Genomic DNA, 44379 nt, shown 5'->3' on the forward strand with positions numbered 1-44379 from the left:
CGACGCGGGCCCGCAAAAATTAGGGTTGACATACTTTTGCGGGCCCGCGCCAGAACGGATCTCGGTCACTCGGTCACCCCCGGAATCTCGAACAACGACAACTGATCCCGGCACTCCCCACGCCGCAGGTCTTTCGCCTTCGCGTGGGAGGCCCGCAACTTGGCCCGCTTCACCTGATCAGCCGCCGCCTTCACCAACGGATTCGGTTGTGCCGCAACCTGCTTCGGTGGTTCCGGCTTCTTCCTGCCGCCCATGACGCCCGCCCTCACCGTGTCAATCGTTGCGATGGAGGTGGCCGAGGTCGGTAGCCGCGTGAGCGAGCGCGACATAGGCTGCGGACAGCCCTTGCGTCGCCGAACGCAACCGATCCACCGCGGCGGCCACCTGGTCCCGGCGCAGGTTCGGGACTTCGAACTCGTCCACGCCGAGCCGATCAGCGAAACCGAGCCGATCTTCGGTGTCCTCGCTCACCTCCCGCACCCACATCGTCAACCAGGACGACACCGTGGTGAGATGCTCGACCGTGTTACGGGCGTAGGCCACCAGCAGGTACCCGACCGCGGGATCATCCACGATCTCGGGCAGCTCGTTCTCCAGGGCGCCCGCCAGGTCCTTGCTCACCTGCGCCATGCCTGCGCCCGATTCCACCAGCGCCTCATTGAAATACTGGTGGCCGGGCACCTCCGGAGCGAGGAACCGCCGCGCCGACTCGGCACCGACGAAATCAGCAGACTCAAACGACATGAAAACCACGTCCTTCCAACAAGATTCGGTCACGCGGCCCAATCGCCGCCGTCATCGCCCAGATGGGCATCCCAGCCCGGCACATGCCCCGTCTCGGCCCACAGGTGCACCGCCGACATGATCGCGTCCAGGCCCGCACGGTCGTAGTGGCAGCGACGACGCGCCCGGACATCGGTCACGGCGTCGATCGCCTCATCCTCAATCCGCCGTGCGACATCCGAACCCGTGCGACGGAAACGATTGGCGCTCATCACGATTCCCCCATCTCGAACTCGGTCTCGTACATCCCGCACCGGTCACAGACCCGGCACTCCGGAGCCCGAGACCACAACCGGCGCCGCGGCAGCTCGAACTCGTGACCCCGCACCGCGCACGCCTGCGAGGCGATGCATCCGTCGCACAGCACGCGGTCGCCGTCGTACACCCAGCCCACCCCGGCACCACGGGCAGTGATGTAGGCAAGAGCCTGGTTCACGCTGGCGAAGCACAACCGGCCCGCATCGGTCTCGGTGTACGGGTCGCCGCACCCGTCGCAGTACACGACCACATGCGCCTCAGTGATGAATCCCGTCCTCATGCCGCCACCGCCTCACCGTCGTCCGGGTGTTCGTCGCCGAGGTCGTCCGGATCGAAACCGCTGTAATCGGTTGCGGGACCGGTGATCTCGGGCGCCGGAGAGTAGGTGTCCACGATGGCGTCCGCCTGGTCGTCATCGATCCAGAACGCGCGCACCCGGACGAACTCGGTGGTGCCGTCCTCCCCGACGTAGCCGACACCCGGGGTGTCGGAGGAGATCTCGTCGCAGCGGGCGCCCCGCAGCCGCGAACCCTGCCCGTGCACCATGGTCGTCTGCGTCGGCTCATCCAGCCGCAACCCGACCCGCACCGGGAACAACTGCCGGTTCGGCATCGTCTCCTTCGACGGGTCCTGCAACGCCGCCACCACCGACACCGCAGCCGCGCGGCCCTTCGACAACAACTGCCCCGTGAGCTGCCGGAACCTCTCCTGGTCGGCGCGATCGGCGTAGGACGACAACGACGCCGCCTCATCGATGATGATCAGGATCAACGGCTCATCCGAGGTCGGAACATGCTTGCGCACACCCGCCGCCCGCATCGACGCCAACCGCTCATCCATCGCACGGACGGCCTCCTCCAAGGTCGCCAAGATCGTGGCCGCATCGGTGGCAAACCGCACGAACAACCTGTTTTCACCACGCCCGAACTCGGCGCCGCCTTTCGGGTCCGCCAACCACACATCCACCACGCCCGCCTTGATCGCCGGACCCAGCCCGAGCAGGATCGACCACAGCACCGAGCCCTTCCCCGAACCCGTGGCGCCCGCCAGAAGGATGTGGGCGTAGAGGATGCGCAGCAACCACAGGTCGCCGTCCTCGCGGATTCCGACCGGGACCGCCTGCAAGTCCACACCTTCGGGGGCGGCAGTCGACCTCGTTGTCGACTCCGCGAGAGTGTCCACCACCCTCACTTGCAGACGGACCCAGCCCGGCGCCGGGGATGTCGCCGAGATCGACGGCACCCCCACGTAATCGGCCATCGCCTTCAGCGTCTTGTCGTCGGCCCAGTCGGCCAGGGACTGCCCGCCCACCATCAGCAGCTCGACAGCCAGGCCGTGACGGTCGTAGTCCCACCACGCCACCGTGGGGAACCCCTTCTCCCGCGACGCCAACCCGAGATCGGCGAACATCTTGCGGGCGTTCACGGTGACCGCGAAGCACATCACCGCACCCCGCAACACCGCCGGAGCCTCAGCCACCACGGTCTGCACCGGATTCGACCGCATCGAGGCCGGGCGGCGGCGCCACACACACATCCGCGCCGACAACCCCAACGCACCCGCCGCAGCCACCGCCACCGGCACCATATCCACCGCGATCATGACCGCTCACCCCCCTCCACAGCCGGGGCCATCCCCAGCTCACAGAACAGTCGGCAGCCGCGGGTGTCCCGCTCGGGCGGCAACGGCGGCTCATCGCACAACATCACGCAGCCGGGACGCGTTGCTGCGGTGGGTGTTTCGGCGGGAGTGACCGCCGACACCGGGTGCACGACCGCGGGCCGTTCGTGGTGGCCGAACGCCAGCAGCGCGCCGACCCCGACCACCGACGCACACAACACACCCGCCAAGGTCGGTGCGACGTGGTTCATCTCGCGGACCACGATCGTGGCCTCGTATTCCTTATCCATTTCGGATCAACCCCCAACGGGAATGGAGAGCGGCAAGACCGGCTGCACCGGCCGAGGACGAACAACAGGAGGAGCGACCGGCGCAGGGCGAGCAGCCGCAATCGGAGTCACCCGCACCGGATCGGGCTCAGAGTCCGGCTCGGGCACCGGAGCCGGATCAGCCGCCGGAACGGGAGTGCCCGACAAGGCGTAGTTGCGGGCCGTCGATGGTGAGACCTTCAGCGCCGCAGCAATTTCTGGGAACGACTTCCCCTGACCGCGCAGCTCCACAGCCTTCGCCACCGTCGCCGGATCACGCCGCTTCCGCACCGCAGGAGCTGGAGGAGGAGTAGCAGGAGCCGGGGCCGGATCGGGAGCCGAGACCGGTTCGGGCACAGCCGGATTCACCGACTCCCCCACCGGCACCGACACCGCGACAGGTTCCCGCCTGGACTGAGCCGCACGGACCAGCACCGCGAGACCATGGGTATCGACCAGCAGCGAAATCGGGGCGATAGCCGCCACCACCGCACACACCCAGCCCGGGAGCGGGTGACCGTTGGCGACAGCGTGCAGGCTGTTGCCCGCCACCGACACCACCGCACCCGCGATCAACACCCGAACGAAAAATGTGCGATCCGACGACTTCGCCAACACCAACGCCCCCGCCGTGGCTTGCACGATCGTGCCGTCGATGATCAACGGCAACAGCCACGCATCCGAGGACGGGACATGCGCCAACACAGCCAGATCGCGCAGGGTGGCGAACGACAGGCGGAACGCGGCGGCGCCGACGCCCACGATCACCAGGACCGCGAACACCCGCGCCGCCACCATTCCCCGCTCAGGCGCGAACATCACGCCGCCTTCCCCGCCTCATCGACCGCAGCCGAATCGGTGTCCTCGGGATCCACGGCCATCTCCGCGGCCAGACGCTCCGCGGCGTCGTGCACCATCAGGATCTGCGGGAGCCGCTCCGCCAGGACGCGGGCATCCTCGATGGTCAACGCCAGATACGACGTTCGACCACGATCCTCGAGGTTCAGATAGACCACCGCGGGCAGGTTCTCCCCGAGGGGCTCCGAGAACCGAGAAGGCTTGTACTCCACCTCGATACCGTCGAACCTGGCGGTCAACACATTCAGATACGCCATGACGATCACGCAGCCTTCTCGCCGCGGGCGGTCGGCGCGCCCTTGGCTCCCGAGTTGTCACCCTTGATACCGGTCGCACGGATGTAGAAGCCGACCGACTTGAAATTGCCGTTACCGACCACGCGAGGCTTGAGCAGCAGCCCTTCCAGCTCGATCGGACGCAGGCCGTCCATAACCTCCGGCTCGGACGGAACCGGCACCTGATCAGCAACAAACGTGATGTCGAAACTGGCCTGGTTCGCCTTGCCTCCCGCCCGGTCCATGATCGTGGCCTTCCACAACCGCTTGCCCGAGCCGTTGCCCTCCCGGTCGAAATCGAGCGCCTGACGCTTCGGCGCGTTGCGGTCCTCGCTGAACTCGATCTGCGCCTCGATGTCGCCGAGCAGCAACACACCCTTCGGGAACACCGAGCGGAAATCGGTCGGAATCCACATGTCCTTCAAAGCCATCTCGTCATCTCCTCGAATTGGGGAAGTCAGATCTTGTCGGTTTACCCCCTCTAAACTCGATCGCCAGGCTCTTGCTGGTGCTGGTTTAGGGGGGATAAACCAACGATACGCCCCTCCGGGGGCAGCGGTCAAGAGGGTCTAAACTTCCCCTCGTGGCACTTGCTGACGACTTCGAACAGGTCCGGAACGACCCGGACCCGATCCGGCGCGGACGTCGCGCAACGGAGTTGATGACCCTCTATCAGCAGCGCCACACCGAGCTAGCGCGCCTTCGGAAGGCGGCCATCGAGGATGCTCATCGGCGAGGGCTCAGCTATTCCGACATCGGCGAGCAACTGGGACTCACGAAGGGCCGGATCAGCCAAATCCGTTCCTCCGCACCACCGCCGGAGCGTGCCTTCTTCGGAGTCGGGCCGGTCTCTGTTGGTATCCCGCAGCGGTTCAGCCTCGAGGAAGGCCGGGAGCGGTTCATCATCGACAAGAGCGACCAGGAGGCTCAGGATCTTGTTAAGGCAACCCTCGCTCGGCTCACCTTTGTCTCCCTGGGATTCACGATCGATGCCGATCGCATCGAGCCACCGGACGGCGATTGCGTGATCATCTGCGGTCCGAAATCAGCACCGATCGCCCGAAAGTTGCTGGAGCACGACCCAATCCTTGGCTTCGAGCGGGACGACGACGGCTGGGCAATCACCGATGTACGAACGGGTTTGCGGCACAGGTCTCCCTACCGCCAAGACACGTCGGCCCGAACAGACATCGGTTACTTCTCCCGGCGTCAGGACGACGGCCGCGTGATTGTGCACATCGCGGGTATCACCAGCGTCGGTTCTCTCGGAGTTGCGCGCTGGCTCGATCAGCACCTTGCGAATCTGTTCGAACCCGATGAGCCGTTCGTGAACGGCGTGATCGAGTGCGACTTCGACAGCACCTTCGCTGTCACCGATAGCCGCCTCATCGTCGGTCCATATCGAAAGTAGGGGAGTGGGTATGAAGGTCGCCGCCGCCCAACTGCAAGAGCAGTCCGGAGACGATCGGATGCTGTTCACCGACACGGCAGCTGTGGTTTTGGACGGAGCGACCTCCCACGATCCGGGAACCCCGCCCGCAGGCTCCTACGTTGACACGCTACTCGCTGAAATCGGCAGCCGGATCGACAGTTCAGACAACCTCAAAACTGTTCTCGCACAAGCGATTCGGTCTACCGCCTGCCGCTTGGGACTTCAGTCAGGGGTGGCCCCCTCCAGTACAGCCGCCATGGTCAGAGAAAATGGCGATGCTCTTGATGTCCTTGTCCTCGGGGACACCCCGGTGGCGATCGGGCGCGAGGGCTCAGATCTGGAAGTCATCAGCGACGATCGACTAGCCGACCTTCACCTCCCGGAGTCTCGGCAGTATCGCGCTCGGCTGAAGTCGGGCACCGGGTACGACGCAGCACACCGCGGGCTCCTCGAGACACTTCAGCAAGCCCAGCGCCAACGACGCAACCGGCCCGGTGGCTACTGGATCGCGGAAGCCGATCCAACGGCCGCAGCGCACGCCATAACGGCGAGCTATCCGCTCGATTCCGTTCGGTGGGTTGTCCTCGCAACAGACGGGGTGACCAAACCCGCTGTCCCTCTTGGCCTCTCGTGGCCCGACTTCGCCGAACTCGACTCGGACGGACTCGCTCGGCTACTCGATCGATGCCACCGCTGGGAGGCCAGTACCGATCCGGACGGCCTCCTTCAGCCACGCTCAAAGCGCCATGACGACAAGACCGTCGTCGTCGCTCACTGGTAGCCCAGTCGGGCACCACTGCCGAATTCAGCCATACAGGATCGAATTCAGCCATACAGGATCAAGGGGCGGCGCTGGCGCGCCGCCCAGCGGTGCCGCCACGCGGCACCGCGCAACGCGGCCGGCCTCCGCAAGCTCCGGCAGGCCGCGGCCCGTTGGGCGCGTCGGCACCGCCTTGCGACGTGGCAGCACACCGACTCTCCCTATCTGGCCGCTTCTCGCGATGACCGAGCAGTGCTGGGCACGCCGACAGCCGTACCCGACCGACCTCCCGCCGTCGACCACGCACCCACCGCTGCCAGCCCGGTCCACCGGCTGTGGTCACCAGACGCGTCGATGCCGTCGAGCAGGGTGAGGAATTCCGGGGCGCCGCAGTCGTAGCCGCCGGTCACCAGCAGAAGTGGCCGTGTCCGGTGTCGAGAACGGGTGAGCCCCAGCCAGAACTCACCGCGGTAGAAGCGGTTGCCGCCGTCGGGCCAGCTCACCAGGGTGTCCTTTCCGGGCAAGCGGATCGATCCGCCGGAGGCATACCGCACCAGCGGGGCGTTCCAAAGGGCGCTGCGCGTCACTCCGTGATGGGCTATCGCCCACCCTTTTCCACGCCCCGCCGCCGCGGTAAGGGACAAGCCCGGATCGACCCGCTTCCCCGGAAAGGACACCCCATCATGATCAGCATCGACGGCGGCAACCGCTTCTACCAGTGCGACTTCTGTCTCGCCGAGGCCACCGTTCTCGACACCGGACACGGCCACTTCTGCCAGCGCTGCGCCGACGGCCTGGACTTCAGCTCCCCGGAATTCCTCACCCTGCTCGACGGCATCGACGCGTCCTTCTGACCCCCGAGGGGGCCATCCCGGCCCCCTCACCAACCGGGCCACCGGCACCGACGCCGGACAGCGAACCGCCACCGACGCCGGTTCCAGGCCCGGACCACCCGCTACCCGGTGCGGCTCACCGTCCTTTCCAGCCGCACCGGGTAGCGAGGTACCTCACCGAAATCCCCCACCTTCCTCATGGCCCAATCGTCTCGCTCCAGCCGAACGAGTCAAGGACCACCTCCGGTGTCCGCTACGCGGTGCCTACGGCATCCTTGACACGCCCGACTTCCGCTGAGGGCGGCCAGTATGAGGAAGATGGAGGAGAAGCAGTCAGGGGCGGATAGACAACCTATCCAGTAAGTCTCCAAAAAGTCGCTACTCATCCTCAGTTGAACGAGGTAGCGCACAGTTGCGAAGAGTAGCAAACTGCCGAGTACTTACCTTGTGCCTCAACGACTTTCGATACTCCCTTGACTGCCCGAAGTTGTATGAGGTAGCAACCATTCAGCTAGTCGGCAGGTTTCTGGTTCGAGTCCAGATGGGGGAGCGTCACACGGCCCCCTACCAGTGCACATGGTAGCGGGCCGTTCGTATTTCCTTGGCGTTCCAGCTATTTCGAGTCGATTCGGCCCAGCGGGTCGTTCGTTTCCCTCAGGCTCTTTCGAAACTCCTGCCACGCAACCTCATTCACGCCCAGTGCGGTCAAAAGGTATGCCGCCGTGGCTCTTTGGACCAGTGCGACGCGTTCCGGGCTTTCGTCGGTGGTTCGGGTGTCATGAGCGCCCTGGATGCCGCCGAGGCCGTGTTCCGCGCCGAACAGGGTGAGCAGGTCGGTGGCGCCGGGGGCGAGGTGGTAGCCGTCGGTGAACCAGTCCGGGCCGCGCACGGTCAGTGGCGAGTGGTCGTGGTCGCCCGCGATGATCAGGCTGGGCGTCTTCAGGTCGGTGAAATCGGGGTTCATGAAGGGGAAGTGCTCAATGGCCATGGGGGAGAGGGCGGGGCCGCCGGAGCCGGGGAGGCTCAGCAGGACCGCGGCCGATACGCGGGAGTCGGTCATGCTCTCGCCCGGTGTGCCGTCGGTGACGACCCGGGCGCCCGCGACGGCGCTCGCGGTTTGCGCGCCCCACGAGTGTCCGGCGACCGCGATGCGTTCGTGGTCGACGCGTCCGCTCAGGCCGGGGACCGTGGTCTCGATGGTGTCGAGGTTATCGAGGGCGGTGGTCAGATCGTCGGTTCGGAGACGCCAGACGAGGGGAGCGCGGGGGTCGTCCGGGGCGAGACCGAGCGAGTCGAGGTGGGTGGGCTGGATGACGACGAATCCGTGCGCGGCCCAGAATCCGGCCAGTGGGGCGTAGTCGTTCATTGTCATGGTCATGCCGTGTGAGAAGACGATCAGCGGCAGTCGGTCGCCGGACAGCGGGGCGGTGACGCGGACCGGGATGGTCCGATCGGGGGTGGTCACCGTGATGGGCGCGACCGAGACGACGGGCGATGCGGGGGCGAGGGGATTCATGGGCGCGTGCCCTTCCTGGCGGGGTGCTGGTGAGACCGGGCGGCGGTCTGGAAGAATAGTTCCGGAGCGCCGCTCCGCTTCAAACATACGGAGCGTTGCTCCGCTTGGCAAGGTGGGAGGTTGCGTCATGTCATCGGTCGATGCGGCGCGGGACGGGGACGGTCGGCGCAAGCGTTCCGACGCGCGCCGGAACGCGCAGACCTTGCTCGACGCGGCCGCGACCGTCTTCGCGCGCAGCGGCGTCCACGCTCCGGTGCGGGATATCGCGGCCGAGGCGGGGGTCGGCATGGGGACGGTGTACCGGCATTTCCCCACCCGCCCCGATCTGGTGGTCGCCGTCTTCCGGCATCAGGTCGACGCGCTCGCCGAGCCTCCCGAAGCTGCCGCGAACCCCGACGAGGCCCTGCGGTCCTGGGTGGCCCGGTTCACCGACTTCCTCGTCACCAAGCACGGTCTGGCCGAGGCGTTGCACTCCGACCAGGCCGGATTCGAAAGCCTGCACGCCGAATTCGTGGAGCGCCTGGTGCCCGTCCTCGACCGGCTGCTGCGCGCGGGCGTCGACGCGGGCCGCATCCGCGCGGACGTCCGAGCCTTGGACCTGATGGTCGCGATCGGCAACCTGTGTATCGGTGCCGACACCTTCCCCGACTACCGCGCTCGGCACATGGTCGGCGTGCTTCTCGACGGCCTCAGCTCACCGTAGTCGCCAGTATTGGGCGCGGTCGGCGAGATTCCACCAGGAGACGAAGTCCGAATCCTCGGCCACCAGTTCCCAGCGCCGCGCGAGTCCGTCGAAGAAGGCGTCGTCGGCGGTCTTGCCGCCCTTGGGTTCTCCGATGTAGACGAGGGTATGGCCGCCGGTCGATTCGAACTCGGCGAGGGCGAGGGAGGCCATCGGATTGCCCCAGCCCGGGGGCCAGCACAGGAACAGGACGTCGTCCGGGCCGGTGCGGCCGAGTCGGTCGAGGCCGTCGACCGGGTACCAGACGTCCGGCTGGTCCGGGGTGGCTCGGAACGAGAGGTTCTCAACGCGGTCCGGAGGCTCGGCATCGAACGCCGCGACCGCCACCCCCGCCGCGGCCAACTGCGCGGCCCAATACCCTCGCCCGGCACCCAATTCGACGACCCGGCGCCCTCGACAGAGACCCGCGATCCAGCCGATGGTCTCCGGCGCAGGGATGGCATACGCGTACGCCCCTTGCAGAACGGTCTGCGCAAACCCAAGTCGCGCACTACCTTTCGCGCACCCCCCGTCGACAACCCGCCGCTCACCTCGGTCGGAAACCGAACCCTCCACAATCTCCCAGTACGGGTTCGCACTCACCCCCCGACCACCGGTCATATAGTGCACCAACCGAAGGTCGAACGCCCCGTCCGCCCGATCGTCCCCCGTCCCCGGGAGCACCGACGCCGTATCCAAATACTGTGCGACCGTAGGGAATTCACCCCGAAGCCGATCCTGGTCATCGAGCAGTACGGCCAGTTCCTCGCGCCGCTCCGCCGTCAGTATCAACTCAGCCATGCCCCGATTCTCGATGACGCGGGCGGTCTCGTCAGCCCGTTCCGCGCACCCGATCCAGTGCTTCCGCAATGGCTTGCCGCAAGGTGTCGTGCTCGGGGCCGAGGGTGTACCGCGGGTCGGTCCAGTCCGCGCGTGGACGAAGCCATACAGGCAGAGAGCGCAATTCCGTTGGCTCCCAATCGTATCTGGGCCAGATGTGCGCGTGGAGGAAGTGATCGGCATTACCCAGGATCTCGAGGTTCACCCGCCGGAAGGCAGGATCCAGTCCCGCGCAGGCGTTTTCCACGGCCGCGCCGAGGTCGTCCATATCGTTCAGGTAGGCGAGTCGCCTGGCCTTGGGGAGGTCGGAGAGGCGTTGAACGGCGGGGTCGTCGGCGAGCAGAACGCAGTAGCCGGGGAGGAATTGCACGTCTCCCATCACGGCGAAGCCCGCGGTCAGTCTGCGGAGGACGGTCGGGTTCTCGCCGCGCAGGGCGCTGCCGATTCGGTCGGCACGGAAGTCGCTGGGCATATCGGTCCGTTCAGGCGGTGAGACGAAATGCGCTGGGACTGTGGCCCTTCCAGCGTTTGAATGCCGCGCTGAAGCCGAAGGGGTCCGCGTAGCCTACCGCTCGTGCGATCTGGGCGATGGTCATGTCCGTGTCGAGGAGTAGTGCCGTCGCCTCCTCCATGCGGAGTTCGGTGAGGTAGGTCAGTGGGGGTTGGTTCATCAGGGCGGTGAAGCGTTTGGCGAACAGGGCGCGGGAGACTCCGGCGTGGGCGGCCAGGGAGGCGACTGTCCAGGGGGAGGAGGGGTGGGCGTGGATGGCCTTGAGGGCCGGGCCTACTACGGGATCGGTGAGGGTTCGGATCCAGTCGGGGGCTTCGGGGCCCGCGAACCAGGTGCGGAGGGTGCAGACCAGGGCCCAGTCGAGGAGGCGGTCCATGAGGGCTTGGGAGCCGGGGGTGCGGGTGGTGGCGTCGGTGGCGGTGGATTCGAGCCAGTCGCAGATCTCGGGGTCGTCGGTGACGGTCAGGATCGGGGGGAGGGCGCGCAGGAGGCGGTCGGGGCGGTGGCCGGAGGTGCGGTAGGCGGCGACGATCAGGGCCGTGGTGTCCTCGGGGGCGGCGCCCCAGTGGATGCCGTCGAGGTGGCGGGCCGTGCAGTCGGGATCGTCCACGAAGCAGGAGATCTCGTACGCCTCGTGCGGGCCGGTCAGGGAGGCGGGGCTGTCGGCGAGGTGGAAGGGGGAGGGGCCGCGGACCACGGCCGTATCGCCTTGGCGGACAACGTGTTCGGTGCCATCGGCGAGGATCAGGGTGCCGCCGCCGTGCAGGACCGTCACCATGGTGAGGGGTGCGCGGTCGGCGAAGCGGAGGGTCCAGGGGGCGCGCAGCACGGCGTGGCTGGCCACCGAACCCTCGGCGCGCAGGCCGTTCAACAGGGAGCTCAAGGGATCCACCACGTCCAGCGTAGACGAACTCCTATGCATCGGAGCTTTCCTCCCATGGATCGTCCACGCGCGGCTCGCTGTACTGGACGCATGGAGAACAACGGAACCGCGCTCGTCGTACTCGCCCATCACCGGTCGGACTCGCTGACCGCGCACATCGCCCGCCGCACGGTCGCCCGGCTGGAGGCCGAGGGCTATCGCGTCGACCTGCTCGATCTGCATCGGGAGGGCTTCGATCCGCGTATGACCATCGAGGACCAACCCGATTGGGGGAACCGGGAGAAGGTCTATTCCGCCGAGGCGCGGGAGCACATGGCCCGGCTGCTCGCCGCGGATCGGGTGGTCGCGGTGTTCCCGGTGTACTGGATGAGCGTGCCCGCGGTACTGAAAGGCTGGATCGACCGGGTGTGGAACTACGGGTTCGCCTACGGGCGCAGCAAGCCTCGGCTCGCCGGGAAGCGGATCCTCTGGCTGGGCCTGGCGGGAGCCACCGCCGCGGACGCCGTCGTCGAGCCCATGCGGCAGGTGCTGGAGAACCAGTTGAACGACGGCATCGCCTACTACTGCGGTTTCGAGCGGTCCACCGTGGGTCTGCTGCCCGACGCGGAGGAACGGACGCAGACCCTCGCCGCCGACGGCACCCTCGTGGTGGGCGACGCCGTGGCCGGGGCGGAGCGCGACGCGCACTACGCCGAATTCGACCGGCGCGCAGCGGAAATCGTCGACGAGTTCCTCGCCGCGCCGCTCCCCGCCCGAGCGTGATGGTCCCTCAGCCTCGCCGCGCCGCTCCCCGCCCGAGCGTGATCGCCCATCAGCCTCGCCGCGCCGCTCCCCGCCCGAGCGTGACCGGGCGTCAACCTCGCCGCGCCTCCCGATTGGCGTGCTTGCGGGCGGCGAAGTCGTACGCCTCGGCGACGAGCGCCAGGGCCGAATCCAGCGTCGCCGCACTGGGATTCACCACCGCCACCCAGTTCTGCCCGGCGTACACCGGGTGCGGCATCAGCACATCCCGGGCGGCGTAGTCGAAACCCGTGTCGTAGACGCCGTTTTCGTCCCGGTGACCGGGGGCGGGGCCGAACAACGCGACGTACCGGTCGCGGGGCAATCCCAGATTGAGCCGGTACGAGCCGTCGCCCAGCGCGGAGACGGCGTCGTAGTTGTCCCCGGTCACCAGGGTCGCGAACGGCATCTGCAAGTTCGGGGGCAGGTCGCCGTCCGGGTCGAAGATGAAGAAGGTGTCCCCGAGATGTTCGGCCACCCGGAGGCCCGCGTAGCTCGTGGTGATGTGTCGCTTCATCTCGTCGGCGTTCATACCGTCCCTTCCTTGTCGAAAACCTCCCTTCAATCGTCTCATTGAAGTGCACATTGGAACTTTCACAGCGGAAAGCGCGAATCATCGGGAGGAACCCTCAAATACCGGACGAAACCGTTTCAAGAGCAATCTGACGGAAATATTCGGCAACGAATCGGCAATGCCGCTGTGGTGGGATGGGCCATCCGACGACCTGGTGCTCCGGGAGGCGCTCGATGTTCGAATCCTGTTACACCCCTGCCGATGTCGCGTATCTGCTGCGGTGCCGCTACGGGTTGCCGATCGAATTCGTGGCCGCCCGCCCGGCGGTGATCTGCGGCCCCGGCATCGGGGCGGTGACCATGCCCACCGATCTCGGCGACCGCGTACTGGGCCTGCTCGACGGACGATCACCGGTGGTCGCCAACCCGCGCGAGACGGCGTGGACGTTCCTCGTCGCGCCGGGGCCGCCGGATCGGACGTCGCCGCGGACACCACGAAACCCGGCCGTGATCGTGCACGCCCCCGGTTACCGCGTGCTCATGCCGATGTCCGATCACGGCTTCGGGTGGCGCTGGGCGTGTGAGCCGATCGCCGGGCCGCCGCGGTTGCCGTCGTGTGGGCGGGTGCTCGACCTCGTGGCGGAGGCGACGGCGGGTGTGCTGGTGGGTGCGGGTCAGGCCGGGGTCAGGCCCGAGAAGTCCCGCAGCACAACGTGATTGCGGTCGTGGCAGCCGCCGAGCGCGTGATCGGGATGCAGGCCGAAGTACTGCCGCCGGGTGCGGGTGCTCCACCGGCGTGCGGCGTCGGTACGGGTCTTGTAGAAGTTCACCATGTAGCCGCCCTCGTACAGGCGCAGCAGCATGTAGCCGCCCGGGTACTCCTTGGCGGCGGCCACCTCGAGGAATTCCACCTCGATACCGTCGTCGGGCCGCCCCAGCCGATTGCGGTGGGTGTGCCCGCAGTGGTGCAGGAACACCCCGGGCGCGTCGCGGTAGGCGGCTTGCAGACGCATGGCCGTCACCCGGTCCAGCACGAAACCGGGACCGCCCGGATTGCTCACGGCCGCTGAGGAAGTCACCGGATGATGGCCGAACACCAGCGTCGGGCGATCCGGATCCCCGGCCAGCACCTCGCGCAGATGGTCCAGCTGCGGGGCGACGATCGTGCCGCCGGAACCGCGCAGGCGGGTGGTGTCCAGCCCGATCAGGCGCAGCCCGCCCATGGTGTGCTCGGTCAGGCGCTGGCGGCGGTGGAACACCGCGCCCCAGTGGTCGTCCGGTTGCGGCGCGTCGTGATTGCCGCGGCAGACGAAGTAGTCGCGACCGAGCGCGCCCCAACCGTCCAGGTGTCGCCGCACCGTCGCGCACTGGTCGACTGTGCCGGTGTCGGTGAGATCGCCCGCGACGATCAGGTTGTCCGCGCCGCGATCGGGCAGCCGCAGATCCGACAGCAGCGAGTCGAGCATGAGCTCGGGATGGTCGGCGCCGTCGTGCCGCAGACCCGTCGGCAGCCCGGCCATGAGCAGCCCGCTCGACCGCTCGCCGACATGCAGATCGTTGGCCAGGGCCAGGGTGCGCAGCAGCCGCCCCGGCGGCGGCGTGAGCGTGGTGAAAACGCCTGTGCTCTCCGGTGATCCGGCCCGCCGCGTCACCAGGGTCCGCGAGGACACCGCGCGCTGCCCGGCCGAATACGCCTCGAACCGATACGACCGCCCGGGTTCGAGCCCGTCGATCTCCGCGTAATGGAACGGCGTGGGCCGGGTGTCGTGGAAGCACTGTCGTGCCGGTCCGATGGCGTCCGCGGGCGCGATGCGGACCTCGGTGTCGGTGGGCACCGGCCGCAGCCGCCCCGCGCGGTCGCGCTCGCGGGTGGTCCAGGTCAGGATCACCGAGCGATCCGTCACCGTCACCACCTCGAGGTCCATGGCGATCATCGAATGATGCCGCGCCCCAACGGTTTCGACGCGATGTACCAGATGCGGCCGCAGTGGTCCAGCGCCCACGGCCACCGCCGCGGTCGCCGTCGCCACATTCGCCAGCCACACGGTTCGCAGCCGCGCGTTCAGCATGAAGACCTCCGCCCAGGTTCGTCCCCTCGACGGTAGGGCCGCGGATTGAACGCGGGATTCCCTGCGCGTGACGGCTCGGCCCCGCGCGCTGAATAGTGAGAAACCCGCAGGTGAGCGGCAGTTGTCGCGACCACGGGAATCGTCCTGGCCCGCTACGGGTTCGCACGGGCATGGTTCCTCTCGGCGTATCGCTGTGGCCCCGCGCGGGCGTGGAAAACGACGTGACCGATGTGATCGAGCAGGCGCGCGCGGCCCGCGCGGCCGGGCTGCGGTCGGTGTGGTTCGGTCAGCGTTTCGATCTCGACTCGCTCGTCCTGGCCGGAGTCGTCGGCGGGGCCGTCCCCGATATCGGCGTCGGGACGTCGATCGTGCCGATCAACCCGCGCCATCCGATCGTGGTCGCCAACCAGGCCCAGACGGTGCAGGCCGCCACCGGTGGCCGCTTCCGGCTCGGGCTCGGATTGGGCGCTCCCGCAACGGAATCGGCCGCCTTCGGCATCGACGAGGACAAGCCGGTGCTGCGGCTGCGGGAGTATCTGACCGTGCTGCGCGAGCTGATCGAGCACGGCGGCGCCGATTTCGCGGGCGAACGGCTGCGCGCCCACTCGCCGATGCCGACCACCGTGCACGGCGGCCAGGACATTCCCTTGCTGGTCGCGGCGATGGGACCGCGGGCGCTGCGCGTCACCGGCGAACTCGCCGACGGCGTGCTGCCGCTGCTGGCCGGACCGCGCACGCTGGGTTCGCACATCGTGCCCCACCTCGAGCGGGCTCGGCCCGCGCGCCCGCTCCAGATCGTCGCCGGTGTCGTGGCCGTGGTGACGGACCGGCCCGAGGAGGTCCGCGCGCACGCCACCGAGGTGATGGCCTTCTACGAGCGCGTGCCGTCCTACCGCGCCGTGCTCGACCGCGAGGGCGTCGAGCGTGCCGCCGACGTGGCGCTGATCGGTGACGAGGAGCATGTGGCGCGGGGCCTGCGCGCGTATGTGGACGCGGGCGCGACCGAATTGCTCGTGGCGCAAACGGATTTGGGCGGCCCGGCCGATCAGGCGCGCACCTGGCGGCTGCTCGGCGAACTGGCGGGGCGATCCTGGTCCGGGCAAACAGTGCATACCTCACGGAGTGAGGAATCCGACAATCCGCGATGAACTGGGCCGGACGCCGCCGCGCCCGCGCGCTGCCTTGACATCGCCGGTGAACCCGGAGAACCCTGGAGATAGTTAGGCTCGGTAATTTAATTGTCGCGGGTGGAAGTACTCGTGTTTCTCGGAGTCGGCCCTCGCGAGTCGGGACAACCGGGAGGTCGGGATGAACGAGGAATTGCTGGCCGCACTCGATCGGCGGGTCGCCGATCTGGTGGCTCGGGACGAGCAGGTCCGCGCGGCGCAACCCGTGGAGACCGTGGGTGAGGCGGTCCAAGCGCCGGACCTGAGCGTCGCGCGGGTCATCGACACGATCATGACGGCCTACGCGGACCGGCCCGCCCTGGGTGAGCGCGCGGTCGAGTTCGTGGCCGACGAGACGGGCCGTCGCCACGGGCGGCTGCTGCCACGCTTCGACACCCTCACCTATCGCGAGCTGTGGGATCGGGTCGGCGCGCTCGCGGCCGCGTGGCACCACGATGCCGAGAAGCCTACGCGGGCAGGCGATTTCGTCGCCATTCTCGGCTTCACGAGCGTCGGCTACACGATCGTCGATCTCGCCTGCACCTACCTCGGCGCGGTCGCGGTCCCGTTGCAGGCGGGGGCGTCGCTCGCGCAACTGGGCCCGATCGTGGCCGAGACGCGACCGCGGGTGCTCGCCGTGGACGTCGAACAACTCGATGTCGCCGTCGAATTGGCGTCGACGGTCCACACCGTGCTCGTCTTCGGCTACCACGACCAGGACGACGACCACCGCGCCGCGCTCGAAACCGCCCGTAATCGCCTCGCGGACAAGGATATTCGCGTGGAGACCCTGGACGCGGCCCTGCGCCGCGGGCGGGAGCTGCCGCGTGCCCCGCTGCGCGCCGAGCCGGACGGCGACGAGCTGGCCCTGCTCATCTACACCTCCGGCAGCACCGGAACCCCCAAGGGCGCAATGTATCCCGCGTCGATGCTCGCCCGCTTCTGGCGCGCCACCGACGGCCGTCGCGACCGGACCGGCTTCCGCCTCGACGGCCGTGTCCCGATGCCGACCATCGGCCTGATGTACATGCCGATGAGCCATGTCGCCGGGCGCATCGGTCTGGTCAACGCCCTGTCCCGGGGCGGGACGATGTATTTCGCGGCGCGCAGCGATATGTCGACGCTGTTCGACGACATCGCGCTGGTGCGACCCACCGTGCAGTTCTTCGTGCCGCGCGTATGCGACATGGTCTTCCAGCGCTTCCAGAGCGAGGTCGAGCAGCGGCTGGCCGCCGGAGGCGAGCGCGCGACGATCGAGGACGAGGTGAAAACCGAACTGCGCGAACACTTCCTGGGCGGTCGCCTGCTCGCGGCCCTGTCCGGCAGCGCGCCGCTGTCGAAGGAGATGCACGCGTTCATGGAATCGGTGCTGGGCCTGCACCTCGGCGACGGGTACGGCGCGACCGAGACCGGCGGCGGCATCGTGGTCGACACCGTCGTGCAACGTCCGCCGGTGCTGGACTACAAGCTCGTCGACGTCCCCGAACTGGGCTATTTCACCACCGACCAGCCGTATCCGCGGGGCGAGCTGCTGGTCCGCGCGGAGACGCTGATCCCTGGGTACTACCGGCGTCCGGAACTGAACGAGCAGATCTTCGACGCCGAGGGCTTCTACCGTACCGGCGACGTGATGGCGGAAATCGGCCCGGACCGACTGGTGTACGTGGACCGGCGCAACAACGTGCTCAAACTGTCCCAGGGCGAATTCGTGGCGGTGTCGAAGCTGGAGGCGCTGTTCACGGCGAGCCCGCTGATCCGGCAGATCTATGTCTACGGGTCGAGCGAGCGCGCGTATCTGCTCGCCGTGATCGTCCCGACCGCCGAGGCCGTCGCCGCGCATCCCGACGTGGACGGGTTGAAGGCCGTCATCGCGACATCCCTCCAGCAGGTCGCCAAGGACGCCGAGCTGAACTCCTACGAGATCCCGCGCGAATTCCTGCTCGAGACCGAACCGTTCAGCATGGCCAACGGGCTGCTGTCCGGAATCGGAAAGTTGTTGCGGCCCAAGCTGAAAGCGCGGTACGGCGACCGGCTCGAGCGGCTCTACGCCGAGCTGGCCGCAGAACAGGCGGACGAGCTGACCGCGTTGCGCCGGGAGGCTCGCGAGCTGCCGACGCCGGAGGTCGTGGCCCGCGCCGCCCGTGCCGTGCTGAGCCTGCCCGGGGGTGAGCTGCGGCCCGACGCGCGCTTCGCCGATCTGGGCGGGGACTCGCTGTCGGCGCTGAGCCTGTCCAACCTGCTCGGCGAGATCTTCGAGGTCGATGTGCCGGTCGGGGTCATCGTCAGCGCGGCCACCGATCTGCGGAAGTTGGCGGAACACATCGACGCCGAACGCGCGTCGGGCGGCTCGCGGCCGACCGTGGCGTCGGTCCACCCCGACCCCGCCCGGCCGCGCGCCGCCGATCTCACCCTGGACAAATTCCTCGACCCCGCCACCCTCGCCGCCGTGCCCACCCTGCCGCGCGCGCCCGAACAGCCGCGCACCGTGCTGCTCACCGGAGCCAACGGCTACCTGGGCCGGTTCCTGTGCCTGGAATGGCTTCAGCGCCTGCATGATTCGGGCGGCAGGCTGATCTGCGTCGTGCGCGGCGGCGACGCGGCGGCGGCCCGCGCGCGGCTCGACGACGCCTTCGACACCGGCGATCCGGAGCTGTCGCGGCGGTATCGCGAACTGGCGGAGGGCACCCTCGAGGTGCTGGCGGGAGATATCGGCGAGCCGAATCTCGGTGTGGGGGAGCGGGATTGGCGACGGCTCGCCGAGACCGTCGACTCGATCGTGCATCCGGCCGCGCTGGTCAATCACGTCCTGCCCTACGCCCAGCTGTTCGGGCCGAATGTGGTGGGCACCGCGGAGATCATCCGGCTCGCGCTGACCCACACCGTCAAACCCGTCACGTATCTGTCGACCGTCGGTGTGGCCGACCAGATTTCGCCCGACGCGTTCACCGAGGACGGTGACATCCGGGAGATCAGCGCGGTGCGCGCGGTCGGCGACGGATACGCCAACGGGTACGGCAACAGTAAGTGGGCCGGTGAGGTGTTGCTGCGGGAGGCGCACGAGCTGTGCGGGCTGCCGGTGGCGGTGTTCCGGTCGGACATGATCCTCGCGCACAGCCGGTACGCGGGTCAGCTCAATGTGCCCGACATGTTCACCCGGCTGCTGCTGAGCGTGCTCGCCACCGGCATCGCGCCGACGTCGTTCTATCGGCTCGACGCCGACGGGAACCGGCAACGGGCCCACTACGACGGTCTGCCCGCCGATTTCACCGCGGAATCGATCGCCACGCTCGGCGCGCGGGCCGATTCCGGCTACGAGACCTACGACGTGCTCAACCCGCACGATGACGGGCTCGGATTGGACGAATTCGTGGACTGGCTCATCGAGGCGGGCCATCCCATCGAACGCCTCGACGACTACGCCGACTGGCTGTCCCGCTTCGAGATCGCGCTGCGCGCCCTGCCCGAGCGGCAGCGACAGCATTCGGTGCTGCCGCTGCTGCACGCCTATCGGCGGCCCGCGCCGCCGATCCGGGGCGCGCTGCTCCCGGCGAAGAAGTTCCAGGCCGCCGTCCAGGCGGCCGAACTCGGCGCGGATCGCGACATCCCGCACCTCGACCGGGCGCTGATCGAGAAGTACGCGACCGATCTGAGGCTACGGAACCTCCTGTGACGCAGGCCGATCCGCGGGTCGCTCAGCGGCCCGCGGAAACCGTTGCGAGCGAAGCGGTCCGGTCGCGGTACTCCCGCCGCCAGCGGGCGAAGCCGAGCAGTACCAGAACGAAGAACAACCCGTACACCGCGCCCGACACGTACAGCCCGGACTTGAACGCGAGCGGTACCCCGGCCAGATCGACCAGCATCCAGATGATCCAGAAGTCGACCAGCGCCCGGCTCTGCGCGAAGGTGGCGACCGCGCTGCCGACGAAGATGTAGGCGTTCACCCACGGCGACCAGGCGATGTGCAGCCAGCTCAGGTGCACGAACAACTCGGCCACGCCGATCGTGCCCACGACGAGCACCGCGAGGAGGAACAGTCGTTCGCGGGCGGTGGCCGGGCGCACGAGTAGATCGTGCCGGTCGCGGGTGCCGCGCGACCAGGTGAACCAGCCGTAGCAGGCCAGGACGCAGAACAGCAGCTGTTTGAGCGCGTTGCCCGGAACGTGCGCGTCGATCGAGGCGGCCAGCAGCAACAGCGCGCCCGCCAACTGCACCGGCCACGTCCACAGGGTCTTGCGCATCGCCAGCCACACCACGGCCAGCGAGGCGATATTGCCCACCAGATCGGTCCACAGGATGTGCTCGCCCGCGACCGTGAACCCCGCATTCACCTCTCGGCCAACCCGTACCGCGGCGATTGTTATTCCCGGGGCGGCGGTTCGGGGCCAAGCGAATGTTTCGATCGCTATTCCCGGGGCGGCGTTCGGGGCCAAGCGAATGTTTCGATCGTTGTTCCAGGGGTGGCGTATCCCCCGGGGTGGCGTTCGGGCCCGGCGAATGTTTCGATCACCGCATGACCGACAGCACCGAGGAGAACCGAATCGCCAGCGCCGAGCGCGAGATCGCCGCGCCCGCCGCAACGATCTTCGAACTGATCGCCGACCCCGCCCAGCAGCCGCGCTGGGACGGCAACGACAATCTCGCCGAGGCCGCGGCCGGGCAACGGGTGCGGGCCGCGGGCGAGGTGTTCCGCACGACCCTGACCGTGGGCGCGGTACGGGAGAACCACGTCGAGGAGTTCACCGAGGGCCGCCTCATCGCCTGGCGTCCCGCCGAACCCGGCGCCACCCCGCCCGGTCACCTGTGGCGCTGGGAACTCGAACCGCTCGACGAGGGCCGCACTCTGGTCCGGCACACCTACGACTGGACGCGCCTGACCGACGAGAAGCGGCTCGTCCGCGCCCGCGCCACCACCCCGGAGAAGTTGCGGGCATCGCTGGACCGGTTGGCCGAGCTGGTCGAGGGCTAGCCGAAAACTGAACGGCCGCAGGCGCTTACGGGAGGGCCAGCGCCAGGAAGAAGTCGACGCGATCCTCGAGCCGGGACAGGTCGCGGCCGGTGAGTTCCTCGATGCGGGTGACCCGGTAGCGCAGAGTGTTGACGTGGACGTGCAGGAGTTCGGCGCTGCGCGTCCACGAGCCCGACGTCTCGAGGAAGGTGCGCAGGGTGTGCACGAGGTCGGCCCCGTTGTCCCGGTCGTAGGTGGTGAGGGGGTCGAGCAGGCGCAGGCGGAACATGCGGCGGACCTCGTCGGGGACGCTGGCGAGCAGCAGCATGTGGGTGGCGAGTTCGTCGTGGCCGACGACATCGGCGGTGCGGTCGCGGGCGGCGGCCATCCGGCGGGCGTAGCGGGCCTCCTCGATCGCGCCGCGCAGGCCCTCGCCGTCGACGACCCCGCTCACCCCGATCGAGAGCGGGTGGCCGCCGAGTCCGGGTTCGAGCGTGTCGAGCGCGGCGCGGACGCGGTCGAGCACCGATCGGTCCGTGGGCACCAGCGCGATCGCCTCGCCCTCGAGAACGCCCGCGGCCGGGCTTGTGCCCCAGAGTATTTCGCGGAGCAGGGCACGTAATTCCTTGGGGCGCAATATCGTATCGGCGGCGGCAGCTACCGCCACATAGCGTTCGGCCGTGCCGAGGCCGGTGAGTTCCAGCCGGGCGAGGATGTCCGCGGGCTTGGCGTCGGCGACGATGAGGCCGATCAGTTCCTCGGCCACCCGGCCCTGCGCGCTCTGCCGATCGTCCTGGCCGGCGCGTTCGAGCGAGACCACCGCGGCGAGTTCCCCGGCCAGCGCCCGGCGCTCCTCGGGCCAGTCGGCGCAGTCGCCCTCGAAGACCAGCAACCAGTCGGCCACCCGCGAGGTGCCGTGCTCGTCGACCGCGAACAGCGAGAAGCGCCGCTCCTCGACATCGAGCACGAGCGGCAGGCGGTCGGCCGCGAGGAAGGCTGCCACGACGTTCGCGGGCGGCCGCCGGTCCGGCCCGTCGACCACGCGGCCGGTGGTGGTGAGCACCCAACAGCGAAGTCCCAGATCGCTTTCCAGCAGTCGCAGGATCGAGCCGAGGCCGGTGCCCGCGACCAGTTGCCGATGCCGATCGAGGATCGCGCTCAGGTCGGCGGCGCGCCCGGTCGACAACAGGCGGGTTAGGCGTTCGGTGACCGTCGCGAAGGCCACCCGCTCGGGCACCCGGAACAGCGGGATCCGGTGTCGGCGGCAGGCGTCGATCACATCCTCGGGCGGCGCGCCGTACCGCGCGTCGCCGGTGGCCAGCCCCGCCACCCGCGCGCGAGCCAGCGCGGCCACGAAGACCTCGGTGTCGTGCGGGGTGTCGTGCCATTGCAGACCGGTGAGCACCAGTTCCCCGCCGGACAGGTAACGGCTCGGATCGGGCAGATCCTGGGTGACGACCCAGCGCACGAACCGATCCAGTTCCCCCTCGCCGGTGACCAGCTCCAGGCCGAGGTCGGGCATGGTGAGCAGGGCATGCAGACGCATGAAATCCGACGCTAACACGCTCGTCATCGCGTTTGGAGGTACCCACAATCGGCGCGGCGGGAACGGGCCTCCGGTTCGGAGTTCCGGTCGTGGCGGCGCGACCGGGCGGCGAGTGTACTCAGGGGGACACCGAGGGAGGCCCGATGGATTTTCTGCGACCCGCCGACTGGGCGGAGGCGCTCGCGGCCAAGGCCGCGCGGCCCCGGGCCATGCCCATCCAGGGCGGCACCGACGTCATGGTCGCGGTGAACTTCGGCGCCGCCCGTCCGGACGCGCTCCTGGATCTGAACGGGTACCGGGAACTGCGCCGGATCGAGCGGAGTGCGGGGCGGGTACGGATCGGCGCGGGCGTGCCGTACGCGACGATCGTGCGCGAGTCGACCCGGGCGACTCCGGCTTTGGCGCAGGCCGCCCGCACCGTCGGCTCGCCGCAGATCCGCAATCGGGGCACGGTCGGCGGCAATCTCGGGGCGGCCTCGCCCGCGGGGGACTGTCATCCGGCATTGCTGGCGGCGCGCGCGACCATCGAGGTGGAATCCGCCGCGCGGGGGCCGCGGGACATCGCCGTGGACGACTTCTATGTGGGGGTCAAGCGGAACGCGCTCGAGCCGGACGAACTGATTCGCGCGGTCCGGCTGGACGCGGCCGCGGGACCGCAGTACTTCGCCAAGGTCGGCACCCGCAATGCGATGGTGATCGCCGTGTGCTCGTTCGCGCTCGCCCTGTATCCCGAAACCCGCACGGCCGGAACGGGAATCGGGTCGGCGGGCCCGACACCGTTACGCGCGCACGCGGCCGAGCGCTACCTGGCCGAGGCACTGCCCTGGGACGCCCCCGCGCCGCTGCCCGACGCCACGCTCCGTGAATTCGGCGCCCTGGTCGCGGCGGCGGCCCGGCCGATCGATGACGTGCGGGGCAGCGCCGACTACCGGACCCACGCCCTAGCGGTGCTGGCGCGCCGCACGCTGGGCTGGGCCTGGAACGATATCGTGACGGCGAGGAGGGCGGCGTGATGCGGGTGCGTGTGGAGGTCAACGGCTCGACCGAGACCGTCGAGCGGGTCTGGGAGGGCGAGAGCCTGCTGTACCTCTTGCGGGAACGCCTGGGTCTGCCCGGCTCGAAGAACGCCTGCGAACAAGGCGAATGCGGTTCCTGCACAGTCTATCTGGACGGCACGCCGGTCTGCTCGTGCCTGGTGGCGGCGGGGCAGGCGCACGGGCGCGCGGTGTGGACGGTCGAGGGGCTGGCCGCCGGGGAACGCCTCGATCCGGTGCAGCGCGCGTTCGTGGAAGCCGGTGCGGTGCAATGCGGTTTCTGCACGCCCGGCCTGATCGTGCAGGCCCACGATCTCATCGACCGCGTTCCGGAGCCCTCCGACGCCGAGATCCGGGAGGCGCTGGCGGGAAACCTGTGCCGCTGTACGGGTTACGAGAAGATCCTCGACGCCGTGCGGCTGGCGGCACGGCGGAAGGGCGGTCGCTGAATGAGCGCGTTCGACACGATCCTCGAAAACGCCTACATCGCACCGGTTGTCGGCGAGGAGATCGCGAACGGTCACATCGTGATCGGGAACGGACGCATCACCGCGCTCGGTCCCGGCCCCGCGCCGGAAAGCGAAGGCGCGCAACGGATCGACGCCACCGGCTGCCTCGTCACCCCCGGCCTGGTGAACACCCACCATCACCTGTACCAGTGGGCCACCCAGGGCCTGTTTCAGGACGCGACCCTGTTCGAATGGCTGACCGGGCTCTATCGGCTCTGGGCGGGCATGGACGCCGAGGTGGTGCACGACGCGGCGGGCGCGGGGCTGGCGTGGCTGGCGCTCACCGGGTGCAGCACCGCCAGCGACCACCACTACATCTTCCCCACGGGTCGCGGCGACCTGTTCGACGCCGAGGTCCGCGCGGCCGCGGCGGTGGGGCTGCGATTCCATCCGTGCCGGGGATCGATGGACCGCGGGCAGTCCGAGGGCGGGCTGCCGCCGGACGAGGTGGTCGAGCGGACCGACGACATCCTCACCGCCACAGCCGAAGTCGTCGACCGCTATCACGATCTGTCGTTCGACTCCATGCTGCGGGTGGCGGTCGCCCCGTGCTCGCCGTTCTCGGTGAGCGAGACGCTGCTGCGCGAGTCCGCGGCCCTGGCCCGCGACAAGGGGGTGCGCCTGCACACCCATCTCGCCGAGACCCTCGACGAGGACCGGTACTGCCGTACCCACATGGGATGCACGCCGGTCGAATACATGGAGAAGCTCGGCTGGCTGGGCGCGGACGTGTGGTTCGCGCACGCGATCCACCTGCGCGACTGGGAAATTCGCCGTCTCGCCGACACGGGCACCGGCATCGCGCACTGCCCGAGCTCCAACGCGCGCCTCGGCGCGGGAATCGCCCGGGTGTCCGAGCTGCTGGCCGCGGGCGTGCCGGTCGGACTGGGCGTGGACGGGGCGGCGTCGAGCGAACTGACCTCGATGGCGGGGGAGATGCGGCAGGCGGTGCTGCTCCAGCGCGCGGTGCGCGGGCCGACGGCGCTCGGCGCGCGACAGGCGTTGCGACTGGGCACGCTGGACGGCGCGCGAAACCTGGGGCGCGACACCGAGATCGGCAGCATCGAGGTCGGCAAGCTCGCCGATCTGGCCGTCTGGCGGATCGACGGATTCCGGGCCGCCGTCGCGGACCCGGTGTGCGCCTTGGTGTTCGGGCCGACCCCGCCGCTGGCCCGGCTGTTGGTCGGCGGCCGGACCGTGGTGGCCGACGGCGAATTGCGCACGGCCGCACAGGACGAACTGGCCGCCGCGGGAGTGCGCGCCCGCGCCCGGCTGTTGCGGGAGGAGGGATCCCGATGAGCATCACCCGCCTGCTCGCGCCCGGCACCGGCGGTGTCGGGGAGAGCGCGTCGCGTCCCGACGGGGCCCCGAAGGTGAAGGGGGAGTTCGCCTACGCGTCGGATCTGCGGGTGGACGGGATGCTGTGGGGCGCGACCCTGCGCAGCCCGCACCCCCGCGCCCGCATCGCGCGGATCGATACCGCGCCCGCGCTCGCCGTGCCCGGCGTGCACGCGGTGCTCACCCACGAGGATGTGCCGGGCCGCAAGGTGTACGGCCTCGATCACACCGCGGATCAGCCGGTGCTCGCCATCGGCGAGGTCCGCCATCAGGGTGAGCCGGTGGCGCTGGTGGCCGCCGACCATCCCGAGATCGCGCGCCGCGCCCTGGCGGCCATCGCCGTCGACTGGGAGGTGCTCGAGCCGATCACCGATCCCGTTGCGGTGCTGGCGGATCCGGAGAATCTGCGGGTGCAGCCGCTCGGCGGCGTCGTGCGGCATCAGCCCGTGCGGGCCGGTGACCTCGCGGTGGGCCGGGCGCTCGCCGAGGTGGTCGTGGCCGGGGACTACGAGGTCGGCATGCAGGATCAGGCGTTCCTCGGGCCGGAAGCGGGACTGGTGGTGCCCGGCGAGGACGGCGGTCTCGACTGCTATGTCGCCACCCAGTGGCTGCACAACGATCTGGCCCAGATCGCGCCGTGCCTGAATCTGCCGCCGGAGCGGATCCGGCTGACCCTCGCCGGGGTCGGCGGCGCGTTCGGCGGGCGCGAGGACTTGTCGATGCAGATCCACGCGGGCATGCTGGCGCTGCGCACCGGGCGGCCGATCAAGATGGTGTACAACCGCGCGGAGTCGTTCTTCGGGCACGTGCACCGGCATCCGGCACGGCTGCGGTACGAGTTCGGCGCCACTCGCGCCGGTCGGCTCGTCTACGCGAAGGTGACGATCGTGCTCGACGGCGGCGCGTACACCTCCGCCACCCGCAATGTCACCGGCAACGCCGCCTCGCTGGCCCTGGGCCCCTACGACGTGCCGCATGTCGAGATCGACGCCTACGGCGTGTACACCAACAATCCGCCCTGCGGCGCGATGCGCGGTTTCGGTGCGGTGCAGGCGTGCTTCGCGTACGAGTCGATGATGGACGAGCTCGCCGCCGCGGTGGGCGTGGACCCGGTGGCGGTGCGGCAGCTCAACGCGGTGACGCGGGGGTCGCGCCTGGTGACCGGACAGGTCCTGCACGCGCCGACGCCCGTGCGCGACATGCTGGGGCGGCTTCGCGCGATGCCGCTCCCGGAAACGTTGGACCACAACGATATTCGCGATCTCCCGGGCGGGGTGTCGCAGGCCACGCACGGGGAGGGGGTGATGCGCGGTGTCGGATACGGGGTGGGCATCAAGAACATCTGCTTCTCCGAGGGTTTCGACGACTACTCGACCGCGCGGGTGCGACTGGAGATCGTCGGGGGCGAACCGGCCGCGCTGGTGCACACCGCGGCGGCGGAGGTCGGGCAGGGGCTGATCACGGTCGAGGCGCAGATCGCGCGGACCGAGCTGGGAATCGAGCGGGTGGCGATCCATCCGGCGGACACCGGGGTCGGGGACGCGGGATCGTCGTCGGCGTCGCGGCAGACGTACATGACCGGTGGGGCGGTGCGGGCGGCATGCGTGGCCGTGCGGGAGCGGGTGGTCGCGCTCGCGGCCGCCCAGGGCTATCACGGGGCAGCGAATATCGTTGGCGGCAAGGTGGTTTCGCGAACGGGCGCGGTGCTCGTCGCGCTGGCCGATGTGCTCGGCGGGGCGGCCGTCGAGGAGACCCGGGAGTTCCGGCACCGGCCGACCACGCCGCTGGATCCGGTGACCGGGCAGGGCGAGAGCCATGTTCAGCTCGCGGTGTGCGTGCACCGGGCGGTGGTCGACGTCGATACCGAACTCGGATTGGTGAAGGTCGTGGCGCTGGACGCGGTGCAGGACGTCGGCCGGATCATGAACCGGCCGGCGCTCGAGGGGCAGATCCACGGCGGCGCGGTGCAGGGTCTCGGACTGGCGGTGATGGAGGAGATCCAGGTGACCGGCGGCCGGGTGCGCAATCCATCGTTCACCGACTACCTCATCCCCACCGTTCTCGACACCCCCGCCCAGCGCCTCGAGATCCTCGAAAACCCCGATCCACGAGCGCCTTACGGGCTGCGCGGCGCGGGCGAACCGCCGACGCTCTCGGCCACCCCGGCCATCGTTGCCGCCATCCGCGCCGCGTGTCGCGCCGCCGGGGGCAGCGGCGAGCTCACCCGGGTGCCGGTGCGGCCGCAGGACATCATCGCCGCGGCGGGGTGCGGACATGCGTGAGCTGGCCGAGGAGTTGACGCGCTGGCAGCGGGCGGGCACACCGTACGCGGTGGCCAGCATTGTCGGCGTCACCGGTAGCGCGCCCCGGGCCGCGGGCACGGCGATGGCCGTGAGCGCGGACGGGACGGTCGTCGGCAGCATCTCCGGCGGGTGCGTGGAGGGCGCGGTGTACGAGCTGTGCCGGGCCGCGCTGCGCACCGGGCGGACGTGCCGGGAGACGTTCGGCTACAGCGATTCCGACGCGTTCGCGGTCGGATTGACCTGCGGCGGTGTCCTCGAGGTGCTCGTGCAGCCGGTCGGGCGCGAGCAGTGGCCCGGCATCGAGGCATTCCTCGGCGCCGACGGCCCGGTCGCGCTGGTGCGGGACACGGATACCGGTGCGGCGCTGGCGGTGGGGCCGGACTGGCGGATCGGGGCGGAGTTCGCCGACGATGTGGTGGGCGTCGCGCGGGAGATGCTCGCGGCCGGGGCCAGCGGGCTGCGGATGGATTGCGGCGCAACGTATTTCGTCGAGTGCCGGGTGCCGCCGCCGCGCATGATCGTCTTCGGGGGGATCGATTTCGCCGCCGCGATCGTGCGCATCGGCAGGTTCCTCGGCTACCACGTGACCGTGTGCGACGCCCGGCCGCTGTTCGCCACGGCCGCGCGCTTTCCCGACGCGGACGAGGTGGTCGTGGACTGGCCGCACCGGTATCTCGAACGGGCCGTGGTGGATTCGCGCACGGTGATCTGTGTGCTCACCCACGACGTCAAGTTCGACGTTCCGGTGCTGGAGGTCGCGTTGCGGCTGCCGGTGGCCTATGTCGGCGCGATGGGATCCCGGCGGACGCATGCCGATCGCCTGGCCCGGCTCCGGGCCGCCGGTGTCCCGGAAACCGCTCTGGCGCAATTGCGTTCGCCTATCGGCCTCGATCTCGGCGGCCACACCCCGGAGGAGACCGCCGTGGCGGTGGCCGCGGAGATCGTCGCGGTGCGCCGGGGCGGGAGCAGGCGGCCGCTGGCGGAGACCGAGGGGTCGATCCACCGCTTCGACATCGCGGCCGTCCCGCCGCCGATGGAATGCGTCGATACGCGGACCGATATCACCGCGACGACGCCGTGGCCGCCGCCGGGAGGTGGGGCAGCAGGGCGGTGACGTGGTCCAGCTGGGTGGCGTACAACGCCGGATCGATGGCGGCGATTCGCAGCAGGATGTGCCGGGCGCCCGCGTCGATGTAGCTACGCAGTTGTGCCGCAACGCTTTCCGGGGAACCGGTGATCAGGACCTGGATACGCTCGACGGTCTCCAGGGGAAGGGCGTAGTTGGTCTCGGCGTAGTCGCGCAGTCCGGCGCGGCCGCGTTCGGGATCGTCGTCGACGTAGACCGTGGCGAAAAGCGCTGGGGTCACGGAGTTTTCGTCGCGGCCCGCCGTCGCGGCGTGTTCCCGGATGGTGGCCAGGCCGTCCCGGAAGTCGTCGACCTCGGGCGGATACGGGAGCCACCCGTCGTAGAGCCGGCCGGTGCGCCGCAAGGCGGCCGGGGTGATGCCGCCCAACCAGATCGGCGGGCCGCCGACGCGATGCGGGCGCGGGGATTCGGGCAGCCAGTTGTAGCGGAGCACGGCGCCCTCGAACGGCTCCGAATTGCCCGACCACAGCCGCCGCCACAGCCGCACGGTGTCGTCGAGGTGGGAGAAGCGGGTCTTGAATCGCACCCCGGACAGTTCGAATTCCGGTTCGCTGATGCCCGGAAAGCCGCCGCCCACACCGAGAATCAGCCGCCCCTCCGACAGGGCGTCGAGCGAGGCGATGGTCAGCGCCGCCTGCACCGGATTGCGGTAGGCGGGAATCAGCACGGCCGTGCCGAGGGTGATCCGCTCGGTCGCCGCGGCCGCCGCCGCCAGCAGGGTCAGCGGCTCCACCCGCGAGCGCAGCAGCGAATCGCCGACCCATGCCGAGGCGAAGCCGCGCCGCTCCGCGTCCACCACGCGGTCGATCAGGCCGCGCGCCGAGGCGCCGGCCGTCAGCTGGGCCTGGCCGCTGGGAAGCAGTAATCCGTATCGAATCTCGTTCACGGCGTTCAGGATTCGCCGCCCGCGGGTCGGCGACAATTCCCCGCGAGGTATGAAACCGGGATCGGCGCTGGTCGAGGCCCGTACGGTAGCGGGCATGACCGCCTTGGAATACCAGCATCTGCTCGTCGCCCGGGACGGCGACACCGTGCGCATCACCATGAACCGGCCCGCCCGCCGCAACGCGCTGTCCGGGGACCATCTGACCGAACTGCTGGCCGCGTTCCGCGCGGCGGGCGAGAGCGACGCGACCGGCATCGTGCTCGCCGGGGCCGGGCCGGTGTTCTCGGCCGGGCACGACTTCGCCGACGTCGCCGCCCGCGACCCGGCCGGGGTACGGGCGCTGCTCACCTTGTGTACGGAGGTGATGCGGACCGTGCAGGACGTGCCGCAGGTGGTGATCGCGCGGGTGCACGGGCTGGCCACCGCCGCGGGCTGTCAGCTGGTGGCCTCCTGCGATCTGGCCGTGGCCGCCGAATCCGCGGGATTCGCGCTGCCCGGCGGCAAGGGCGGCTGGTTCTGCCACACCCCGGCCGTGCCGGTGGCCCGCGCGGTCGGGCGCAAACGTCTGATGGAACTGGCGCTCACCGGCGATCCGATCGACGCCCGCACGGCCGTGGAGTGGGGACTGATCAATCGCGCGGTGCCCGACACCGAATTGGACACGGCCGTGGCCGATCTGCTCGGCCGGGCCACACGCGGCAGCCGCGCGTCCAAGGCCCTGGGCAAACGCACCCTCTACGCCCAACTCGACCGCCCCGAGACCGACGCCTACGCCATCGCGGTGGCAGTCATGGCCGAGGCCGCCCAACTGCCGGGCGCGCGCGAGGGCATGGCGGCGTTCCTCGGGAAGCGGCAGCCGGTGTGGCCGGATTGATCGGCGCGACGGCAAGGGGGTCCGCGTCGCGGGTGTGGCCGGATTGGTCGGCGCGGCGGTAGAGGGCTCGGGTGGCCGGATTGATCAGCGTGAGGCCAGATAATCCGCGCCGCCGATGTAGACGGTCGCACCCGGGTCGGTTGTGGCGGTGGTGGCGTCGGCGACGGCTGTGGCGAACTCGGGGACGGTGGGGAGTGGGCCGTGGGCGGTTCGCGCTGCCACTGCCGCTGGGTCGCGGCGGCCGAGCAGGCGGACGATGATGGTGCCGTCGATCATGTCGCCCGAGACCACCGTGAAACCTATTGCGCGGCGGTCGAATTCGGGGATCATGGCGCGCAGTGCGTCCTCTCCGGCCCGCTTGCTTGAAGCGATGGGCTCGTAGTCCGCGGGGACGGGCTTGCGGCCGTGGAAGTGCGCCTGGTGACTGGTGACGAATACGATGCGGCCGCCCGCGGACAGCCGGGGGAGTGCCGCCCGGGTCAGCCGCACCTGCGCGTCGCGGTTGATGGCCATGGCGTACCCGGGGGGCGCGCCCTGTTCGAGGCCGCCGGAGGCGTTGAGCACCAGCGCGTCGAGGCGGCCGAAGCGGGCCACGGTCGACTCGATCAGCTCCGTCGCCGCGGCGGCGTCGGACAGATCCGCGCCCGCGATCGACGCGCTGCCACCCGCCGCGCCGATCTCGTTCACGAGATCCTCTGCGCGCCTGCGCTTCTCGCGATAGTTGACGACCACGTGATCGCCGCGAGCCGCCAGGATCCGGGCCGTCTGGGCGCCGATGCCCCGCGAGGCGCCGGTGATCAGGACGATGCGTCGCGAACTCATACCCACTCCCACTCGATCGCTTCTAATTCAGAACTAACTATGGTGGTTCGAAATGAGAAGTGCAAGGGAATCGGCAGCCGCCCGCGGTGCGGAACCGTCGCGATCGGCCCGGCACGCGGCCATGGACCTGCTGGGTCAGCGCTGGATGTTGCGCGTGATCTGGGAGCTCGAGCCCGGCCCGCTGGGCTTCCTGGAACTGCGCCGCCGGATGGGCAACTGCTCGTCGAGCATGCTCTCCGCGCGCCTGCACACCCTGCAAGCCGCGGGGCTGGCGGAGAAGTTGCCGAACAAGAACTATCGCCTGACCGCCACCGGGGCCGCGCTCGGCCGCGCGCTGAATCCCGTGTGGGAGTGGTCGGACCGCTGGCAGGGGTCCGATGAGGAACGTACCGACCGCTGAGTCCGGCGGTGTTACCCTGCCTGCACGATGCGAGGACGGATGGGTTCGATGTGCCGCCGCGCGCTGCCGATCGGGGGCGCGCTGCTGATCGCCGCCTGCGGCGCGAGCGGATCCGACACCCCCGCCCCCGTCGCGCAATCCCCCTCCCGGGACGTGGAAGTCATCGACTGTTCCTTCGGCAAACCGGCCGTCCGGCCCGCCGCGATGATCCTCGCCTGCGCCGATCTCGGCGCCCGCCTGGACCAACTCGCGTGGACGTCCTGGACCGCCGACCGGGCCGAGGGGGACGGCATCGAACGCGACAAGACGTGCGTCCCCGACTGCGCCACGGGCTCCAGCGTCACCAAACCCGTGCATGTCGTGCTGTCCGAGCCGATCGAGCCGGGGCACGTGTTCACCAAGGCCACGGTCGTGGACGCGGACGGGAAGGCCACCAGCTGGCCGTTGACGCGGCGCTGACACCGCGGTCTTAGCTGTAACTCCGAGTCGCATGCATTGGTAGACTATTGCTACGCTCGCGAAGCAATGGCTGCGATGTAGGTGTGAGCTGGACCAGGAGTACCGATGAAGTTACTTCCCATTCGGGCGCGGGCCCGGACCATCGACCCGGGGGAGGTGGCCCTGGCCGCGCGCAATGTGCACTTCGACTGGCGGGATACGCCGCTGCACTGGATGGCGGACGAGCCGATCGCCTCGCACGTGATCAACGCGCTGAATCTGCTGCTGCCCGAGGGTGAGCGGATGTTCTGCCAGACGTTCTCCGAGGCGCTGCCGCTGGTCAAGGACGAGAAGTTGCGCGAGCAGATGCTCGGGTTCATCGGGCAGGAGTCCATGCACGCCGAGACCCACAACGGGGTGCTCGACGAGGTGCTGTCCGCGCACGGCATCGATGTGGACGCCTACGTGCGGCAGATGGAGTACCTGTTCCGCACCACGCTCGGCGCGCGCGAAAACGCCGACGCGACAAAGCAATTCCAGAATCTGGTGGAGCGGCTCGGGTTCATCGCGACCCTCGAGCACTTCTTCGCGTTCCTCGGTGACTGGGTGCTCAACGCCGATCTGGAGCGGTTCGGGGCCGACCCGCGGGTGCTGGACCTGTTCCGGTGGCACGGCGCGGAGGAGGTCGAGCACCGGTTCGTGGCCTACGACGTCGCCGAGTACTTCGAGATCGGATACGTGCGGCGCTGCGCGCTGATGCTGATCGTGTTCCCGATCTTCCTGGCGCTGGTCGGCCGGGGAGCGAAATACCTGGTGCGACAGGATGATTCGCTGCCCGATCTGGGGTACCCGCGGTTGATCGCGCGGATTCTCGGGTCGATGTGGCGCGGTGCGTTGCCGGGGGGGCCGTCGCTGCTGTGGAGCGCGCTGTCGGTCTTCAAACCCGGGTACACGCCGGAGTCGGTCGGGTCGACCGCGCAGGCGGTGGCGTATCTGGCGAAGTCCCCGGCCGCGCGGGCGCTGGCGTCGTGACCGTCCGTCGCCCCGCCCCGGCCGGGCTGCCCGCCGATCTGTACGGAAAACGGCGGCGGGACAGGGCGATTCGCGTCTTCGACGCGGTCGCGCAGACCCGGTTCCGCTGGACCGAGCTGGTGAACCGGCGCGCCCCGGCGGGCCGCGTGGACGACCGCAGGCTGGCCCTGACCGTCGCCGAGCGGCGGGTGGAGGCGCACGACACCGACGTGATCAGCCTGTCGCTCGTCGCGCCGGACGGCCGGGAGCTGCCCGGGTGGCGGCCGGGGGCGCATCTGGATCTGGAGTTGCCCTCGGGGCGGTTGCGGCAGTACTCGCTGTGCGGCGATCCGGCCGATCGACGGAGTTATCGCATCGCGGTGCGGCGCATCCCCGACGGCGGCGGCGGATCGCTGGAGGTGCACGAGGCACTGCCGGTGGGCGCGCGGGTGACCGTGCGGGGGCCGCGCAACGCCTTCCCGTTCGTGCCGCCCGGCTACGGATCCGATACGGCCCGAGTGCGGTTCGTGGCCGGAGGGATCGGGATCACGCCTATCCTGCCGATGATGCGCATGGCCGACCGGCTCGGGGTGGACTGGTCGATGATCTACACCGGCCGCGGCCGCGACGCCATTCCCTTCCTCGACGAGGTGGAGCGGTTCGGGGATCGGGTCGTCGTCCGCACCGACGACGCGCACGGCCTGCCCACGGCGGCCGACCTGCTCGGCGACCTGAGGCCCGGGACCGCGCTCTACTGCTGCGGTCCGGTGCCGATGACCGCGGCCGTCGCGGCCGGGGTGCGCGACGTGCCCGAGGTGGAACTGCACTCCGAACGGTTCTCCGCGCCGCCGGTGCTCGACGGCAGGCCGTTCACCGTCGAGCTGGCGCGCACCGGCGAGATCGTGGAGGTGCCCGCCGACCGCTCGGCGCTCGACCGCATTCTGGCGGTGCGGCCCGACACCGCCTATTCATGTCGGCAGGGGTTCTGCCGCACCTGCCGCGTGCGGGTGCTGGCGGGCGAGGTCGAGCACCGCGACACCGTGCTGACCCCCGACGAACGCGCCGCGGGCGACATGCTCGTCTGCGTATCCCGCTGCGGCGGTGACCATTTGGTGCTGGACCTGTGAAGGAGAACGTTGTGACCGATCGGATCCTCGCGCCGGAGGCCGAGCGCGTCGTCCGCAGTGGCGACTTCGAGCTGGCCGTCTACGAATACGGCGATCCGAGCGCCGAGACCGTGCTGCTGGTGCACGGGTGGCCCGACGACCATCACCTGTGGGATCGCGTGATTCCCCTGCTGGCCGGGCGTTTTCACGTCGTCGCCTACGACACGCGCGGGCACGGGCGCTCCACGCGGACCGAGCGCACCGCGGACTATCGGCTCGGTGAGTTCGCCGCCGATCTGTTCGCGGTGGCCGATGCGGTGAGCCCGGACCGGCCGGTGCACGTGCTCGCGCACGACTGGGGTTCGGTGCAGTCGTGGGAGGCGGTGTGCGAGCCGCGCGCGGTCGAGCGGATCGCGTCGTTCACCTCGGTGTCGGGGCCCAATCTCGATCATCTCGGAAAGTGGTTGCGGGACAGGGTTTCCCGAGGCGCGGTGTGGGGGCCGTTCACGCAGCTGCTGTCGTCGGCGTACACATTCCTGTTCATGACGCCCGGCGTGCCGCGGGTGGTGCTGCGGCCGCTGTCGGCGGAGAAGGTGTGGCAGCGGTTCGTCGGGCTGATGAACGAGACCGCGCCCGGCAATGTCCGGCTGGGACCGACGTTCCGCGAGGACTTCTTCGACGGAATGCGCATCTACCGCGCGAATATCGTTCCGCGCCTGCTGAATCCGCGCGAGCGACGCACCGAGGTGCCGGTGCAGCTGATCATCGCGCGCCGCGACGTGGCCGTGCGACCGGCCGGGTACGCGGATTCGCAGCGGTGGGCGCCGCGGCTGTGGCGGCGCGAGATCGCGGGCGGGCACTGGCTGCCGTTCTCGCATCCGGAGCTGTTGGCCACGGCCACAACGGAATTCGCGCAGGCGGTGAGCGGCGGCGAGGCGCCGCGCGCGCTGCGGCGGGCCGAGGTGGGGCGCGAGCGCGGGCGGTTCGAGGACCAGCTGGCGGTCATCACCGGCGGCGGCAGCGGGATCGGCCGGGAGACCGCTCTGGCGTTCGCACGCCAGGGCGCGGAGATCGTGCTGTCGGACATCAACCTGGACGCGGCCAAGGAGACCGCCGAACTCGTCACCGCCGCCGGGGGAATCGCGCACGCCTACGCGGTCGACGTGTCCGACGAGGCGGCGATGGCCGAGCACGCGGCGGCGGTCATCGCCGCGCACGGGGTGCCGGACATCCTGGTCAACAATGCCGGGATCGGCCAGGCCGGGGACTTCTTCGACACCTCCGCCGCCGAGTTCGACCGGGTGCTGCGGGTCAATCTCGGCGGGGTGGTCAACGGCTGCCGCACCTTCGGGGCCGCCATGGCCGAGCGCGGGCTGGGCGGGCACATCGTGAATCTGTCCAGCATGGCCGCGTATACGCCGCAGCGCGGGTTCAGCGCCTATTCGACGAGCAAGTCGGCGGTGTTCATGTTCTCCGACTGCCTGCGAGCGGAGTTGGCGGGCAAGGGAATCGGCGTGAGCACGGTGTGCCCGGGGATCGTGGCGACGAATATCGTTGCCGCGACCCGTTTCTCGGGGCTGTCCGCCGACGAGGAGGCGCGCAAGCAGGCCGAGTACGACCGGTTGTACCGGCTGCGGAGTTACGGGCCGGAGAAGGTCGCGCGGCAGATCGTGCGGGCCGTCGAGCGCGGGCAGGCGGTGGTTCCGGTGACGCCGGAGGCGCACCTGCAATACCACTTCCACCGCTTCGCGCCCGGACTGCACCGATTCATCGCCGCGCGGGTGAAGCTGACCTAGAGCGCGGCCCCGGTCACGGTGTTGTCCTCGTCGTCCCCGTTGCGGGTCGCCAGCAGGCTGGTCACCGTCACCACGCCCAGCGTCACCACGATCACGCCGAGCGAGGCCAGCGTCGGGATCTCCGGCACCCCGGACCACACCTCGTGCGCCCAGTGCAGCACGAGCTTGAGGCCGATGAACGCCAGGATGACGGCCAGCCCGTAGGCCAGGTGGACCAGCCGCGAGAGCACCGCCTGGAGCACGAAATACAGCGCGCGCAGGCCGAGCAGCGCGAAGGCGTTCGTGGCGAAGACGAGGTACGGGTCACCCGTCACCCCGTACACGGCCGGTACCGAATCGACGGCGAAGACGAGGTCGGTCGCCATCACCGCGGTGACCACGAGGGCCAGCGGGGTGAGGGCTCGGCGGCCCGCCTCGCGCACCGTCATGCGCGTGCCACGGTAATCGTCGGTGACCGGCATCAGACGCCGCATGAACCGGACCGAGCGCATCGAGGAGATGTCGACCTGCTGTTCCTCGCCGCGGACGGCGTCCCGGAGCAGTTTGAGCGCGGTGACCAGCAGGATCAGCCCGAACAACAGGAACGCCCAGTCCAGCGAGGCGAGCGCGGCCGCGCCGAGCGCGATGAAGATGCCGCGCAACGCCAACGCGCCCACTATGCCGAACAGCAGCACCCGCTGGGCGAGGGCCGCGGGCACCGCGAAGGCCGACAGCAGCAGCATGAAGATGAACAGGTTGTCGACCGACAGCGATTTCTCCAGCAGATAGCCGGTGAAGAACTCGGTGGCGGGCGTGCCGCCGTAGGCCCACCACACGCCGAGCCCGAACAGGACCGGCAGCGCCAGATAGAAGACCGTCCACCCGACGGCCTCGCGCATCGAGACCTCGTGCGGTTTGTGGGTGACCACGAAATCCAGGGCCAGCAGCACCAGCACACCGGCGATGGTCGCCGCCCACAACCAGGGGGAGCCGATCGTGTGCAGCGTGGCCGCGGACAGGTGCGTGGTCATAGATCTCCTCGGGTACGACAAGTCGCCCGAGGTCTCCTTCGCCCGGATCGGGCGGTCACCCGGGGACTCCGATGGCGGAATCCGTACTGACCGGCATGACGCTTGGGAAGTACTCCCCTCGTGTCCGATAGTAGCGATGTTTTTGCTCGAAACCAACCCGGCGTACCGGCTTGACCTGAAGTTCGGTTCAGGTTGGAGGCTGGTCCTCGTAATCGTTCGAGGAAGGGATGTGGCCGAAAATGCGTGTGGTCGAGGCGAAGTCGTTCGGTGGGCCGGAGGTGCTCGTGGTGAGCGAGGCGCCGGATCCGGTGGCCGGGCCGGGTGAGGTCGTGGTGGGGGTCTCGGCGGCGGACGTGATGTTCCTGGATGTGCGGTTGCGCAGCGGGTGGGGGCTGGATTTCTTCCCGGTCGAGCCGCCGTACGTGCCGGGCGGCGCGGTGGCCGGGGTGGTGTCGGCGGTCGGCCCCGGGGTGGATCCGGGGTGGGTCGGCAAACGGGTGGCGACCCGGACGGCGGCCAGCGCGATCGGAGGTGGGGTGCCGACCGGGGGGTACGCGGAGCGGGCGTTGGCGTCGGCGGAGGCGCTCGACGAGCTGCCGGAGGGGTTGAGTGTCGTGCAGGGGGCGGCATTGGTGCACGACGGGCGCACGGCGACCGCGGTGGCGGCCAAGGCCGAGGTGCGGCCCGGGGAGCGGGTGCTGATCACGGCGGCCGGTGGGGGCTTGGGGGCGTTGCTGATTCAGTTGGTGAAGGCCGGCGGGGGGCGGGTGATCGCCGCGGCGCGGGGTGCGGCGAAGCTCGAGCTGGCTCGTCGGCTGGGGGCGGACGAGGTCGTCGATTACGGGTCGGACGGGTGGGCCGAGCGGGTCCGGGAGGTGGGGCTCGTGCTGGACGGGGCCGGTGGGGAGATCGGGCAAGCGGCGTTGGGGACGCTGGTGCGGGGTGGGCGGTTCATCGGGTACGGGAATGCCGCGGGAGGGTTCACCGATACGGAACAGGCTGCGGCGCAAGGGGTTACCGTCGTCTCGTTGATGGATCTCACGCAGGGGGTCGCCGATTGGCGGGCCTTCGGTCGCAAGGCGCTGGCCGAGGCGGCGGCGGGGCGATTGGAAGTCGTTGTGGGACAGACTTTTCCGCTGGAGGAGGCCGCCGCCGCCCACGCCGCCATCGAATCGCGGACCGCTGTCGGCCGGACGATCCTGACCGTCTGACTCAGCGGGGCGTCAGCACTACGACGGCGATGGGGCGCGTGGTCATCTTCTGATACTGGGTGTATCGGCCGTGATTCACCTTGTCCACCAACGCCCACCGCCGGGCGTAGTCGGGGTCGTCGGGATAGGTGGCCGCGGCGGTCACCGCGATCCGCTTCGGCCCGACATTGATCTCACACTCCGGCTTCGCCTTCACATTCGCCAGCCACCCCGGCGGCTTCGCCGCTCCTCCGTTGGACGCGGTGACGAGGTAACTCTCCCCGTCCTCGGCATAGGTCAGCGCACTGGTCCGCGGCTGCCCGCTCTTCCGCCCCACGGTGTGCAGCAACAGCGTCGGATTCCCGAACAGAACCCGGTGCCCCACCCACCCTTTCGACCGCTCGTACACCCACTGATGCACCTTCAGCACGTTCCCGAACAGACTCACCGGACGCTCCTCCCATCGCCCCCTCCGTAGCCTCACCCTATCGCCCCGACCCGCCGAGTAGGCGGCAGCCGGGTGGACCCGGTACCATCGCCCAAGCTCACAGGTCGCCTCGGGGGCGGTAGCTCAGTCGGTTAGAGCCGCGGACTCATAATCCGTTGGTCGTGGGTTCGAGCCCCACCCGCCCCACCGAAACAGCCTTCCGTGGTCGGCTGCTCGACGCCTGATTAAGGGGTCGGTCTCTACAATGTCGCGAGGCAGTGAATCAATTTCCCTGCGCAACAGCGTCCCTTCAATGTTCACTGAGCGGCAGCATTTTTCGGTGCTATCCCCACAACTCACCGCAAGGAAGCGGCGGCAAGTCAGGACGAACGTCATCGTCGATCGTGACCGCTAGGTCCAACTCTGTGAATGTGCTCGCTAGCTCGTCTGCTACGTTCTGTGCTTGCTCGGCACCCGCCTGGTAATCGAGCGTCAGGGCACCGCTTTCGATGTGAATGTGACGCGGCCTGGGGCGCATTCCGGTTGCCTCCCTTACAGTTCGGCCGTTTACCGACGGACCGATGGTGTCCAGGCTCGCGTAATCCCTGGTCAGGGGCTATTCCGCGTTGGCTCGCCGCGTTATGCGTCCGGCGTATAGGACAGACGTCACGAAGGGATTAGGCTCGGCGTGATTCACCCCGACGTTTAGCAAATTCCCAGTCATATCATCCATGATGAAAGGAAACGCGTCCGTATGAGCGTCACGACTGAATCCAGTCACGAAACCAAACCTCAGCGGCACAAGGTCACCGGCGATGTCCATCTGCTGCTGCGCCGCGGTAACGAAGTGCTGTTCGGCCAGCGTCAGAACACCGGATTTGAAGATGGAGCATGGCATTTGCCCTCGGGCCACCTCGAGGCCGGCGAATCCGTCATCGACGCTCTGATACGTGAAGCCGAGGAAGAGATCGGCGTGACGATCGCTCCGGCTGATGTGCAGTTCAGCCACATCATGCACAACTCATCCTCGGGCGGCCGGATGGCGTTCTTCTTCACCGTGCGCAGCTGGCAGGGTGAACCCACCAACCTGGAGCCGGACAAGTGCAGCGCGCTTGAGTGGTTCGCGGCAGATGCGTTGCCGGACCACATGATTGGCTACTGTCGCCAGGCCATGCAGCACATCGCCAAGAGCACGCCCTTCTCGATCTACGGCTGGTAGTCGTGATGGCGGCGCGTGCTCACGGCCCGATCGTCTGTGTCTCGTATCTTGCCCTGGCCGAACTTTGGAGCGTGCCGCTGTTTCCGGTTGCCAACCACGGTGCCGAGGTTCGGGCAACCGAGCAGTCCATCGCTGCCGATGGCCCGATGGCCGCGGCGGTGCTAGCGGCTTTGCATGCACCAACCACTCTCGTAGCCAACACAATTGGCGATGACCGGGAGGGTCGGACTGTCCGAACGTGGCTGCAGCACCGCAATGTCACCACGACCGCTATGTCCGCCACCTCCGTCACCACGCCGTGGATCGTGGTGATTGCTGACGGCCACCACACCCGGACGTGGTTCGCGCATCTGCCGGGTGTGGTGGAACAGCTCGCCGCTGTCGACCTGTCACCGATTGCCACTGCATCGTTCGTGTACGTCGATGCCTACCAGCTCATCGAGACGGCGGCTGTGCGCGTGATTGAAGCCACGCGTGCGGCGCAGGTGCCGGTGCTCGTCAACCTTGGCGGATCGCCGCTATCGGATGGGATTCGATCCGCGGCGGCCGGCTACGAGAAGCTCCTGATCCAGACCAACGTCGATGACAGTGCCCACGCGGAAGCGTTCACCGTCGCCCGATCACTACTGGCGGAAACGGCCGCGGCCTGGGTGGTGGTGACGGCTGGAGCCTTCGGTGCCGTAGCCGTCAGCGGCACGGAGGAGATCGCCGTACCCGCCTTTCCGGTGAATGTGCGGCATACCCATTGCGCTGGCGCCGCGTTCTCAGGTGGGCTGCTCTACGGTCTGCGCTCCGGCTGGTCGATGGAGCGCAGCATGCTGCTCGCCTCGGCGAGTGGGGCACTGCGGTGCGCACGGGACCACGGTGCCCCACTGCCGACCTTGGCGGAACTGACGCTTCTGACAACCACACTCGGTTGAACTACTTGCCGTAACGACGACGCAGCCGTTCGGGGTGGGCTTCATCGTATGTGTTGCCGACCGCGTCAACGAACAATGCAATGATGGGCATTGCTACCGCAATCACCAACGGCACCCAGGCCCAGACGAGGTACGCGTATAGCAATAGCGCGGGGACGGTGAGCCAATAGATCCAGCTCAGCGCACTGTAGCGATGAAAAAGAAACTTAATTTCGCTCGCTAAATAAGAGCCGAGCCAAATGAACCCGACTATCGCAGCGATACCGGTGATGATTACGAGGAGGATCAAGGCCCTGGATTCCACCATGGCAGTATGACATCATTGCTCTATTGTGAACGCTGTATAGTTTTGCTGGCGGCGAGATCTGATGTCCTCGTCAGAGCGGTGGGTGCCCGAATCCGGGAACCGGTCTACTATATAAGCCCCCACTCCTCGAACTGCCCACCAAGCCAATCGAAGCGCTCAGGTGACATTCGCTTCCGTTTGGCGTCTTCTTCGGATTCCTGCCTGGCCCCATACTGCCACCATGCTTCGTTCGTCTTGCGGTCCATCACCAGGAACCGATCCTTGACGGCCGGGCCACGTACCACCAGCGATACCGTGAGCGGTTCGGCCACGACAGCGTGAATCATGCTGTGGTGCAGGGCATACGACGTGCCAACTGGCTCCTCACGAGTCAGCAGTACCGGCAGCTTCTTCGGGTCGATCTGCTCGTCCACTTCGGCGTTGCCGAACAGGTAATGCCGATACTGACCCCGCAGGATGTGGCTAGCGTAGGACCAGCGGTGGTTGTGCGGCCGGTCGAAGTAGCCGGGCAGGAAGACGTGCAGCCGCACCCGGAACCCGGCGGGATCATCGTGCAGCACAAGTTTATCCAGGATGTCGTAGTGCTCGCACAGGCCGAATAATTGCGGCGAATCGACCAACTTGAGCAGCCGCGTGCGGACGATGCTTCGATCCGCGGCGAGCCGATCGAGCACGTCACCGCACACAGTTGCCACCTGGTCGATGTCGTTCCAGTCCAGGTCGTGAAGACTCTCGACCAGGGTTTCCATGGTGTCCATCAGGCAGGCTCGCTTCCGGGTTTGGCGCTGGATTTCCACAACCGGCAGACCGGCACGATGTCGTCGTAGGCCACGCACGAGGATTGGCCCATCACCACTTCCTCGGCCGGGCACCCGCCCTGACAGGCGCTGGCCTTGCAGCCGCCGCAGGAGCTTTCGGCCAGCGCGCTAGTGAAGAGGTCGAACTCATTGACCCCGTGATTCAGCTGCACCTGACCGTCGACCATCTGAGCGAAGTGCAGCTCGGTGTCGAACAGGTAGGAGCAGACGTAGCAGCGGCCATCCGGGAAGATCGAAATCCGGTCCAGCGTCCGGCCGATACACCCCTGGTAGCCCTCGGCGGCGTAGCGCTCCATCTGGTCACGCCGGGCATACGTTGGCTGGTACCACACCCGCGTGTTGTATTGCGGCGCAACAATATTGAGCTGATCACAGAAGGCCACCCATTCCGGTGGTGTCATCGCCAGCTCCGGGTTGCCGTGCCCGGTCCCGATGGTGGAGAAGACATGGAACTTCACCAGGCTGACGCCGAGCACATCCGCAATGTCGAGCAGCTGCAACACATCTCGCGCGTTGGCCTGGTTGACCGTGCAGATGATGCGGGTGTCGAAACCGCGCTCACAGAGTTCGCGCGTCGTCTCCATCGCCTGATCGAACGTGCCGCTCCCACGCACCGCATCGTGGGTGTCGCGGCTGCCACCGTCCAGGCTGACCTGCACGTAGGCGAAATCGTCCGGGGCGAGTTGCCGGAAGCGGCGCAGCGCCGGTTTCTGGGCGTTCGTCGTCGTGATGACATGCTCGTAGCCCAACTTCTTGCTGAGCCGGATGACCTCGCAGTAGTGCGGGTGCAGCGTCGGTTCTCCACCGAGGATGGTGAGCTTGCTGCCGCCGAGCTTGCGCCAGGTGGTGAGTGTGTCCACGATCTTCGGCAGCGGCATCTTCGAGGCCCGCTCCAACCGCTCACCCATGTAGCAGTGCTCGCAGCGCAACTGACAGGCTTCGGTGATGTAGAGGTAGACATTGCGGAACCGGCCGTACGCGACGCGGTCAATCCGGTCCGGTTCGGGAACATCGGCCCCACGGGGCATGCGGGCATGGCCGTAGCCGTCGTTGTTGGTTCGCAGGCCAGGGGTGGGCAGATCGACGGTCGTCATCGTGGTGCGCTCCGGGAGATAAGCAGCGGGGCAAGCAGATTCGCTGCCCCGTCGATGGTGTTGGTGGTTTCACACTGGGTGACAGTGACGTCGGCACGGGCGAAGGCATCGCGGATGCCGACTGCCGCCTGGTGGTAGCGCTGCATGCGCGCTTTGAACAGCCGCGGTGAATCGCCGCGTCTGGGATGAAGCAGACCTCCGCACCGGCCACACTGCCACGGGTCCGCATCGCTCGGGATCGCCGGCAAGCGGGGATCGTTGATCGGGTCACGCTCGCACTGGTGGCAGACCTTCCGGTTTCGGGCGCGCTGCCGGAGCGTTTTGACGTCAGTCACCACTTCGATGGCCTCGATGTGGCAGGGCGTCAGCGACCACAGGATCGCCAGCAGCTGATCAACCTGCGCAGCGGAACCGGGAAAATTGTCGAGCAGCACCGCTTGGACCTCGGGGTCCGCATTGACGGTCTCGAAATAGGAGCGGAGTGCTGCGGCGACGGTGTAATCGTCGATCCACCCCAACTGCTCCGGCGTCACCGCCGTTGCGGCCAGCACCTCCTGGGAGACATGCTCACGCAGCCGGAACACCCGGCGCCCAAGTGCCGATCCGAGCTGCATCGTCAGCGTCGTTTTGCCTGCTGCTGGCGGACCAAAGATGGGAACTACGAGGGACAACGCCACGGCCTACCCCTTTCCTCGGCAAGGTTTTCGTGCACCGCCCAAGGGTCGGGTTCTGGGGCGAAAAGGGCCACGACAAGGGGGTATTCGGGGTATGTATGAAACGTATAGCGTCGCCTGTCAAGCGCTGGTAGGGTCACCGGACCGAGGGCGCGGGGGCAAAAGTCCAGGTAAAGGTAGGAAAAACCGAGTAAAACCGGAAGCAGGGGCGATCATGAGTAGGGGACCGCAGCCGCAGCGCTACTGCGCGCGTTGTGGGACCAGGCTCAATAGCTTGAACACCCAAACCCTATGCGCCCCTTGTGAAGTTACCACCCGGGATGAACGTCATCAGCCACCCGCAGTGGGGGCTGCTGCACGTTTGGGTGACAGTGGTTAGGCAGCCTGTCGGGCTGCTGGGGACATGATGGTTTCGAATTCGATCGGAGTCAACCGGCCC

At 68.7% G+C, this 44379-nt stretch carries 50 protein-coding genes and 1 tRNA gene (1 of these 51 cut by a window edge); 24 read left to right on the forward strand and 27 right to left on the reverse strand.

Going from position 1 to position 44379, the window contains the following annotated elements; genetic code table 11:
• The 10 genes in view from ACFYTQ_RS31630 to ACFYTQ_RS31675 are tightly spaced (at most 35 nt apart) and all read right to left on the reverse strand, a layout consistent with a single transcriptional unit that may run on beyond the window.
• A protein-coding gene (locus ACFYTQ_RS31630; RefSeq protein WP_387368920.1) for a replication initiator crosses the window boundary here: on the reverse strand, positions 1-69 show its 5' end (the start). Its footprint begins 1689 nt before the window's first position; the window shows 69 of its 1758 coding nt (coding positions 1-69); its start codon is at positions 67-69; its stop codon lies beyond the left edge, outside the window.
• On the reverse strand, positions 66-254 hold the full coding sequence (locus tag ACFYTQ_RS31635; protein ID WP_387368922.1) for a hypothetical protein: 189 nt from the start codon (positions 252-254) through the stop codon (positions 66-68). The genes ACFYTQ_RS31630 and ACFYTQ_RS31635 overlap by 4 nt, the downstream gene beginning before the upstream one ends.
• Positions 255-273: 19 nt before the next feature.
• A complete protein-coding gene (locus ACFYTQ_RS31640) occupies positions 274-753 on the reverse strand; it encodes a hypothetical protein (RefSeq protein WP_387368924.1) in 480 nt (159 codons plus the stop codon).
• Positions 754-773: 20 nt separating this feature from the next.
• Positions 774-995 (reverse strand): hypothetical protein, encoded by a 222-nt coding sequence (locus ACFYTQ_RS31645; protein WP_387368926.1) that lies wholly within the window; start codon positions 993-995, stop codon positions 774-776.
• Positions 995-1321, reverse strand: coding sequence for a hypothetical protein (locus tag ACFYTQ_RS31650; RefSeq protein ID WP_387368928.1), 327 nt, complete (start codon positions 1319-1321; stop codon positions 995-997). The genes ACFYTQ_RS31645 and ACFYTQ_RS31650 overlap by 1 nt, the downstream gene beginning before the upstream one ends.
• Positions 1318-2643 carry an FtsK/SpoIIIE domain-containing protein gene (locus ACFYTQ_RS31655; protein WP_387368930.1) on the reverse strand — a complete coding sequence of 442 codons (1326 nt, stop codon included), beginning with the start codon at positions 2641-2643 and terminating at the stop codon, positions 1318-1320. The genes ACFYTQ_RS31650 and ACFYTQ_RS31655 overlap by 4 nt, the downstream gene beginning before the upstream one ends.
• Entirely contained in the window at positions 2640-2951 is a 312-nt protein-coding gene (locus ACFYTQ_RS31660; protein ID WP_387368932.1) for a hypothetical protein, read from the reverse strand. Before ACFYTQ_RS31660 ends, ACFYTQ_RS31655 begins: the two co-directional genes overlap by 4 nt.
• A gap of 6 nt (positions 2952-2957) precedes the next feature.
• Positions 2958-3752, reverse strand: a complete 795-nt coding sequence (locus ACFYTQ_RS31665) for a DUF2637 domain-containing protein (RefSeq protein WP_387368934.1) — start codon at positions 3750-3752, stop codon at positions 2958-2960.
• Positions 3753-3787: 35 nt separating this feature from the next.
• A complete protein-coding gene (locus ACFYTQ_RS31670; RefSeq protein WP_387369028.1) occupies positions 3788-4084 on the reverse strand; it encodes a hypothetical protein in 297 nt (98 codons plus the stop codon).
• 5 nt (positions 4085-4089) lie between these two features.
• Positions 4090-4533: a hypothetical protein gene (locus ACFYTQ_RS31675; protein WP_387368936.1), complete on the reverse strand. Its 444-nt coding sequence runs from the start codon at positions 4531-4533 to the stop codon at positions 4090-4092.
• Between the two features lie 152 nt (positions 4534-4685).
• On the opposite strand from ACFYTQ_RS31675, the gene ACFYTQ_RS31680 reads away from it, so the two are divergent.
• Positions 4686-5513 (forward strand): sigma-70 family RNA polymerase sigma factor, encoded by an 828-nt coding sequence (locus ACFYTQ_RS31680; protein ID WP_387368938.1) that lies wholly within the window; start codon positions 4686-4688, stop codon positions 5511-5513.
• Positions 5514-5523: 10 nt separating this feature from the next.
• A complete protein-coding gene (locus ACFYTQ_RS31685) occupies positions 5524-6315 on the forward strand; it encodes a PP2C family serine/threonine-protein phosphatase (protein WP_387368940.1) in 792 nt (263 codons plus the stop codon).
• Between the two features lie 200 nt (positions 6316-6515).
• Here ACFYTQ_RS31685 and ACFYTQ_RS31690 read toward each other — a convergent pair whose 3' ends face one another.
• Positions 6516-6881 carry a hypothetical protein gene (locus ACFYTQ_RS31690; RefSeq protein WP_387368942.1) on the reverse strand — a complete coding sequence of 122 codons (366 nt, stop codon included), beginning with the start codon at positions 6879-6881 and terminating at the stop codon, positions 6516-6518.
• Between the two features lie 96 nt (positions 6882-6977).
• Here ACFYTQ_RS31690 and ACFYTQ_RS31695 point away from each other — a divergent pair, with 96 nt between their 5' ends.
• The gene (locus ACFYTQ_RS31695) at positions 6978-7148 is read left to right on the forward strand and encodes a hypothetical protein (RefSeq protein ID WP_387368944.1); all 171 of its coding nucleotides are present in this window, start codon (positions 6978-6980) and stop codon (positions 7146-7148) included.
• Positions 7149-7740: 592 nt separating this feature from the next.
• Here the strand turns inward: ACFYTQ_RS31695 and ACFYTQ_RS31700 are convergent.
• Positions 7741-8643 (reverse strand): alpha/beta hydrolase family protein, encoded by a 903-nt coding sequence (locus tag ACFYTQ_RS31700; RefSeq protein ID WP_387368946.1) that lies wholly within the window; start codon positions 8641-8643, stop codon positions 7741-7743.
• Between the two features lie 127 nt (positions 8644-8770).
• Between ACFYTQ_RS31700 and ACFYTQ_RS31705 the strand changes: the two genes are divergently transcribed.
• On the forward strand, positions 8771-9346 hold the full coding sequence (locus tag ACFYTQ_RS31705; protein ID WP_387368948.1) for a TetR/AcrR family transcriptional regulator: 576 nt from the start codon (positions 8771-8773) through the stop codon (positions 9344-9346).
• On the opposite strand, the gene ACFYTQ_RS31710 is transcribed toward ACFYTQ_RS31705, so the two are convergent.
• The 3 genes from ACFYTQ_RS31710 to ACFYTQ_RS31720 all read right to left on the reverse strand — a co-directional run bounded on the left by ACFYTQ_RS31710 (position 9338) and on the right by ACFYTQ_RS31720 (position 11607).
• Positions 9338-9760: a hypothetical protein gene (locus ACFYTQ_RS31710; protein ID WP_387368950.1), complete on the reverse strand. Its 423-nt coding sequence runs from the start codon at positions 9758-9760 to the stop codon at positions 9338-9340. The two genes, ACFYTQ_RS31705 and ACFYTQ_RS31710, sit on opposite strands and share 9 nt — an antisense overlap.
• 436 nt (positions 9761-10196) lie before the next feature.
• The gene (locus ACFYTQ_RS31715) at positions 10197-10676 is read right to left on the reverse strand and encodes a diadenosine tetraphosphate hydrolase (RefSeq protein WP_387368952.1); all 480 of its coding nucleotides are present in this window, start codon (positions 10674-10676) and stop codon (positions 10197-10199) included.
• A 10-nt stretch (positions 10677-10686) separates the two neighbouring features.
• Positions 10687-11607, reverse strand: coding sequence for an AraC family transcriptional regulator (locus ACFYTQ_RS31720; protein WP_387368954.1), 921 nt, complete (start codon positions 11605-11607; stop codon positions 10687-10689).
• 81 nt (positions 11608-11688) lie between these two features.
• On the opposite strand from ACFYTQ_RS31720, the gene ACFYTQ_RS31725 reads away from it, so the two are divergent.
• The gene (locus tag ACFYTQ_RS31725) at positions 11689-12360 is read left to right on the forward strand and encodes an NAD(P)H oxidoreductase (protein WP_387368956.1); all 672 of its coding nucleotides are present in this window, start codon (positions 11689-11691) and stop codon (positions 12358-12360) included.
• Between the two features lie 91 nt (positions 12361-12451).
• Here the strand turns inward: ACFYTQ_RS31725 and ACFYTQ_RS31730 are convergent, their stop codons facing one another.
• The gene (locus ACFYTQ_RS31730; protein ID WP_387368958.1) at positions 12452-12910 is read right to left on the reverse strand and encodes a DUF6194 family protein; all 459 of its coding nucleotides are present in this window, start codon (positions 12908-12910) and stop codon (positions 12452-12454) included.
• Between the two features lie 215 nt (positions 12911-13125).
• Here ACFYTQ_RS31730 and ACFYTQ_RS31735 point away from each other — a divergent pair, with 215 nt between their 5' ends.
• Positions 13126-13608: a hypothetical protein gene (locus ACFYTQ_RS31735; RefSeq protein ID WP_387368960.1), complete on the forward strand. Its 483-nt coding sequence runs from the start codon at positions 13126-13128 to the stop codon at positions 13606-13608.
• On the opposite strand, the gene ACFYTQ_RS31740 is transcribed toward ACFYTQ_RS31735, so the two are convergent.
• Positions 13566-14960, reverse strand: coding sequence for a metallophosphoesterase (locus ACFYTQ_RS31740; protein WP_387368962.1), 1395 nt, complete (start codon positions 14958-14960; stop codon positions 13566-13568). The two genes, ACFYTQ_RS31735 and ACFYTQ_RS31740, sit on opposite strands and share 43 nt — an antisense overlap.
• A 170-nt stretch (positions 14961-15130) precedes the next feature.
• Here ACFYTQ_RS31740 and ACFYTQ_RS31745 point away from each other — a divergent pair, with 170 nt between their 5' ends.
• Together ACFYTQ_RS31745 and car are read left to right on the forward strand one after the other, a co-directional pair.
• Complete coding sequence (locus ACFYTQ_RS31745) at positions 15131-16108, forward strand: TIGR03564 family F420-dependent LLM class oxidoreductase (protein ID WP_387368964.1); 978 nt, start codon at positions 15131-15133, stop codon at positions 16106-16108.
• Between the two features lie 160 nt (positions 16109-16268).
• Positions 16269-19796 (forward strand): carboxylic acid reductase, encoded by a 3528-nt coding sequence (gene car / locus ACFYTQ_RS31750; protein WP_387368966.1) that lies wholly within the window; start codon positions 16269-16271, stop codon positions 19794-19796.
• A gap of 22 nt (positions 19797-19818) precedes the next feature.
• Here the strand turns inward: car and pnuC are convergent, their stop codons facing one another.
• On the reverse strand, positions 19819-20454 hold the full coding sequence (gene pnuC, locus ACFYTQ_RS31755; protein WP_387368968.1) for a nicotinamide riboside transporter PnuC: 636 nt from the start codon (positions 20452-20454) through the stop codon (positions 19819-19821).
• Positions 20455-20636: 182 nt separating this feature from the next.
• Here pnuC and ACFYTQ_RS31760 point away from each other — a divergent pair, with 182 nt between their 5' ends.
• Positions 20637-21092 (forward strand): SRPBCC family protein, encoded by a 456-nt coding sequence (locus tag ACFYTQ_RS31760; RefSeq protein ID WP_387368970.1) that lies wholly within the window; start codon positions 20637-20639, stop codon positions 21090-21092.
• A gap of 25 nt (positions 21093-21117) precedes the next feature.
• On the opposite strand, the gene ACFYTQ_RS31765 is transcribed toward ACFYTQ_RS31760, so the two are convergent.
• On the reverse strand, positions 21118-22617 hold the full coding sequence (locus ACFYTQ_RS31765) for a PucR family transcriptional regulator (RefSeq protein ID WP_387368972.1): 1500 nt from the start codon (positions 22615-22617) through the stop codon (positions 21118-21120).
• A gap of 143 nt (positions 22618-22760) precedes the next feature.
• On the opposite strand from ACFYTQ_RS31765, the gene ACFYTQ_RS31770 reads away from it, so the two are divergent.
• Genes ACFYTQ_RS31770 through ACFYTQ_RS31790 form a run of 5 tightly spaced genes read left to right on the forward strand, consistent with a single transcriptional unit; the run spans position 22761 to position 28915 of the window.
• A complete protein-coding gene (locus ACFYTQ_RS31770; RefSeq protein ID WP_387368974.1) occupies positions 22761-23630 on the forward strand; it encodes an FAD binding domain-containing protein in 870 nt (289 codons plus the stop codon).
• Entirely contained in the window at positions 23630-24100 is a 471-nt protein-coding gene (locus ACFYTQ_RS31775) for a (2Fe-2S)-binding protein (RefSeq protein ID WP_387369030.1), read from the forward strand. The genes ACFYTQ_RS31770 and ACFYTQ_RS31775 overlap by 1 nt, the downstream gene beginning before the upstream one ends.
• On the forward strand, positions 24101-25459 hold the full coding sequence (locus ACFYTQ_RS31780) for an 8-oxoguanine deaminase (RefSeq protein WP_387368976.1): 1359 nt from the start codon (positions 24101-24103) through the stop codon (positions 25457-25459).
• Complete coding sequence (locus ACFYTQ_RS31785) at positions 25456-27780, forward strand: molybdopterin cofactor-binding domain-containing protein (RefSeq protein ID WP_387368978.1); 2325 nt, start codon at positions 25456-25458, stop codon at positions 27778-27780. The genes ACFYTQ_RS31780 and ACFYTQ_RS31785 overlap by 4 nt, the downstream gene beginning before the upstream one ends.
• Complete coding sequence (locus ACFYTQ_RS31790) at positions 27773-28915, forward strand: XdhC family protein (RefSeq protein ID WP_387368980.1); 1143 nt, start codon at positions 27773-27775, stop codon at positions 28913-28915. The genes ACFYTQ_RS31785 and ACFYTQ_RS31790 overlap by 8 nt, the downstream gene beginning before the upstream one ends.
• On the opposite strand, the gene ACFYTQ_RS31795 is transcribed toward ACFYTQ_RS31790, so the two are convergent.
• Positions 28863-29834 carry an LLM class flavin-dependent oxidoreductase gene (locus ACFYTQ_RS31795; protein ID WP_387368982.1) on the reverse strand — a complete coding sequence of 324 codons (972 nt, stop codon included), beginning with the start codon at positions 29832-29834 and terminating at the stop codon, positions 28863-28865. The two genes, ACFYTQ_RS31790 and ACFYTQ_RS31795, sit on opposite strands and share 53 nt — an antisense overlap.
• A gap of 94 nt (positions 29835-29928) precedes the next feature.
• Here ACFYTQ_RS31795 and ACFYTQ_RS31800 point away from each other — a divergent pair, with 94 nt between their 5' ends.
• Complete coding sequence (locus tag ACFYTQ_RS31800; protein WP_387368984.1) at positions 29929-30708, forward strand: enoyl-CoA hydratase-related protein; 780 nt, start codon at positions 29929-29931, stop codon at positions 30706-30708.
• A gap of 84 nt (positions 30709-30792) precedes the next feature.
• Here the strand turns inward: ACFYTQ_RS31800 and ACFYTQ_RS31805 are convergent, their stop codons facing one another.
• Positions 30793-31530 carry an SDR family oxidoreductase gene (locus tag ACFYTQ_RS31805; RefSeq protein ID WP_387368986.1) on the reverse strand — a complete coding sequence of 246 codons (738 nt, stop codon included), beginning with the start codon at positions 31528-31530 and terminating at the stop codon, positions 30793-30795.
• A 52-nt stretch (positions 31531-31582) separates the two neighbouring features.
• Between ACFYTQ_RS31805 and ACFYTQ_RS31810 the strand changes: the two genes are divergently transcribed.
• The 5 genes from ACFYTQ_RS31810 (at position 31583) to ACFYTQ_RS31830 (ending at position 36281) form a co-directional block, all read left to right on the forward strand.
• Entirely contained in the window at positions 31583-31930 is a 348-nt protein-coding gene (locus ACFYTQ_RS31810; protein ID WP_387368988.1) for a winged helix-turn-helix transcriptional regulator, read from the forward strand.
• Positions 31931-31957: 27 nt separating this feature from the next.
• Positions 31958-32389 (forward strand): hypothetical protein, encoded by a 432-nt coding sequence (locus tag ACFYTQ_RS31815; RefSeq protein WP_387368990.1) that lies wholly within the window; start codon positions 31958-31960, stop codon positions 32387-32389.
• A gap of 105 nt (positions 32390-32494) precedes the next feature.
• Positions 32495-33400: a metal-dependent hydrolase gene (locus tag ACFYTQ_RS31820; RefSeq protein ID WP_387368992.1), complete on the forward strand. Its 906-nt coding sequence runs from the start codon at positions 32495-32497 to the stop codon at positions 33398-33400.
• Positions 33397-34506 carry a PDR/VanB family oxidoreductase gene (locus ACFYTQ_RS31825; RefSeq protein ID WP_387368994.1) on the forward strand — a complete coding sequence of 370 codons (1110 nt, stop codon included), beginning with the start codon at positions 33397-33399 and terminating at the stop codon, positions 34504-34506. The genes ACFYTQ_RS31820 and ACFYTQ_RS31825 overlap by 4 nt, the downstream gene beginning before the upstream one ends.
• An 11-nt stretch (positions 34507-34517) precedes the next feature.
• Complete coding sequence (locus ACFYTQ_RS31830; protein WP_387368996.1) at positions 34518-36281, forward strand: SDR family oxidoreductase; 1764 nt, start codon at positions 34518-34520, stop codon at positions 36279-36281.
• Here the strand turns inward: ACFYTQ_RS31830 and ACFYTQ_RS31835 are convergent.
• Positions 36278-37291: a TerC/Alx family metal homeostasis membrane protein gene (locus tag ACFYTQ_RS31835; RefSeq protein WP_387368998.1), complete on the reverse strand. Its 1014-nt coding sequence runs from the start codon at positions 37289-37291 to the stop codon at positions 36278-36280. The genes ACFYTQ_RS31830 and ACFYTQ_RS31835 overlap by 4 nt on opposite strands.
• Positions 37292-37530: 239 nt before the next feature.
• Here ACFYTQ_RS31835 and ACFYTQ_RS31840 point away from each other — a divergent pair, with 239 nt between their 5' ends.
• On the forward strand, positions 37531-38502 hold the full coding sequence (locus tag ACFYTQ_RS31840; RefSeq protein ID WP_387369000.1) for a zinc-binding dehydrogenase: 972 nt from the start codon (positions 37531-37533) through the stop codon (positions 38500-38502).
• A 1-nt stretch (position 38503) separates the two neighbouring features.
• Here the strand turns inward: ACFYTQ_RS31840 and ACFYTQ_RS31845 are convergent, their stop codons facing one another.
• Complete coding sequence (locus tag ACFYTQ_RS31845; RefSeq protein WP_387369002.1) at positions 38504-38929, reverse strand: nitroreductase family deazaflavin-dependent oxidoreductase; 426 nt, start codon at positions 38927-38929, stop codon at positions 38504-38506.
• Between the two features lie 112 nt (positions 38930-39041).
• On the opposite strand from ACFYTQ_RS31845, the gene ACFYTQ_RS31850 reads away from it, so the two are divergent.
• From ACFYTQ_RS31850 to ACFYTQ_RS31860, 3 genes are all read left to right on the forward strand, one after another.
• Positions 39042-39115: transfer RNA gene (locus tag ACFYTQ_RS31850), tRNA-Ile, on the forward strand.
• 547 nt (positions 39116-39662) lie between these two features.
• Positions 39663-40127, forward strand: coding sequence for an NUDIX domain-containing protein (locus tag ACFYTQ_RS31855; protein WP_387369004.1), 465 nt, complete (start codon positions 39663-39665; stop codon positions 40125-40127).
• Between the two features lie 5 nt (positions 40128-40132).
• A complete protein-coding gene (locus ACFYTQ_RS31860; protein WP_387369032.1) occupies positions 40133-41047 on the forward strand; it encodes a carbohydrate kinase family protein in 915 nt (304 codons plus the stop codon).
• Position 41048: 1 nt separating this feature from the next.
• Here the strand turns inward: ACFYTQ_RS31860 and ACFYTQ_RS31865 are convergent, their stop codons facing one another.
• The 4 genes from ACFYTQ_RS31865 to ACFYTQ_RS31880 form a co-directional block, all read right to left on the reverse strand.
• A complete protein-coding gene (locus ACFYTQ_RS31865; RefSeq protein WP_387369006.1) occupies positions 41049-41354 on the reverse strand; it encodes a hypothetical protein in 306 nt (101 codons plus the stop codon).
• A 107-nt stretch (positions 41355-41461) separates the two neighbouring features.
• Complete coding sequence (locus ACFYTQ_RS31870) at positions 41462-42112, reverse strand: hypothetical protein (RefSeq protein ID WP_387369008.1); 651 nt, start codon at positions 42110-42112, stop codon at positions 41462-41464.
• Positions 42112-43266 carry a radical SAM protein gene (locus ACFYTQ_RS31875; protein WP_387369010.1) on the reverse strand — a complete coding sequence of 385 codons (1155 nt, stop codon included), beginning with the start codon at positions 43264-43266 and terminating at the stop codon, positions 42112-42114. The genes ACFYTQ_RS31870 and ACFYTQ_RS31875 overlap by 1 nt, the downstream gene beginning before the upstream one ends.
• On the reverse strand, positions 43263-43943 hold the full coding sequence (locus tag ACFYTQ_RS31880) for a hypothetical protein (protein WP_387369012.1): 681 nt from the start codon (positions 43941-43943) through the stop codon (positions 43263-43265). Before ACFYTQ_RS31880 ends, ACFYTQ_RS31875 begins: the two co-directional genes overlap by 4 nt.
• Positions 43944-44379: the final 436 nt, after the last annotated feature.

Origin of the sequence: Nocardia sp. NPDC004068 (assembly GCF_042874315.1) — a bacterium.
Taxonomy (GTDB): Bacteria; Actinomycetota; Actinomycetes; order Mycobacteriales; family Mycobacteriaceae; genus Nocardia.

Bases quoted from the DNA above. Each gene is read 5' to 3' on its own strand.
- ACFYTQ_RS31840 (WP_387369000.1), top strand. From the start codon at position 37,531: ATGCGTGTGGTCGAGGCGAAGTCGTTCGGTGGGCCGGAGGTGCTCGTG.
- ACFYTQ_RS31735 (WP_387368960.1), top strand. From the start codon at position 13,126: ATGTTCGAATCCTGTTACACCCCTGCCGATGTCGCGTATCTGCTGCGG.
- ACFYTQ_RS31820 (WP_387368992.1), top strand. From the start codon at position 32,495: ATGAAGTTACTTCCCATTCGGGCGCGGGCCCGGACCATCGACCCGGGG.
- ACFYTQ_RS31695 (WP_387368944.1), top strand. From the start codon at position 6,978: ATGATCAGCATCGACGGCGGCAACCGCTTCTACCAGTGCGACTTCTGT.
- ACFYTQ_RS31645 (WP_387368926.1), bottom strand. From the start codon at position 995: ATGAGCGCCAATCGTTTCCGTCGCACGGGTTCGGATGTCGCACGGCGG.
- ACFYTQ_RS31870 (WP_387369008.1), bottom strand. From the start codon at position 42,112: ATGGACACCATGGAAACCCTGGTCGAGAGTCTTCACGACCTGGACTGG.
- ACFYTQ_RS31760 (WP_387368970.1), top strand. From the start codon at position 20,637: ATGACCGACAGCACCGAGGAGAACCGAATCGCCAGCGCCGAGCGCGAG.
- ACFYTQ_RS31655 (WP_387368930.1), bottom strand. From the start codon at position 2,643: ATGATCGCGGTGGATATGGTGCCGGTGGCGGTGGCTGCGGCGGGTGCG.
- ACFYTQ_RS31875 (WP_387369010.1), bottom strand. From the start codon at position 43,266: ATGACGACCGTCGATCTGCCCACCCCTGGCCTGCGAACCAACAACGAC.
- ACFYTQ_RS31835 (WP_387368998.1), bottom strand. From the start codon at position 37,291: ATGACCACGCACCTGTCCGCGGCCACGCTGCACACGATCGGCTCCCCC.
- ACFYTQ_RS31635 (WP_387368922.1), bottom strand. From the start codon at position 254: ATGGGCGGCAGGAAGAAGCCGGAACCACCGAAGCAGGTTGCGGCACAA.
- ACFYTQ_RS31740 (WP_387368962.1), bottom strand. From the start codon at position 14,960: ATGCTGAACGCGCGGCTGCGAACCGTGTGGCTGGCGAATGTGGCGACG.
- ACFYTQ_RS31865 (WP_387369006.1), bottom strand. From the start codon at position 41,354: ATGGTGGAATCCAGGGCCTTGATCCTCCTCGTAATCATCACCGGTATC.
- ACFYTQ_RS31675 (WP_387368936.1), bottom strand. From the start codon at position 4,533: ATGGCTTTGAAGGACATGTGGATTCCGACCGATTTCCGCTCGGTGTTC.
- ACFYTQ_RS31855 (WP_387369004.1), top strand. From the start codon at position 39,663: ATGAGCGTCACGACTGAATCCAGTCACGAAACCAAACCTCAGCGGCAC.
- ACFYTQ_RS31715 (WP_387368952.1), bottom strand. From the start codon at position 10,676: ATGCCCAGCGACTTCCGTGCCGACCGAATCGGCAGCGCCCTGCGCGGC.
- ACFYTQ_RS31775 (WP_387369030.1), top strand. From the start codon at position 23,630: ATGCGGGTGCGTGTGGAGGTCAACGGCTCGACCGAGACCGTCGAGCGG.
- ACFYTQ_RS31660 (WP_387368932.1), bottom strand. From the start codon at position 2,951: ATGGATAAGGAATACGAGGCCACGATCGTGGTCCGCGAGATGAACCAC.
- ACFYTQ_RS31810 (WP_387368988.1), top strand. From the start codon at position 31,583: ATGAGAAGTGCAAGGGAATCGGCAGCCGCCCGCGGTGCGGAACCGTCG.
- ACFYTQ_RS31815 (WP_387368990.1), top strand. From the start codon at position 31,958: ATGCGAGGACGGATGGGTTCGATGTGCCGCCGCGCGCTGCCGATCGGG.
- ACFYTQ_RS31785 (WP_387368978.1), top strand. From the start codon at position 25,456: ATGAGCATCACCCGCCTGCTCGCGCCCGGCACCGGCGGTGTCGGGGAG.
- ACFYTQ_RS31685 (WP_387368940.1), top strand. From the start codon at position 5,524: ATGAAGGTCGCCGCCGCCCAACTGCAAGAGCAGTCCGGAGACGATCGG.
- ACFYTQ_RS31765 (WP_387368972.1), bottom strand. From the start codon at position 22,617: ATGCGTCTGCATGCCCTGCTCACCATGCCCGACCTCGGCCTGGAGCTG.
- ACFYTQ_RS31800 (WP_387368984.1), top strand. From the start codon at position 29,929: ATGACCGCCTTGGAATACCAGCATCTGCTCGTCGCCCGGGACGGCGAC.
- ACFYTQ_RS31770 (WP_387368974.1), top strand. From the start codon at position 22,761: ATGGATTTTCTGCGACCCGCCGACTGGGCGGAGGCGCTCGCGGCCAAG.
- ACFYTQ_RS31670 (WP_387369028.1), bottom strand. From the start codon at position 4,084: ATGGCGTATCTGAATGTGTTGACCGCCAGGTTCGACGGTATCGAGGTG.
- ACFYTQ_RS31790 (WP_387368980.1), top strand. From the start codon at position 27,773: ATGCGTGAGCTGGCCGAGGAGTTGACGCGCTGGCAGCGGGCGGGCACA.
- ACFYTQ_RS31745 (WP_387368964.1), top strand. From the start codon at position 15,131: ATGGTTCCTCTCGGCGTATCGCTGTGGCCCCGCGCGGGCGTGGAAAAC.
- ACFYTQ_RS31705 (WP_387368948.1), top strand. From the start codon at position 8,771: ATGTCATCGGTCGATGCGGCGCGGGACGGGGACGGTCGGCGCAAGCGT.
- ACFYTQ_RS31860 (WP_387369032.1), top strand. From the start codon at position 40,133: ATGGCGGCGCGTGCTCACGGCCCGATCGTCTGTGTCTCGTATCTTGCC.
- ACFYTQ_RS31780 (WP_387368976.1), top strand. From the start codon at position 24,101: ATGAGCGCGTTCGACACGATCCTCGAAAACGCCTACATCGCACCGGTT.
- ACFYTQ_RS31725 (WP_387368956.1), top strand. From the start codon at position 11,689: ATGGAGAACAACGGAACCGCGCTCGTCGTACTCGCCCATCACCGGTCG.
- ACFYTQ_RS31730 (WP_387368958.1), bottom strand. From the start codon at position 12,910: ATGAACGCCGACGAGATGAAGCGACACATCACCACGAGCTACGCGGGC.
- car (WP_387368966.1), top strand. From the start codon at position 16,269: ATGAACGAGGAATTGCTGGCCGCACTCGATCGGCGGGTCGCCGATCTG.
- ACFYTQ_RS31650 (WP_387368928.1), bottom strand. From the start codon at position 1,321: ATGAGGACGGGATTCATCACTGAGGCGCATGTGGTCGTGTACTGCGAC.
- ACFYTQ_RS31805 (WP_387368986.1), bottom strand. From the start codon at position 31,530: ATGAGTTCGCGACGCATCGTCCTGATCACCGGCGCCTCGCGGGGCATC.
- ACFYTQ_RS31700 (WP_387368946.1), bottom strand. From the start codon at position 8,643: ATGAATCCCCTCGCCCCCGCATCGCCCGTCGTCTCGGTCGCGCCCATC.